The following is a 42,711-nucleotide window of genomic DNA, read 5'->3' on the forward strand; positions in this document are numbered from 1 at the left end:
GCGGTTGCAAGCGGTTTTTTGACCGTTGCCTTCAGCGATGTTTGAACACGGGTTTGCGCTTCTCGACGAACGCAGCCATCCCTTCCTTCTGGTCCTCGGTTGCGAACAACGAGTGGAACAACCGGCGCTCGAAATGCACACCCTCCGCCAAAGTCGTTTCATAAGCCCGGTTGACGGACTCCTTCACCATCATCACCGCCGGCATCGGAAACTCGGCGATCGTCGCCGCCGCGGCAATGGCCTCATCGATTAGCGTCGCAGCAGAAATCACACGCGACACCAGCCCCACGCGCTCGGCCTCCGCTGCGTCCATAAACCGGGCCGTCAGGCACATATCCATCGCCTTCGCCTTCGATACAGCGCGCGGTAGTCGCTGCGTACCGCCTGCACCCGGCATGATCCCGAGCTTGATTTCCGGTTGACCGAACTTTGCCGTGTCGGCTGCAAAGATGATGTCGCACATCATCGCGAGCTCACAGCCGCCACCCAATGCGAAACCGGCCACCGCCGCGATGATCGGCTTCCGAATCGATCGGACGGCTTCCCAATTTCGAGTGATGTAGTCGCCCTTGTAGACATCCATATAGGAATAGGTCGCCATCATTCCGATGTCCGCACCCGCCGCAAACGCCTTTTCACTCCCGGTGATGACAATGGCGCCAATGCCCTCATCCGAGTCGAACGTACGCAGGGCCTCACCGAGCTCGTCCATCAGAGCGTCGTTGAGCGCGTTGAGCGCCTTTGGACGGTTCAGCGTAACAAGGCCTACGCGGCCACGTGTCTCAACCAGAATGTTCTCGAAAGCCATGCACTCCTCCTAAGTGTTTACCTGCAGACGCGAGGGGCTCGCGCTGCATCCTAATAATGCTAACATTCACCAACCAACCGGTCGGTCAATGAATCGACGAGGTTTCCTCCACCGTTCAATGAGCACGTCGCCCGCCATGACCCATCCGCTATTTACGAAGCACGAAGACACGCTGCAGAAAGCTCTTACCGCCATCGAGACCCGCGGCTACTGGAGCCCGTTCCCGGAAATGCCGAGTCCCAAAGTGTACGGGGAAACCGCCAACGCGGACGGCGAAGCGGCATTCAAAGCCCATCTGAACAAGACATTTGAACTCGACCAGCCGAGCACGGGCGAGACGGTTGGCGCAGAGCAATCTCCGTTTGGCTTTCCGCTTGGCATCCGCTACCCGAAGTCAGAGCCGGATGCACTGATCGCCGCCGCCGCCCAAGCCCAACGCAAATGGCGTGAAGCCGGTCCGAAAGCGTGGATCGGCGTGAGCCTCGAAATCCTCACGCGTATCAATCGCTTGAGCTTCGAGATCGGCTATAGCGTGATGCACACGACCGGCCAAGCTTTCATGATGGCGTTCCAGGCGGGTGGTCCGCACGCCCAGGACCGCGCACTCGAAGCCATCGCCTACGCGTGGGACCAGTTGCGCCGCATTCCTGCCGATGCTCACTGGGAAAAACCGCAAGGCAAGAATCCGCCGCTCGCGATGCAAAAGCACTTCAACATCGTGCCGCGCGGGACAGCCCTCGTACTCGGATGCTGCACGTTCCCGACATGGAACGGCTACCCCGGCCTCTTCGCCGACCTTGCAACCGGCAACACGGTCATCGTCAAGCCGCACCCGGGCGCGATCCTTCCGCTCGCGATCACCGTGCGCATCGCCCGCGACGTGCTGCGTGAAGCCGGCTTCGATCCGAACGTCGTGACCTTGCTCGCGACTAATCCCAACGATGGAGAACTCGTCCAGAACCTCGCGCGCCGCCCGGAAATCAAGCTGATCGACTTCACGGGCAGCACGCAAAACGGTACCTGGCTGGAGCGCAACGCGCACCAGGCGCAGGTGTTCACCGAAAAGGCTGGCGTCAACCAGATCGTGATCGACTCTGCCGACGACCTCAAATCGGTCGCGCGCAACATCGCCTTTTCGCTCGCGCTGTACTCCGGACAGATGTGCACGGCTCCGCAAAACATCTACGTGCCGCGCGATGGCATTCGCACCGCCGAAGGCACGGTCTCTTTCGATGCCGTCGCTGAGGCAATCGCCGGCGCTGTCCAGAAACTCTGCTCCGATGCTGCCCGCGCCGTCGAACTGCTCGGTGCGATCCAGAACGAAAGCGTGATCCAACGACTCGACGAAGCGCGCAAGCTCGGGCGTGTTCTCGCGGACAGCCAGTCACTCGAACACCCGGCGTTCGCGGACGCCCGCGTACGCACCCCGCTGGTTCTCCAACTCGATGCCGCGAAGGACGAGGCCCAGTTCACACGAGAGTGGTTCGGCCCGATCTCCTTCGTGATCGCGACGGACTCGACGGACCAGTCGCTCGATCTGGCCGGACGTATCGCCGCCGAGCACGGCGCGCTGACGCTCGCCGTCTACAGCACCGACGACAAGGTGATCGAAGCAGCCGAGGAAGCATCGATTCGCGGCGGTGTCGCGCTGTCCATCAACCTGACGGGCGGCGTGTTCGTCAACCAGTCGGCGGCGTTCTCGGACTTTCACGGCACGGGCGCCAACCCGGCTGCCAACGCCGCGCTCGCGGACGCAGCCTTCGTGGCGAATCGCTTCCGCGTCGTTCAAAGCCGGGTTCATGTTGAACCGAAGGCTGTTCCGGCGTAAGTCGGCCGAACGATATAGGACGTTTGACCGGCGTTTTGGCCTATGACCTACGGCCGACTGATCGCGCATCAAACGTCGCACTAACATGCAGTCCACGGGCCAGTGTCCGCGCCGGCCCCCTCTTCGCAGGAACTCCGACATGACTGATGCCTTTATCTGTGACGCGATCCGCACCCCCTTCGGCCGCTACGGCGGGGCCCTGAAAGACGTTCGCGCCGACGACCTCGGCGCCGTTCCGATCAAAGCGCTGATCGAACGAAACCCGGGCGTGGACTGGCGCGCGCTCGACGATGTGATCTACGGTTGCGCGAATCAGGCGGGTGAAGACAACCGCAACGTCGCGCGCATGTCGGCGCTGCTCGCAGGGCTGCCGACCGATGCGCCCGGCGCGACGCTCAACCGTCTGTGCGGCTCGGGCATGGACGCAGTCGGTACGGCAGCCCGCGCCATCAAGGCCGGCGAAGCGCGTTTGATGATCGCGGGCGGCGTGGAAAGCATGACGCGCGCACCGTTCGTGATGGGCAAGGCAACGTCCGCGTTTTCGCGGCAATCCGAAATCCATGACACGACGATTGGCTGGCGCTTCGTCAATACCCAGATGAAGCGCGATTACGGCGTCGACTCGATGCCCGAGACAGCAGAAAACGTCGCCGTCGACTTGAACGTGAGTCGCGCCGATCAGGACGCGTTCGCGCTGCGCAGCCAGCAGAAGGCCGCCCGAGCGCAACGCGACGGAACGCTCGCGCAGGAAATCGTCGCCGTCGAGATTCCGCAGAAAAAAGGCGAACCGGTTCGCGTGACGCTCGACGAGCATCCGCGCGAAACGTCGCTCGAAGCGCTCGGTAAGCTGAAGGGCGTCGTGCGCCCGGACGGATCAGTGACGGCGGGCAACGCATCGGGCGTGAACGACGGCGCGTGCGCGCTGTTGCTCGCCAACCAGGCCGCCGCGGACCAGTATGGCTTGCGCCGCCGCGCCCGCGTGCTCGGCATGGCGACGGCCGGCGTCGAGCCGCGCATCATGGGCATCGGCCCCGCGCCCGCCACGCAAAAACTCCTGAAGCAACTCGACATGACCCTCGATCAGTTCGACGTCATCGAACTCAATGAAGCGTTCGCATCGCAAGGTCTTGCCGTTCTGCGCCAACTCGGCGTGCACGACGACGACCCGCGTGTGAATCCGAACGGCGGCGCCATTGCGCTTGGGCATCCGCTCGGCGCGTCGGGTGCGCGTCTGATCACGACGGCGCTGTATCAGCTGGAGCGCATCAATGGACGGTTTGCCCTGTGCACGATGTGCATCGGCGTCGGCCAGGGTATCGCGCTCGCCATCGAGCGCGTCTGAACGGCGCGACACTGAATTCCGTATGGAGACGAGGAGACAACCGATGCCATATGAAGCGATCCGCGTAGACATCGACGCCGCCACGCGCGTCGCCACCGTGACGCTGAACCGCCCTGACAAGCTGAACAGCTTCACACGTGCGATGCATCACGAACTGAGCGCGGCACTGGACGAAGTCGAAACGGCAGGCGCCCGCGCGCTCGTGCTCACGGGTGCGGGCCGCGGCTTCTGCGCCGGCCAGGATCTCGCCGATCTCGACTTCACGCCGGGCGCAATGACGGACCTGGGCGACCTGATCGACAAGCACTTCAATCCGTTGATCCGCCGCTTGCAAGCCCTTCCGCTGCCGGTGATCGCGGCCGTGAACGGCACCGCGGCAGGCGCCGGCGCGAATCTCGCGTTGGCGTGCGACCTGGTGCTGGCCGCGCGCTCGGCCAGCTTCATTCAGGCATTCGTGAAAATCGGTCTGGTGCCCGATTCCGGCGGCACGTGGTTCCTGCCGCAACGCATCGGCATGGCGCGTGCGTTGGGGCTCGCGATCACCGGCGACAAGCTCAGCGCGGAAAAAGCGGAAAGCTGGGGTCTCATCTGGCAAGTCGTCGACGACGCCGACTTGCAAAGCACGGCAGCCAGACTGGCGACGCAGCTCGCGCAGCAGCCAACGCGCGCCATCGCCGCGATCAAGCAGGCCATGCGGGCAAGCGCGACACAAACACTCGATCAGCAACTCGATCTCGAACGCGACATGCAGCGCGAACTGGGCGCATCGCATGACTATGAGGAAGGTGTCCGTGCGTTCATCGAAAAACGCGCGCCGCGCTTTGAGGGCCGCTGACATGTCCACGCAACCTGACCTGAGCAATACGATGACGCCCGACGAACTCGCCCGCGCAACCGCCGACGCCATGTACGCCAAGGACGCCTGCAGTCAGGCGCTCGGCATCGAAATTGTCGAGGTACGCGCAGGCTACGCGTGTATGCGCATGAGCGTGCGACCCGAGTTTTTGAACGGGCATCAGATCTGTCACGGCGGACTGATGTTCACGCTCGCCGATACGGCATTCGCCTTCGCCTGCAACTCGTACAACATCACCACCGTCGCCGCGGGCTGCTCGATCGAGTTTCTGCGGCCCGTGCAAGGCGGCGACATCCTCACTGCGGAAGCTGTCGAGCAGACATTGAGCGGCCGCAGCGGCATCTACGACATTCGTGTCACGAATCGAGCAAACGAAACCGTCGCGATGTTTCGCGGCAAGTCCGCGCAGATCAAAGGCACGGTGATTCCCATCGACAACTGACGGTGCGCCTGATCGCGCCATAAATCACTGCTCCGCCTCTCGCGCTGCAACCTATTCTGAAAGAAAGGAGACACCCGATGACTACCCCGCTCCCGCTCGACCCAATCGAAAAGGCGAGCCGCGACGAGCTCGCTGCACTCCAGCTCGAACGGCTGAAATGGTCGCTCACGCATGCGTATGAAAATTCGCCCGTCTATCGTCGCAAGTTCGATGAAGCAGGTGTGCATCCGTCAGAGCTGAAGTCGCTTTCCGACCTGTCGCGTTTCCCGTTCACCACGAAGAAGGATCTGCGCGACAACTATCCGTTTGGCCTCTTCGCCGTGCCACAGGAGCAGATCTCGCGGATTCACGCATCGTCGGGTACGACGGGCAAGCCGACCGTCGTCGGCTATACCGCGCGCGACATCGACAACTGGGCCAACCTCGTCGCGCGCTCGATTCGCGCGGCAGGCGCGCGGCGCGGCGACAAGGTGCATGTGAGCTACGGCTACGGCCTCTTCACGGGCGGTCTCGGCGCGCACTATGGCGCCGAGCGCGCAGGCCTGACGGTGATTCCATTCGGCGGGGGGCAGACCGAGAAGCAGGTGCAGCTGATCCAGGATTTCCGCCCCGACATCATCATGGTGACGCCGAGCTACATGCTGTCGATCGCCGACGAAATGGAGCGCCAAGGCATCGAACCCAAGGAATGCTCGCTGCGCATTGGCATCTTCGGTGCGGAACCGTGGACCAACGACATGCGCCTTGCGATCGAAGAGCGGATGGGTATCGACGCAGTGGACATCTACGGCCTGTCCGAAGTGATGGGGCCGGGCGTGGCATCGGAATGCGTCGAGACCAAAGACGGTCCGACGATCTGGGAAGACCATTTCTATCCGGAGATCATCAATCCCGAGACGGGCGAAGTGCTGCCGGACGGCGAGCTTGGCGAACTCGTGTTCACGTCGCTAACGAAGGAAGCACTGCCCATCATCCGTTACCGCACCCGGGATCTGACGCGTCTGCTGCCAGGCACCGCGCGCACGATGCGCCGTATGGAAAAGATCACGGGCCGCTCGGACGACATGATGATCATCCGCGGCGTCAATGTGTTCCCCACGCAGATCGAGGAGCTTTTGCTGAAGCAGCACGCGCTGGCGCCGCACTATCAGATCGTGCTGACCAAAGAAGGTCCGCTCGACGTGATGACGCTGAACGTCGAACCGTGTCCGGAGACCGCGCCGGATACGGCCGCGCTCACCGCCGCGAAACAGGCGCTCGCATATGACATCAAGGCGATGATCGGCGTCACCGCGAATGTCGTCGTACAGGCTGTCAACGCCATCGAGCGTTCGGTGGGCAAGGCGCGTCGCGTGGTGGACAAGCGCAAAGCAGGCGCTTGACCGTCGGAATTACCGAGCGGAGACGAAGCGCATAAGCAAAGCCCGACGGCAGCCATATGAGCCGCCGTCGGGCCATGCATCGGCAAAAAACGTCAAGAGCAAGAACCGAAGCTCAAGAAAAGAACAAAGCTCACGAATTGGGTAACAGCAGCCACATCCGTCCAGCCTGTTTCATCTTCCCCGCCAGATCGCCGGCTTCATCGCCGAGCCCCCAGAAGTAGTCTGCGCGCACGCCGCCCTTGATCGCCGTGCCCGTATCCTGCGCGAACACCAGGCGATTCATCGGCGCATTGGTCATCGGGCGCGTTGTCTGGAGGAACACCGGCGTGCCGAGCGGAATCGACGAAGGATCGACGGCAATCGAACGCTCGGGCGTCAGCGGCACGCCCAGCGCGCCGATCGGACCATCAGCGCCGCCCGACGGCATCGGCTCGTTCGACGGCATCTCGCGGAAGAACACGAAGCGCGGGTTCGTATCGAGCAACGCATCGACACGCGTCGGGTTCGCGCGAGCCCAGCCCTTGATGCCTTGCATGGTCGCCTGCGCGGGCGTGAGTTCACCGTGGTCGAGCAGCCACCGGCCAATCGACTTGTACGGCTGGTTGTTCGTCCCGCCGAAGCCGACGCGCATCACGCTGCCGTCTTCCATCACGATGCGTCCCGAGCCCTGAACCTGCAGGAAGAAGGCCTCGATGGGGTCGTCCACCCAGACAAGCTCGTTGCCGTTCAGCACGCCCGCGCGCTCGAGTTGAGCGCGCGCCGGCAGAGCAGCGCCCGGACGATACGCCGAAGGCCAACGGTACAAGGCGGTCTGATACACGCCATGGCGCACGCGCGAACCGCGCAGTAGCGGCTCGTAGTAGCCTGTCACGAGGCCGTCCAGCGTCCCGTCGGTATTGGCGAACTGAAACGGCGTGAAGTAGGTTTCGAAGAAGGTGCGCGCGCTGGCCACGTCGAGGTCATCCAGCAGCAATGCCGCCGCGCATGCGCGCCGCCACGTCGGCTGGCTCGCGAGTCGCACGCAGTTCTGCCGCAGCGCCGCCGCAGCGCCGATCAGCGAATCGTCCTGCCAGCCCGGCACCTGTCGCCACGCAACGGCCGTCAGTCGCTGGGCGGCCATCTGGCCGGGGATGATCGCGGCGCCCGTCGGCGGCGAAACGGACGGCCGCAGCGCGCCGCCTCCCCCGCACGACGCAAGCAATACGGCAACCGACAGTGCACCCGCCCAGGCGGCGGCCCGGCGGGCAAAGCGCATACAATGATTGTTCTTGATGGAAACTGCCATGTCTGATCTGTTCGACGAATACCCGATGCTCATCTTCGCGCTGGAGTCGCTCCTCGCGCTCTTCCTGCTGATTTTCATCGTTGTGTGGACGGCGTCTGGCAAGAAGAAAGCCGCACGCCAGCAGCAGGACACGAAGCCGGCCCCGCCGCAGCAACAACCGCGTCGCTGATCGAACGCGCGCGGCACTTTCCGTTCAATGCAGCGTGCGCGGCATGCGCAAAACGAATTCCGGCACGGGCGCTTCCCAGCGCTCGCCATCCTCGGCGACGCAGAAATATTCCCCGCGCATGGTGCCGACGGGCGTCGCGATCACCGCATAGCTCGTGTATTCGAACTGCTCGCCGGGCTTCAGCAGCGGCTGATGTCCGACGACGCCCAGCCCTTTCACTTCCTGAACGCGATTTTCGCTATCCGTGATGATCCAGTGGCGCGCGATCAATTGCGCCGTCACCTGGCCGGTGTTGCGAATGCTCAGCGTATAGGCGAACGCGTACTTTCGATGCTCCGGGTCCGACTCTTCGGAGATGTATCGGACTTGGGAAGAGACGCTAAATTCGTACTGACTCATGCTGATTCGCCTGATTCCGATAGTGAGCAACGCGGGCTATCGACCGCGCGAGACCGTCTGCGGGCGGCTCGCGCGCTGATTGCGGCGCGCCCGCGGAGGCATTGACATGGTTTGGCATTCTGCTTCATGCCGCGCACGCTCGCAACCGCGTCGGCCGAACGGACAAGGCGGGGACAGGTCACAGACAGGATGTCGAGCGGCGCGGCCAGCGATGCCGCCGCTGCGTCTCCCCCAGGGCCGCAGCGCGCGTGGCGGCGCTAAAATAACGGCTTTCCGTCTCCCGCCCTCCCCACTGCCATGACCCAATTCCGCATCGCTCCCAGCATCCTGTCCGCCGATTTCGCGCGGCTCGGTGAAGAAGTCCGCAACGTCGTCGCTGCCGGCGCCGACTGGATTCACTTCGACGTAATGGACAACCACTACGTGCCGAACCTGACAATCGGCCCGCTCGTGTGCGAAGCGATCCGCCCGCACGTGCAGGTTCCCATCGACGTGCATCTGATGGTGCGCCCCGTCGACCGCATCGTGCCCGATTTCGCGAAGGCCGGCGCGAACGTGATCAGCTTTCACCCTGAAGGCTCCGATCACATCGACCGCACGCTGTCGCTGATCCGCGATCACGGCTGCAAGGCCGGCCTCGTGTTCAATCCCGCCACGCCGCTGAACTACATCGATCACGTGATGGACAAGCTGGACCTGGTGCTGATCATGTCGGTGAATCCGGGCTTCGGCGGACAGTCGTTCATTCCCGAGGCGCTGAACAAGCTGCGCGAAGCGCGCGCGCGCATCGACGCCTACAAGGAAAAGACCGGCCGCGAGATTCATCTCGAGGTGGACGGCGGCGTGAAGGTCGACAACATCGCGGAGATCGCGGCAGCCGGCGCGGACACGTTCGTCGCGGGCTCGGCGATCTTCGGCAAGCCCGACTACAAGTCTGTGATCGACCAGATGCGCGGCGCGCTGGCTTCCGTCGGGCGGTGACATGGACGCGACGTCCCGTTACCCCGCCCCCGCGTTCCCGGCCGGAAAGCTGCACGCGGCCATCGTCGACCTCGACGGCACGATGGTCGATACGGCCGACGATTTCACGGCATCGCTGAACGGCATGCTGGCGCAATTCGACGCGGAAGAAACCACGCGCGAGGAAGTGATCGATTATGTCGGCAAGGGCTCCGAGCATCTGATTCGCAGCGTGCTCGCGCCGCGCTTCGAGACCGGGCTGGCGCAGTCGCGTTTCGACGAGGCGCTCGCGATCTACCAGGAGGAGTACGCGAAGATCAACGGTCTGCATACGCGACTCTATCCCGATGTCGAGGCGGGCCTGATCGCGTTGCGCGACGCGGGGCTCAAGCTCGCGTGCGTGACCAACAAGCCGCATCGCTTCGCGACGCAGCTGCTCGAACGATATGGTCTGCTGCGCTACTTCGGCGTGGTGCTGGGCGGCGACAGCGTCGCGGCGAAAAAGCCCGATCCGCTGCCGATGCTCACCGCCTGCGAAGCGCTGGGCGTCGAGCCGAAAGCAGCCGTCGCGATCGGCGATTCGCAGAACGACGCGTTCGCCGGCCGCGCGGCCGGCATGGCGACGCTCACCGTCCCATATGGCTACAATCACGGCGAATCTGTTCAAACCATAAAATCCGATGGTATAGTTGCGTCGCTGCTGGGGGCCGCCAAGGCGATCGCAGCGCACAATGCAGTACAATCGGCAGCATCTAATCCCTGACTTAACCAAGTCTTCCTCATGTTTCTGAATAAAAAACGGAGTCTGAGCACGATCGACCGGGGAGCCTGGCCCTGGCGTCGCTGGTCGCGCTAATACCTCGCCTGAGGTACGCTGAAGCTCGTCTTCGGCACCCGTTTTTTACTTCGCTGCGCTCACGCGCTTTTCCCGAACTGCCGCGATCGTCAATCGACCGGCTTAACTTCGCTGCACCGCGTTTCAGCTAGCCGTCGCGTACCTTGCGTACTATCGTCGTGCTGTGAGGCCGTGCAACGTCGTCGGGAAAGCGCGCGCCGGTCTCCTCACCTGTGACGAGCACATTCGACCGGTAACGCAGCCCCGCTTTGTCCGACGCCCGCCGCGGCCGGACGCACGAACAGGATCGGAACATGACCGAACTCGAATTTCAGTCCCTCGCAAACGAGGGCTTCAATCGCATCCCGCTGATCGCCGAAGCGCTGGCCGACCTCGAAACGCCGCTCTCGCTGTACCTGAAGCTCGCGCAGACCGAGCGAAACGGCGCGAACTCGTTTTTGCTGGAGTCGGTGGTCGGCGGCGAGCGCTTCGGACGCTACTCGTTCATCGGCCTGCCGGCGCGCACGCTGGTCCGCACGCGCAACGGCGTGACGGAAGTGGTGAAAGACGGCAAGGTCGTCGAGACGCACGAAGGCGATCCGCTCGAATTCATCCAGCAGTACCAGAGCCGCTTCAAGGTCGCGCTGCGTCCGGGCCTGCCGCGTTTCGCGGGCGGCCTCGCGGGCTACTTCGGCTACGACGCCGTGCGCTACATCGAGAAAAAGCTCGCGCACACGGCTCCGCCCGACGATCTGAACCTGCCCGACATCCAGCTGCTGCTGACGGAAGAAGTCGCCGTCATCGACAACCTCGCGGGCAAGCTGTACCTCGTGATCTACGCCGATCCGACGACGCCCGAAGCGTACACGCGCGCAAAGCAGCGTCTGCGCGACCTGAAGCAGCGCCTGCGCACGACCGTGCAGCCGCCTGTCACGTCGGCGAGCATGCGCACCGATATCTACCGCGAGTTCAAGAAGGACGACTATCTCGCCGCCGTGCGCAAGGCGAAGGAGTACATCGCCGCCGGCGAACTGATGCAGGTGCAGGTCGGCCAGCGTCTGACCAAGCCGTATCGCGACAATCCGCTGTCGCTGTATCGCGCGTTGCGCTCGCTGAATCCGTCGCCGTACATGTACTACTACAACTTCGGCGAATTCCATGTGGTCGGCGCGTCGCCGGAAATTCTCGTGCGCCAGGAAAAGCGCGGCGAAGACCGCATCGTCACGATCCGTCCGCTCGCCGGCACGCGTCCGCGCGGCAACACGCCCGAGCGCGACGCCGAACTCGCGACTGAACTGCTGAACGACCCGAAGGAAATCGCCGAGCACGTGATGCTGATCGACCTCGCGCGCAACGACGTGGGCCGCATCGCGCAGATCGGCTCAGTCGCCGTCACCGACAAGATGGTGATCGAAAAGTACTCGCACGTGCAGCACATCGTCAGCTCGGTCGAGGGCAAGCTGAAGCCGGGCATGACCAACTTCGACGTGCTGCGCGCGACGTTCCCGGCGGGCACGCTGTCGGGTGCGCCGAAGGTGCGCGCGATGGAATTGATCGACGAACTCGAGCCCGTGAAGCGCGGCCTCTACGGCGGCGCAGTCGGCTACCTGTCGTTCACGGGCGAGATGGACCTCGCGATCACAATCCGCACGGGCGTGATCGCCAACGGCAATCTGTATGTGCAGGCGGCGGCGGGCATCGTCGCCGACTCGGTGCCCGAATCCGAATGGCAAGAGACCGAGAACAAGGCGCGCGCCGTGCTGCGTGCCGCCGAGCAAGTGCAAGACGGCCTCGATAGCGACTTCTGACGGAGACTGACCATGCTGCTGATGATCGACAACTACGACTCGTTCACCTATAACCTGGTCCAGTACTTCGGCGAACTCGGCGAAGACGTGCGGACCTATCGCAACGACGAAATCACTCTCGAAGAAATTGCAAAGCTCAACCCCGAGCGCATTTGTCTCTCGCCGGGACCGAGCAATCCGCAACACGCGGGCATCACGCTCGACGTGCTGCGCGAATTCTCCGGCAAGTATCCGATTCTCGGCGTGTGCCTCGGCCATCAGGCGATCGGCGAAGCGTTCGGCGGCCGCGTCGTGCGCGCGAAGACCATCATGCACGGCAAGGTGAGCCAGATCGAAACCGATTGCAAAGGCGTATTCGCCGACCTGCCGAAGCATTTCACCGTCACGCGCTATCACTCGCTCGCGATCGAGCGCGAATCGCTGCCCGATTGCCTCGAAGTGTCCGCATGGACCGACGACGGCGAAATCATGGGCGTGCGTCACAAGACGCTGCCTGTCGAAGGCGTGCAGTTCCATCCGGAATCGATCCTCTCGGAACACGGCCACGCACTGCTCGAAAACTTCGTGAAGCAGTCGAAGGCTGCCGTCCGCACCGCATAAGCAGCGCACTAAGGAGACATCACCATGATCACGCCACAAGAAGCGCTGCAGCGCACGATCGAGCATCGCGAGATTTTCCACGACGAAATGCTGCACCTGATGCGCCTCATCATGCGCGGCGACATGTCGCCCGTCATGGCGGCCGCAATCATCACGGGACTGCGCGTCAAAAAAGAGACCATCGGCGAAATCACCGCGGCCGCCACGGTGATGCGTGAATTCGCACGTCACGTCGAAGTCGAGGACAACTCGAACTTCGTCGATATCGTCGGGACAGGCGGCGACGGATCGCACACGTTCAACATCTCGACGGCGACGATGTTCGTATCGGCGGCAGCGGGCGCGAAGGTCGCGAAGCACGGCAATCGCGGTGTGTCGAGCAAGTCGGGCAGCGCTGATGTACTCGAAGCGCTCGGCGTCAATATCGACCTGCAGCCGGAACAGGTGGCCGCATCGATCGCCGAAACGGGCATGGGCTTCATGTTCGCGCCGAACCATCACCCTGCGATGAAGAACATCGCGCCCGTGCGGCGCGAACTCGGTGTGCGGACCATCTTCAACATCCTCGGTCCGCTGACGAACCCCGCCGGCGCGCCGAACCAGCTGCAAGGCGTGTTTCACCCGGACCTCGTCGGCATTCAGGTTCGCGTGATGGAGCGTCTCGGCGCGAAACACGTGCTGGTCGTGTATGGTATGGACGGCATGGACGAAGTGTCGCTGGGCGCGGCAACGCTCGTCGGCGAACTGCGCGACGGCGAAGTGCGCGAGTACGAGATTCACCCGGAGGACTTCGGCATGCAGATGGTGTCGAACCGAACGCTGAAAGTGGCTGACGCCAACGAATCGAAGAAGCTGTTGCTCGAAGCGCTCGACAACAAGCCGGGCGTCGCGCGCGAGATCGTCACGTTGAACGCGGGCACGGCGCTGTATGCGGCGAACGTCACGGCATCGATCGCGGACGGCATTCAACTGGCCCGCGAAGCCATCGCCAGCGGCAAGGCGCGCGCAAAGGTCGACGACCTGGTCCGCTTCACGCAGCAATTCAAGCAATGACTAGGCATTAGCCAGGCATTAACCAGGCATTAGCCACGCATCAATCAGGCTTTAACGAGGCAACGGGATTCATATGAGCGACATTCTGGACCGCATCATCGACGTCAAGCGCGAAGAAGTGCGCATCGCGCAGCAAAGCGCGACGCTCGAAGAATTGCGCCTGCAGGCGTCGACGCGCGATGTGCGCGATTTCGTCGGTGCGATTCGTGCGAAGCATGAGGCCGGCCTCGCGGCCGTGATCTCCGAGGTCAAGAAAGCGAGCCCGTCGAAAGGCGTGCTGCGCGAGCACTTCGTGCCCGCCGACATCGCGCGTTCGTATGCGAAGCATGGCGCGGCGTGTCTGTCCGTGCTCACCGACGTGCAGTTCTTCCAGGGCAGCGCGCAGTATCTGGAAGAAGCGCGCGCCGCCTGCACGCTGCCCGTTCTGCGCAAGGACTTCATCGTCGATCAGTATCAGATCCTCGAAGCGCGCGCGATGGGCGCCGACGCAATCCTGCTGATCGTCGCCGCGCTCGAAACCGCGAAGATGCAGGACCTCGAAGCGTACGCGCATTCGCTCGGACTCGCCGTGCTCGTCGAAGTGCATGACAAGAACGAGCTGGTCGAAGCGCTCACGTTGAAGACGCCACTGATCGGCGTGAACAATCGCAATCTGCGCACGTTCGAAACGTCGATCGAAACGACGCTCGGCCTGCTGGACATGATCCCGGAGGACCGTATCGTCGTGACCGAGTCGGGCATCCTGTCGCGCGCCGATGTCGAGCGGATGCGCGCGATGGACGTGAACACCTTCCTCGTCGGCGAGGCGTTCATGCGCGCCGAAGAGCCCGGCGCGGAACTCGCGCGAATGTTCTTCTGATCCGGCAAGTTCGGGAGCGACGCACGCGATGGGCATGGAACAGGAAATCAAGCTGTCGCTGCCGACGGATCAGGTCGGCGCGGCGACGCAATGGTTCATCCAGCGCGCCGGCCGCGCGGGCCGCACGATCACGCTGGAAAACAGCTATTTCGACACGCCGGCGCTGACGCTTGCGCGCGCAAAGAGCGCGGTGCGCGTGCGCCGCACGCCGGACGGCTGGCTGCAGACGTACAAGACAATCGGCACGTCGAAAGACGGTTTGCACAACCGGCACGAATGGGAAATGCCCATCAAAGGCAATGCGCTCGAAGTCGACGCGCTGATCGATGCCTGCGACGACGAGCCGTCGAAAGAAGCGCTGCGCAGCGCGCGCGACGAACTGATCGCGCTTTTCAGCACCAATTTCTCGCGGACGCTGTGGCACGTGAGGATCGAGGGCGCTGACATCGAAGCGGCCATCGACCAGGGCGAAATCCGCGCAGACGTGAACGGCGAAACGCGCCGCGCGCCGATCTGCGAGATCGAGCTGGAGCTGAAGCGAGGCGATGCCGACGCGCTGCACGCGTTGTCCGCGGAACTGGCGCAAGCGATTCACGGCCTGCGCCCCGATGACGTCAGCAAGGCGCAGCGCGGTTATCGTCTGCGCGAAGGCGGCGGCTCACGGTAACGCGGCTCACCGCGCACAAATGCAAGGCCAGACGCACGCAGCGATGCTTGAGCGCTCAGGCGTTTGCTGCCACACTAGCCCGCCATGAATTCCGCAAAACGCTCCCCCATCCAGCCGGCGCAGCCGTCCCTGTTCGCCGGCGACACCGACGCCGCGCCCTCTCCCGCTGCCGATATCCAGACGCTCGAATCGCAGTTCGACGCGTTGCCGCCTGCATGGCGCGCGCACCTGAAGCCGTTCATCGACAGCGACACCTACGCGCCGCTGTGCCGTTTCGTCGACGGCGAGCGTGCGGCCGGAAAGACGGTCTATCCCGCCGACGTATTCCGCGCGCTGCGCCTGACGAGCCCCGACGACGTCAAGGTCGTGATCTTAGGCCAGGACCCGTATCACGGCGAAGACCGCGGCACGCCACAGGCGCACGGGCTCGCGTTTTCGGTGCCGCCGTCGGTGCGTCCGCCGCCGTCGCTGCGCAACATCTTCAAGGAAATCGCCGCGAGCCTCGGCTATGAAACACCGCAGCACGGCTGTCTCGATGCGTGGGCCAAGCAAGGCGTGCTGCTGCTCAACACGGTGCTGACCGTCGAACGCGATCGCGCTGCGAGCCACGCGAAGCGCGGCTGGGAAAAATGCACCGACACGCTGATCCACGAGCTTGCGATGCGCCACGACAACCTGGTCTTCATGCTGTGGGGCGCGCATGCGCAAGCGAAGCGCGCGCTGCTCGACGGCAAGTCACATTGCGTGCTCGAAGCGCCGCACCCGTCGCCGCTGTCCGCGCACCGAGGGTTCCTCGGCTGCCGGCATTTCGCGCTCGCCAACGAGTTTCTCGAAACGCACGGCCGTGCGCCTATCGACTGGCGTTTGCCGGAAAACGGTGAAGTCTTCGCCTGAGCCCGAGCCGGTTTGAAGCACCCATGAAGGGTCCCAAACAAGGCGGCCCAAAAACAAAAACGCCACGGAATCGTGTTCCGTGGCGTTTTGTTTTGCCGACGCGATGCGGCCGATAACCGTATCGCGTCGACGGCCGGCTGGCGGCCGTTCAGACCGCTCAGGCTGCCGCGATCGCTTCGCGTGCGCCCGCGAGTGCCGCTGACGCTGCGTCCGGGCCCATGTTCAGGCCTTCCGCGTAGATGAAGTTCACGTCGGTCATGCCGAGGAATCCGAGGAACGTCTTCAGGTAAGGCGTCTGCGTGTCGCCCGGCGTGCCGACATACTTGCCGCCGCGAGCCGAAACCACGAACACCTTCTTGCCGTTCACGAGGCCTTCCGGACCATTCGCGCCGTACTTGAACGTGATGCCAGCGCGTGCGATGAAATCGAAGTAAGTCTTCAGTTGCGACGAGATGCCGAAGTTGTACAGCGGCGCACCGATCACGACGATGTCGGCGGCTTGCAGTTCGGCGATCAGCGCTTCGCTGCGCGACGAAATCGCTTGCTGTTCAGCCGTGCGCTGCTCGACGGGCGTGAAGAATGCGCCGAGGATCGTGTCGTCGAGGTGCGGCAGCGCCTCTTCGTGCAGGTTGCGAACGACGACTCGCGCACCCGGGTTCGATTGTTGCAGCTTTGCCGTCAGTTCGTTGGCGAGGAGCGTCGACTGAGCGCCTTGCGAGCGAGCCGACGAGTTGATTTGCAGGATCGTGGTCATCTGTGACTCCAGTGAGGGGCGCGCTGTGTTGCGCGAGTGGAGCCATTGTGTTTTTTTACCCGGCGCGGAAAAAGTACCGCGGCGGCGACGGATTGTTGCAGTGATAGAACAATCCGCCGCCCGGTTACGAGCCGGCGGCGGGGGCCGGCGAGCGGTTGCGCGCCGTTATTTCCCCAGCCAGCGCTTGCGCGCCGAGCTCGCCGACGCGCGCTTGTTGTTCGACGTGAGCTTGTAGCGCGACACGTCGGGCCCGTCGAGCTTGACTTGCGCGACGCGCAGTTCGTCGCGCCGGAACGCGTGCACTTCGACTTTGGCGCCGGGCACATAGCGCGACAGCAGCGCGTCGAGATTCGAGCCCGTCACGCGCAACCCGTCGATCGCGATCAATACGTCGCCGGCCGAAAGGCCCGCCTTCTGCGCCGCGCCGCCGTCGTGAACGGCCGCGAGCGCGCAGTCCGCGCCGTTGCGCACGCGCGCGCCGAGCGACGGCTTCGCCTTCGCGTCGACGTCCGCCTCGAGCTTCACGCCGAACGGTTCGAGCAGCGCTTCGAGCGGCAGATCGCGCGTGCCGCGCACGCCTTCGGCGAAAACCTCGGACAGATCGGCGCCCGTCGCTTCCGTGAACAGCGCCTCGACCTCCGACTCTTCGATGCCGTTTGCCTTGCCGCGATAGAAGTCGCGTCCGTAGCGCTGCCACAAGAGGCGCATCACGTCATCGAGCGACTTGCGGTTCTGCGTTTGCGCGCGAATCGTCAGATCGAAAGCGAGCGCGACCAGCGAGCCCTTCGTGTAGTAGCTGACGATCGCGTTCGCGGCGTTCTCATCCTGACGGTAATACTTGACCCATGCGTCGAACGAGCTTTCGGCGACCGTCTGCTTCAAACGCCCGCTGCCGCGCAGCACGCCACCGATCGTCTTGCCGAGCAGCGTGAAGTAATCGGCTTCCTTGATCAGGCCGCTGCGCACGAGCATCAGATCGTCGTAGTACGACGTGAAGCCCTCGAAGAGCCACAGCAGCGACGTGTAGTTTTCCTGCGTCAGGTCGTACGTCGCGAACGCGGCGGGCTTGATGCGCTTCACGTTCCACGTGTGGAAGTACTCGTGGCTGCACAGCCCCAGGTACGTGCGATAGCCGTCCGTCATCTCGTCGCGGCCGACGACGGGCAAATCCGAACGGTTGCAGATCAGCGCCGTCGATGCGCGATGCTCGAGTCCGCCGTAGCCATCGCTGACGGCCTGGGTCATGAACACGTAGCGGTCCATAGGCGCCTTTTTCGAGCGCGGCTCGAAGAGCGCGATCTGCGCTTCGCACACGCGCTTCAGATCCGCCGACAGCCGCGCCATGTCCAGCCCGACCACGCGCCCCGCGATCACGATGTCGTGCGGCACGCCGTGCGCCTTGAAGGTCGCGAGCGCGAATTCGCCGAGCGTGACGGGATGGTCGATCAGCTCGTCGTAGTTCTGCGCGGTGTACTCGCCGAAGCCGTAGCGCTTCGTGCCGCGCGCTTCCGTCAGCGCCGTCGCGACGCGCCAGTTGCGGAACTGCGGGCCCGCCGGCTTCTGGATGTCGACGACGCAGCGTGCGTCCTCGAAACCGAGCGGCGACAGAAACACGCTCGTGCCGTTGAAGAAGCCGGTCGTGTCGTCGAGATGCGCGGCCCGCACCGACATGTCCCACGCGTACACCTCGTAGCGCAGCGTCAGCGCGCCCTTCACCGGCGCGGCCTGCCACATGTGCTTGTCGGTCTTTTCGATGCGCACCTTGCGGCCCGCATCGTTGAAGGCGCGCAGCGTGACGATGTTGCGCGCGAACTCGCGGACCATGTAGCTGCCCGGAATCCAGACGGGCAGCATGAAGCGCTGGCCCGACGGATCGGGTTCGGCGACGGTGACGGTGACTTCGAAAATATGGGCGGCGGGGTGCTTCGGAACGATGGTGTAGCGGATCGGCTTCATCGGCGCTCGTGTGTGAAAACTACGGAAGGGATTCGGAAGGCTTGAAACGGGCAGCGATCGTGCCGCATGTGTTGGTAAGGCGCTAGTGCACCGACAGCAATCGACCGCTTCGCGTGGGGCTGGAGCAGGTGCTAATGCGCTAGCTCCAGTCGACCGCTTTGCATGGGGCCGGAGTAAGCGCTAAAGCGCTGACTCCAAGCCGACCGCTCTGCATGGGGCCGGAGTAAGCGCTAAAGCGCTTACTCCAAGCCGACCGCTCTGCATGGGGCCGGAGTAAGCGCTAAAACGCTGACTCCAGCCGACCGCTCTGCATGGGGCTGGAGTAAGCGCTAAAGCGCTTACTCCAAGCCGACCGCTCTGCATGGGGCTGGAGTAAGCGCTAAAGCGCTAACTCCAAGCCGACCGCTCTGCATGGGGCTGGAGTAAGCGCTAAAGCGCTAACTCCAGCCGACACACAACGCGACATGCGCCTCGCTCAGCGCACCGACGACAACGCCTTGTCCAGTTCTTCCGCAGGCACGGCGCCCGGCAGGCGGCGGCCGTCGGCGAGGAAGATAGTCGGCGTGCCGCTCACGTTCATCGATTGGCCGAGCTTCAGGTTCTTGTCGATGGCGGCCGTATCGCAAGTGCCCGGCGCGGTCGGCGCGCGGCGGTCCTGCATCCACGCTTCCCAGGCCTTCGCGCGGTCGGCGGAACACCAGATCGACTTCGACTTGACCGTCGAGTCCGGCGACAGCACCGGGTACAGGAACGTGTAGACGGTGATGTTGTCCATCGACTTCAGCGTCGATTCGAGCTGCTTGCAGTACGGGCAGTTCGGATCGGAGAACACGGCAATCTTGCGGCTGCCGTTGCCCTTCACCACCTTCACGGCGTCGCCAAACGGCAGGTTCGCGAAGTCGATGCGGTTGATCTCCGCCAGACGCGCCTCCGTCAGGTTCTTGCGCGTCTTCGCGTCGACCATGTCGCCAAGCAGCAGATAGTCGCCCGCCGCATCGCTGTAGATGATCTGCGAGCCGAGGTTCACTTCGTACAGACCCGCGATCGGTGACTTCATCACGCTCTTGATCGACGCTTCGCCGAGGCGCGATTGCAGCGTCGCCTTGAGCTTGTCGGTGGTCTGGTCGGCCTGCGCGGAACAGCCGAGCGCGGCCGTCACGACGGCCAGCGCCATTGCGGCGATGCGGATGCGTTGCTTCATGCTGCTACTCCTGATTCGATTTTGGCGCCGATGTTTGCGGCCTTCCGCGGCCTGTCGGCGCCCGTGTTTACGTTCCGCCCGCGTTCCCGATCGTGCTTCCGTCGCATCGGGAGCCGCGTGACGGATGGTATGCCCTGGGGCTTATCCTGCCACACATGCGCCCTGACGATTGAGGGCGCAACGTACATGCCCGGCGTTTCAGCCCAGCGCCGCCGACACCAGCCAGCGTTTGACCAGCGGCTGCCCGCCGACGAACGCCATCCCCGTATTGCGGACCGCGCGCGCGATATTGCCCGGCAGCGAGAACAGCCGCTGGAGGCCGTCGGTGGCAATAGTCAGCGCGCGGATGTCTTCGCTGCGCGAGCGTTCGTAGCGGCGCAACAGCACCGTGTCGCCGAGATCGCGGAACGCCTCTTTCTTCGCGATCACGTCCACCAGCGACGCCACGTCCCGCAAGCCCAGGTTCATCCCCTGCCCGGCGAGCGGATGGATCAGATGCGCGGCATCGCCGACGAGCGCCACGCGCGGCGCAACCAGCCGGTCGACCGTTTGCAGCGCGAGCGGAAAGCCTTGGGGGGGCGTCACGCAGTCGAGCTTGCCGAGCGCGCCCATCGTCACACGTTCGACTTCCGCCGCGAGCTGTGCCGGATCGAGCCTGATGAGCGTGTTCGCATGATCGGTCAGCGCCGACCAGACGAGCGACACGTGGCCGTCGGGCAGCGGCAGCAGCGCGATGACCTCACCGTCGCGAAACCACTGATACGCGGTCTCGCCGTGCGGACGCTCGGCCTTGAAGTTCGCGACGACGCCCGTCTGCCTGTAGTCGCGCCGGCTCGTCTTGGAGCCGATCTGCGCGCGCACCCACGAATGCGCGCCGTCCGCGCCCACGACGAGGTCCGCTTCGAGCACATTGCCGTTCGCGAGGCCGATCGTCGCGCCGCCCGTTTTCACGTCGAGCCCTTGCGCGCGCGTATCGAGCCACGTGAGATTGGGCTGAAAGCGCAGCGCGGCGTCGAGCGCGTGTTCGATCAGCGACGATTCGGCGATCCACGCAAGCTGCGGCACCGAGGCCTGAAACGCCGAGAAATGCAGTTCGGCGTGCGCGTCACCGTAGACGCGCATGTCGTAGACGGGCGATAGCCGCGATGCGTCGAGCGCCTGCCACACGCGCAGACGCTCGAGCAGCGCCTGCGAGCTCGCGGACAGCGCGTAGATGCGCGAGTCGAACACGGCGTCGCCTGGCAGCGGCTGGCAATGCTGCGCGAGCAGCGCGACGCGCAGGCCGCATTGCGTGAGCGCTAGCGCCGCCGTCTTGCCGACGAGCCCGCCGCCGATCACGGCGACGTCGAAGGATGAGTGGTGAGCGTTCATCCGGGCATTATAGCTGCGAGGGGTGCCCGGGACGGACGGGCGGGACCGCGCTACGGCCGCGTTTGCGCCTCCCTGGACCGATGGTTGATGCATGTCGGGCGCAGGCGTGGACGTGCATCGCGATGCAATGGGCCGGGACCCGTTCATTGCGCAGAACGTGTTTAAGCGGGTCCGTCAGGCCCCAGGCAGACGACGCCACCTCATCACACGCGCAAATAGGGGCGACGCTCCACGACCAGCCGCGCAAACAGCCGGTCATGTACGAATCGCCTGGCCCACGGACCGCATCAGTTTGCTATTTGCTTGCAGCTGTCGTCGTCACCGTATCGAGCACGCCAGTGTTGATCACCTTGTCGACGAAATTTTCCATCGCATTGGCGATGGCTTTCTTGCCCGCTTCCGCGAGTGCGTCTGCCCCCACGCCGCACGAACCGTCCTGACTCGAATGGCCCTGTCCGCGGAACGTCGTTGCGATCAGTTCCCTGCCGCCCTTGTCCGACACCCGTGCGTGAATGGCAATGTCGACGTTCGCATCCGCAGTCGGAACGAAGAAGCCAGGCGTAAAGCGAATGCGCGGATCGAATTCGGACAGGTCGAACTTGAACACAAGGCCGTCACCTGCCGCGGGAATTGCGCCGCCGTTTCTGACAGCTTGCGGGAAAGCGGCTTCGACCGTCTTTGAAAGCGAGTTTTCCAACGTTTCCCCGATATACATCGGATAGCTATGAGCCCCGCATGCAAACCCGGGCTTCACGTCTTTTCCTGCAGTCGCAAGGTTGTCACTGAACACCATGTACGCCTTGTCCTGCTTTACCCGCGTGCTCATCACTTCCGCCGCGCCGGACTGCGACGAAACTTGCACGTTGTGCGCGCAGCCTGAAAACAGGCCAACCGTCGCAAGAACGGTTACAGCCTTGATCCACCTCATTGCATCCCCCGTAGCGTTATTTGTTCGGCCTGACATGGTCACTGCCCTGTCACTGCGCTATATCGGCCACATTCGACGGATTCTTTATACGTCGGCCCGATCTCCCGGCACGCTTCCCGCCCTCTCCATCCGCTCCGATCAAGGCGTCCGAAAGCGTTACAATTGCCGTTTTTCGAGCACAAATCCGGTACAGAATCGTGGTCCGAACGCCCGAATGCGTACTGTCTGTCTCGTCCCCAATTTCTTTTGCGGCTTTCCTGATCCCGCTCTCGCCGGGCTGCGCGAGACGCGCCGGCAAGCCGCAAACACTGATCTGAAAGGTTTTCCATGAGCCTCCAATGCGGCATCGTCGGCCTGCCTAACGTCGGCAAGTCCACCCTGTTCAACGCGCTGACCAAGGCGGGCATCGCCGCCGAAAACTATCCGTTCTGCACGATCGAGCCGAACGTCGGCGTGGTCGAAGTGCCGGACGCGCGTCTGAAGGCGCTCGCGGAAATCGTCAAGCCGGAGCGCATCCTGCCCGCCGTCGTGGAATTCGTCGACATCGCCGGCCTCGTCGCCGGCGCGAGCAAGGGTGAAGGGCTCGGCAACCAGTTCCTCGCGAACATCCGCGAAACCGACGCGATCACGCATGTCGTGCGCTGCTTCGAAGACGAAAACGTGATTCACGTCGCGGGCAAGATCGACCCGGTGTCGGATATCGAAGTGATCAACACCGAGCTCGCGCTCGCCGATCTGGCGACCGTCGAAAAGGCGCTCACGCGCTACGCGAAGGCCGCGAAATCAGGCAACGACAAGGAAGCGGTGAAGCTCGCCGCCGTGCTGGAAAAGGTTCGTGCGCAACTGGACCAGGCGAAGCCGGTTCGCGGGCTCGACCTGACGGACGAAGAGCGTCTGCTGATCAAGCCGTTCTGTCTGATCACGGCCAAGCTGGCCATGTACGTGGCGAACGTGAAGGAAGACGGCTTCGAGAACAACCCGCATCTGGATGCCGTGCGCAAGTACGCTGAAACGGAAAAGGCGCCCGTTGTCGCCGTGTGCGCGGCAATCGAAGCGGAAATCGCCGATCTCGCCGACGAAGACAAGGAAGTGTTCCTCGCCGACATGGGCATGCACGAGCCGGGTCTGAACCGCGTGATTCGCGCGGGCTTCAAGCTGCTCGGCCTGCAGACGTATTTCACGGCGGGCGTCAAGGAAGTGCGCGCGTGGACGATCCATGTCGGCGACACGGCACCGCAAGCCGCGGGCGCGATTCATACGGACTTCGAACGCGGCTTCATCCGTGCGCAGACCATCGGTTTCGACGACTTCATCACGTACAAGGGCGAGCAAGGCGCGAAGGAAGCGGGCAAGATGCGCGCCGAAGGAAAGGAGTACGTCGTGCATGATGGCGACGTGATGAACTTTCTGTTCAACGTCTGACGAAGAATTGTCAAATGCATCTCGCCGCATGACGCGAGATGCCAGACGCAAAGAAAAGCCGCGCATCGACGCGGCTTTTTTTCGCCCTCGTTGTGCGAACACCAATCGGTGCTTCGGGTAATCGCGCTTTCTCGCACTATTCTTCGATGTTAAATTGCCCTTCGACACCGAACCGGGCACTTAGAAAAATCACCGACGCGTTCCTGTCATCGACCATAACTAGAATCGCGCACCGCACAACGCGCGTTCGATGCCCTGTCCGGGCATGAGACCAGAGTAAGTGCTCTGCATGGGGCTTGAGCGCCAACTCTGGTCGACCGCTCTGCATGGGACCAGAGTAAGGCGCTGAAGCGCCAACTCTGGTCGACACACAAGGAGACTCTCGATGCATAGCAAGCCGCTGTTCCGTTCGCTGTCCGTCGCGGCCGTTCTGGCCTTGGGCGTCCATCAAGGCGCACATGCTGCCACTGAGATCCAGTTCTGGCACGCGATGGAAGCCGCGCTCGGCGAGCGCCTGAACGCGATCGCCAACGACTTCAATGCATCGCAAAGCGATTACAGGATCGTCCCAGTCTTCAAGGGCACGTACGACCAGACGCTTGCCGCCGGCATCGCCGCGTATCGCAGCGGCAATGCGCCCGCGATCCTGCAGGTCTACGAGGTCGGCACGGCGACGATGATGCAGGCGAAAAAAGCCGTCGTGCCCGTGTCGGACGTGTTCAAGCAGGCGGGCATGACGCTCGACGAGAAAGCCTTCGTGCCGACCATCGCCAGCTACTACAGCGATTCAAAAACAGGCCATCTGATTTCGATGCCGTTCAACAGCTCGACGCCCGTCCTCTACTACAACAAGGACGCCTTCAAGAAAGCCGGTCTCGATCCGAACGCGCCGCCCCAAACGTGGGCCGAAGTCGAGCAGGATGCGCAGAAGCTGAAGGCAGCGGGACTGTCGTGCGGCTATTCGTCGGGGTGGCAAAGCTGGATTCAGCTCGAGAACTACAGCGCGTGGCACGGCGCGCCGTTCGCGACGGAAAACAACGGCTTCGAAGGCGCCGATGCGCAGCTCGAATTCAACAAGCCGCTGCAGATCGCCCACATCACTTTCATGCAGAAGATGGCCAAGGAAGGTACGTTCACCTACGCAGGCCGCAAGGACGAACCCGTATCGAAGTTCTATAGCGGCGACTGCGGGATCATCACGAATTCGTCGGGCTCGCTCGCGACGATCCGCAAGTACGCGAAGTTCAGCTTCGGCACGGGCATGATGCCGTACGACGTGAACGTGAAGGGCGCACCGCAGAACGCGATCATCGGTGGTGCGAGCCTGTGGGTGCTGTCGGGCAAGGACCCGGCCGTCTACAAGGGCGTCGCGAAGTTTCTCGCTTATCTCAGCTCGCCGCCCGTCGCCGCGAAATGGCATCAGGACACGGGCTATCTGCCCGTCACGACGGCCGCTTATCAGCTGACGCAGCAACAAGGCTTCTACGAGAAGAACCCGGGCAGCGACACGGCCATCAAGCAGATGCTCAACAAGCCGCCGCTGCCGTTCACGAAGGGTCTGCGTCTGGGCAACATGCCGCAGATCCGCACGATCATCGACGAAGAACTCGAACAGGTCTGGGCCGACAAGAAGACGCCCAAAGATGCGCTCGATTCGTCGGTGTCGCGCGGCGATGATCTGCTGCGCCGCTTCCAGAAGGCCGGCAGCTGATCAGCACGAGGGGCGCGCTCTCGTCGCTGTATGAAGTTGAATAAAGCAACGAAGCGCGCCTGATTCGCTCACTGTAGGGAAGGACGTCGATGGACAAGCGCTCCCGCTTCGGCACCAGCTTCCTGCCTTATCTGCTCGTCGCGCCGCAGCTCGCGATCACGCTGCTGTTCTTCCTGTTGCCCGCGGGCGAAGCGCTTTGGCAATCGACGCAGACTCAGGACGCGTTCGGCACGTCGAGCGAATTCGTCGGACTCGGCAATTTCAGGCAGTTGTTCGCCGATCCGCTGTATCTGTCGTCGTTCGAAACGACGCTGATCTTCTGCGCGCTCGTCACCGTTTCGGGGCTCGCGATCTCGCTGCTGCTCGCCGCCTGCGCCGACCGCGTGACGCGCGGCGCGAAAGCCTATCAGACGCTCCTGATCTGGCCGTACGCCGTGGCGCCCGCGATTGCGGCCGTGCTGTGGTCGTTCCTGTTCAATCCGAGCATCGGTCTCGTGACCTTCGCGCTCGGCAAGGCGGGCATCGTGTGGAATCACGCGCTCAATCCCGGTCAGGCGATGTTCCTGGTCGTGCTCGCATCGGTGTGGAAACAGGTCAGCTACAACTTCCTGTTCTTCTATGCGGGCCTTCAGGCGATTCCGCGCTCGCTGATCGAAGCGGCCGCGATCGACGGCGCCGGTCCCGTGCGGCGCTTTTTCGGCGTCGCGCTGCCGCTACTGTCACCCACGACTTTCTTTTTGCTCGTCGTCAATCTTGTCTACGCGTTCTTCGACACCTTCCCGATCATCGATGCCGCGACGGGCGGCGGTCCCGCGCAATCCACGCGCACGCTGATCTACAAGATCTTCGCCGAAGGCTTCCAGGGACTCGACATCGGCAGCTCGGGCGCGCAATCGGTCGTGCTGATGGTGATCGTCGTCGGTCTGACTGTCGTGCAATTCCGCTTCATCGAGCGGAGGGTTCAATACTCATGATCGAGAATCGCCGCGGCTTCGATCTTTTCTGCCACGCCGTGCTGATAGTCGGCGTGCTGCTGGTCGTGTTTCCCGTCTATGTCGCGTTCTGCGCAGCGACGATGAGCGAGCACGAGGTGTTCAGCGTGCCGCTTTCGCTGGTGCCGGGCACGCATCTGTTCGAGAACGTCGCGAACATCTGGACGCACGGCACGGGCAACGCCGCGAGCCCGTTCGGCGCGATGCTGCTCAACAGTCTCGTGATGGCGCTCGTGATCGCGGTCGGCAAGATCGCCGTGTCGATCGTCTCGGCGTTCGCGATCGTGTTCTTCCGCTTTCCGGGCCGCAATGCCGCGTTCTGGCTGATCTTCGTCACGCTGATGCTGCCCGTCGAAGTGCGCATCTTTCCGACCGTGCAGGTCGTGTCGTCGATGCATCTGAGCAACACGTACGCCGGGCTCACACTGCCGCTGATCGCCTCCGCCACCGCGACGTTTCTGTTCCGCCAGTTCTTCCTCACGCTGCCCGACGAATTGATGGAAGCCGCGCGCATCGACGGCGCCGGTCCGCTGCGTTTCTTCTGGGACGTGGTGCTGCCGCTGTCGAAGACGAATCTCGCGGCGCTCTTCGTGATCACGTTCATCTACGGCTGGAATCAGTACTTGTGGCCGATCCTGATCACGAGCCAGCAGTCGCTGACAACGGCCGTGGTCGGCATCAAGAGCATGATCGCTTCCGGCGACACGGCGACCGAATGGCATCTCGTGATGGCCTCGACGCTGCTCGCGATGCTGCCGCCGCTCGGCGTCGTGCTGGCGATGCAGCGCTGGTTCGTGCGCGGCCTCATCGATGCTGAAAAATGAATGCTGAAAACGAGTGCTGAAAAACAAGGATAAAAACCCATGTCCGCACTGACGCTAAAAGGGGTGAAGAAATCGTACGACGGCAAGCAGAACGTCCTGCACGGCATCAACGCCGATGTGCGCGACGGCGAGTTCGTCGTGATGGTCGGGCCGTCGGGGTGCGGCAAGTCGACGTTGCTGCGCATGGTCGCGGGCCTCGAAGCGGTCACCGAGGGTGAGATCGCGATCGACGGCAAAGTCGTCAACGATCTCGAACCGAAAGATCGCAACATCGCGATGGTGTTTCAGAACTACGCGCTCTATCCGCACATGACGGTCGCGGAAAACATGGGCTACGCGCTGAAGATCGCCGGGCTGCCGAAATCGAAGATCGACGCGCGCGTGCTGACGGCCGCGAAGATTCTCGAACTCGAACCGCTGCTGTCGAGAAAGCCGCGCGAGTTGTCGGGCGGTCAGCGGCAGCGCGTCGCGATGGGCCGCGCGATCGTGCGCGAGCCGGCCGTGTTTCTGTTCGACGAGCCGCTGTCGAATCTCGACGCGCGGCTGCGCGTGCAGATGCGGCTCGAAATCCAGCGCCTGCATGGCCGGCTCAAGACGACGAGCCTGTACGTGACGCACGATCAGATCGAAGCGATGACGCTCGCGCAGCGCGTGATCGTGATGAATCGCGGCCACGCGGAGCAGATCGGCGCGCCGACGGAGGTCTACGAGCGGCCCGCGACGACTTTCGTTGCGGGCTTCATCGGCTCGCCGGGGATGAATCTGCTGAACGGCCGGATTGCCGACGACGGCGCCTCGTTCGAAGTCGCAGGAGAAGGACCGAAGCTGCCTCTTGAGAGCGTGCCGTGCATCGGCCGCGAAGTGGTGGTCGGCCGCGTGTGCGTGCTCGGCATCCGGCCCGAGCACATGACACCTGGGCAGCCTGGAGCGCCGGCTGCAACGCTGGCCGTCGATTCCTGCGAACTGCTCGGCGCGGATAATCTCGCGCATGGGCGCTGGGGGCAGCATGACATTACCGTGCGGCTGCCGCATAGGCACCGGCCGGGTGCCGGTGAAATGCTTCAGGTCGCGCTGCCGGCGCAGCATCTTCACTTCTTTGATGAGGAAGATGGCAAGCGGTTGAACTGAGGTCTTTTTTTTTGTCTGCGACGCTGTTTGTTTCTTGCTTTTTCGCTGGCATCCGCGATTGCGTGACTATTTCAGCGTGCCGCTGGCATCCGCGATGCGCCTCGCGGCGCGGGCGTTGCCCCTGTGCGGGGCGGCACTTGCTTTTGTTTGCAACGGCTTTTGTTTTGGTGTTTTTGCCTTTGCGCTGGCATCCGCGTATGCGCCTCGCGGCGCGGGCGTTGCCCCTGTGCGGGGCGGCACCTACTCTTCTTTGCCGCGGCAAAGAAGAGTAGGCAGAAGAAAGCCGCTCACACCGCTAGTGCTTGACCCTTACCCACGGGCTCTCAACGTCCCCATATTTCGCACGGCAGAGTGCTGGTTTGCGTTCGTTGCCAACGTTCTCGCTAAACGCCTCACCCGCCTCACGCGCCCGTGACACGATCGAGGGTATCGAACGTTCGGCGCCGCATGTCGGTGAATGGAGGTTGCTGTGTCGTACAGGGCAACGCGCGCACTTGTAGCTGCATCGCGTAGCGAGGGTGTCCTGGGCGGCGCGAATGCCTACACACAGTTTGCCGCAAAGGGGCGCGGGATCTTCGTCGTCGCGTGCCGCAACGAGGCGCATGAAGAGGGTGAGGCTTTTAGCCAGAACGATGGCAACGAACATAAGGCAGCCCGCTGCCGTGTGAAGGATGGGGACGTTGAGAGCCCGTGGGTAGCGGTCAAGCATTGGCGGTGTGAGCGGCTTTCTTTTGCTTACTCTTCTTTGCCGCTGCAAAGAAAAGTAAGTGCCGCCCCGCACAGGGGCAACGCCCGCGCCGCGAGGCGCATACGCGGATGCCAGCGCAAAGGCAAAAACACCAAAACAAAAGCCGTTGCAAACAAAAGCAAGTGCCGCCCCGCACAGGGGCAACGCCCGCGCCGCGAGGCGCATCGCGGATGCCATCGCAAAGGCAAACACACCAAAAAAGCGTCGCAGACAAAAAGCCCCCAAACACCCAAGTACAATGACACATCCGCCCGCCCGGGCGCCGGCACGCTTAGTGCCGTATCCACTCAACGCCCAACTCAAGCAAATGGCCCAATACGTCTTCACCATGAACCGGGTCGGCAAAATCGTGCCGCCCAAGCGTCAAATCCTGAAAGACATTTCGCTTTCGTTCTTCCCCGGTGCGAAGATCGGCCTGCTCGGCCTGAACGGCTCGGGCAAATCCACGCTGATCAAGATTATGGCCGGCGTCGACAAGGACATCGAAGGCGAAGCCACGCCGATGCCGAACCTGAACATCGGCTATCTGCCGCAGGAACCGCAGCTCGATCCGCAAAAGACCGTGCGCGAAGCGGTCGAAGAAGGTCTCGGCGACGTGTTCAACGCGCAAAAGAAGCTCGACGAAATCTACGCCGCGTACGCGGAACCGGACGCCGACTTCGACGCGCTCGCCGCCGAACAGGCGAAGTACGAAGCGATCCTCGCGACGTCCGACGGCGGCAGCGCCGAACAGCAGCTCGAAGTGGCCGCCGACGCGCTGCGTCTGCCGCCGTGGGACGCGAAGATCGAGCATCTGTCGGGCGGCGAAAAACGCCGTGTCGCGCTGTGCAAGCTGCTGCTCGAAAAGCCCGACATGCTGCTGCTCGACGAGCCGACCAACCACCTCGACGCCGAATCGGTCGAATGGCTCGAGCAGTTCCTCACGCGCTTCCCGGGCACCGTCGTCGCCGTGACGCACGATCGCTACTTCCTCGACAACGCAGCCGAGTGGATTCTCGAACTCGACCGCGGCTACGGCATTCCGTGGAAGGGCAACTACAGCAGCTGGCTCGATCAGAAGGAAGACCGCCTGAAGCAGGAAGAGGCGTCCGAATCGGCGCGTCAGAAAGCGATCAAGAAGGAACTGGAGTGGGTGCGCCAGAATCCGAAAGGCCGTCAGGCGAAATCGAAGGCGCGTATTGCCCGCTTCGAGGAACTGAACAGCCAGGAATACCAGAAGCGCAACGAGACGCAGGAAATCTTCATCCCCGTCGGCGATCGCCTCGGCAATGAAGTGATCGAGTTCAAGAACGTCAGCAAGTCGTACGGCGATCGCCTGCTGATCGACAACCTCAGCTTCAAGATTCCAGCGGGCGCGATCGTCGGCATCATCGGGCCGAACGGCGCCGGCAAGTCGACGCTCTTCCGCATGCTGACGGGCAAGGAACAGCCGGATTCGGGCGAGATCGTCAAGGGCCCGACCGTCAAGCTCGCGTATGTCGACCAGAGCCGTGACGCGCTCGACGGCTCGAAGACCGTGTTCGAAGCCGTCTCCGGCGGCGCGGATGTGCTGACGGTCGGCAAATACGAAACGCCGTCGCGCGCGTATATCGGCCGCTTCAACTTCAAGGGCGGCGACCAGCAGAAGATCGTCGGCAACCTGTCGGGCGGCGAGCGCGGCCGTCTGCATCTGGCGAAGACGCTGATCGCGGGCGGCAACATGCTGCTGCTCGACGAGCCGTCGAACGACCTCGACGTCGAAACGTTGCGCGCGCTCGAAGACGCGCTGCTCGAATTCGCCGGCTCGGTGATGGTGATCTCGCACGACCGCTGGTTCCTCGACCGCATCGCGACGCACATCCTCGCGTTCGAAGGCGATTCGCAAGTGACGTTCTTCGACGGCAACTACCAGGAGTACGAAGCGGACAAGCGCGCGCGTCTCGGCGAAGAAGCGGCGCGTCCGAAGCGTCTGCGTTACAAGCCGATCACCCGTTAAGCGTTCGCTGTGCCGCCGTCCGCACACGGGCCGCTCGCGCGGCTCGATGCGAACGGCATAGGGCTTGCTGGCTCGTCACACGCAGACGAGGAGATGGCATGGCGATATCAACGGGCAAGCGCGTGGTGGCGGCCTTGGCGGGCGTGATCGTGCTGCTCGTCGTGATCGCGCTCGGCGTGCTGTATTTCGTGCAACACGAAGTGAAAGAGCGCGTCGTCGAGACGCTCGCGCCGATCGGCAGCGCGCAAAGCATCGACGTCGGCCTCACGTCGATCACGCTCAATCGCGTGCGGCTGACGGCGCCGAAAGACTGGCCGACCGCCGACTCCTTCACCGCCGAGCAGATCACGATGACGCCCGATGTCGGCGATCTGCTTGCGCATCGCGTGCATTTGAAAAGCGTCGTGCTGCGCGGCTTCAGTCTCGCGCTGGTGCGCAGGGCGAGCGGACGTCTCGAACTGCTGCCGAAGCTGCGGCAATCGGTGAGCCAGTTGCCGAACGAGGCCAGCGCGGCGAGCGGCGCAGCGTCGAGCCGACCGCCCTTGCCCGCCGAAAAACTCATCGAACACATCGCGTTTGCAGACGGCCAGTTCGTCTTCTACGACGAATCGGTCAGCAAGCCGCCGTACAAGGTGATCATCAGCGACGCGAGCGCAAGCGTCGATCACATCCATCTGCCCGATCTCACCGAACCGACCAATCTGTCAGTCCGGGGCTCGATCAAAGGTCCGGCGCATACCGGCAAGGTGACGTTCGACGGCTGGATGAAAATCGCCAGCAAGGACTCGCAGACGAGCACGACGCTCCGCGGCGTCGACGTCGTCACACTCGATCCGTATCTGCTGAGAAAGGCGGGCGCGAGGACGCAGGTAACGGGCGGCACGCTCGACCTGAACATGCAGGCGACCGTGACCAGCTATCACATCCACGCGCCCGGCACGATCACACTGCATGGTCTGCAATTGGCCGATACGGGTGATCCGCTCGATACGTTCATGCAGATTCCGACCCGCGCCGCCGTCGCCGCGCTGAAGAAGCATGGCGACGACATCACGCTGCACTTCACGATCGACGGCAATTTGCGCGACCCGAAGTTCAAGCTCAACGAAAGTCTGATGACGGAACTGCGCGCGAACTTCGCGAAAGCGCTGGGCGTCAGCGCAGAAGGTGTCGCGAAGGGCGCGGGTGAAACGGTGAAAGGACTCGGCAACGCGCTGAAGAATCTGCTCGGGCAATGACGCTCGCTTCAGCGGCAGCGCGCTGGTTGCCAGGCTCAGACGGCCAAGCCTAGCGCTCGCAGCTTCGCTTCCGTTTCATCAGCGTTCGTGTGATGCACGCCATGCCAGCCGAGTTCGGTTGCCGCGTTGGCGTTCTTGATGTTGTCGTCGATGAAGACGAGTTCATGCGGCTGCACATCCGGCAGATGCGCGCGAATCCGGCGCAGCATTTCATCGAAGATCGCCGGGTCTGGCTTGACCATCTTCACGCGACCCGACACGACGATGTCCCTGAAGCGGCGCAACACCGGATAGTGCTCCCACGCATACGGAAACGTCTCGTCCGACCAGTTCGTCAGGCCGAAGAGCGGCACGTTCGCGGCTTCGAGTTTCTCGACGGTCGCGACGCCGTCGTCGAGCACGCCGGCGACCATTTCGTGCCAGCGCTCGTAGAACGCGCGAATCAGCGGCTCGTGCTCGGGAAACTTTTCGATCAGTTCCGCCGTCCCTTCCGCGATCGGCTGGCCGCCGTCCTGGCGGACCACCCAGTCCATCGTGCAGACATTGGACAGGAACCAGCGGCGCTCGGCGTCGTCCGGAATCAGCGCGCGGTACAGATACTCGGGGCTCCAGTCGATCAGCACGCCGCCGAAATCGAATACGACTGCCTTGATGGTCATGCGAACTCCGTTTGCAGAATGTCGGCGAGGGGCCGCACTTTGACGCGCTTGCCCGTCATCGACGAATTGGCCCAGACGAAGTTCTGGTGCTCGACGATCTTGTCGGCGGCGAGGTGCGGCTTGTCCTGGGTCGTATGAAGGTCCGACACGACCGTCGTGCGCAGGCCGAGCAGTTCGGCGCGCCGCGCGGTGGCGTTGACGCAGAACTCCGTCGCGTAGCCGCACAGGATCACGCTGTCGATGTCGATTTGTTGAAGCTGCGCGGCAAGCGGCGTGTCCTGAAACGCATCACCTACGGTCTTGAAGATGGAACAGTCCTTCTGCTCGCGAACGAGCGCGGCGGGCAATTGCCATGCGTCGCTGCCGCGCGCGAGCGGCCCATTCCCATCGCTTTCGTGCTGCACGAAAAACACTGGCGCATTCGCATCGCGCGCAGCCGACGTGAGCCGGTTGATGCCATCGATCACGTCGCCGGCGCGATGAGCGGCCGATGGGCCGCTGAAGAACATCTGCTGTACGTCGATGACGATGACGGCAACACCGGACATGCGAGCCTCGCTATTCGTTGATCTTTTGGTTGCGATACGGCGGATCGGCGGCGCCGATGCGCGAGACGACGCCGCAAAACAGGCGGCCGCGGCGTCCTTCGCGTCAGATCGGCTGCGTGCGCGTTTCGAGCCACGCCTTCGCGTCGCCCGACACATGCGGCGACACGCGCGCACGCACCATCTCGTGATACGCGTTGAGCCACGCGCGCTCGTCGTCGCGCAACAGGTTCAGCGCGACGCAGCGCGTGTCGATCGGGCACAGCGTCAGCGTTTCGAATTCGAGGAAATCGCCGAACTCGGTCTGCTGCGCCGGACGGTTCAGCACCAGATTCTCGATGCGAATGCCCCATTTGCCCGGACGATAGATGCCCGGCTCGATCGACGTGATCATGCCCTCTTCCATCGCCGTCCACGCTTCGGCGGGCGCGTAGTGCGAGATCACCTGCGGACCTTCGTGGACGTTCAGGAAATAGCCGACGCCGTGACCCGTGCCGTGGCCGTAGTCCGCGCCCATTTCCCAGATCGGCGCGCGCGCGATGGCGTCGAGCATCGGCGAACGGATGCCGCGCGGAAACTTCGCGCGAGAGAGCGCCATCGTGCCCTTCAGCACGGTCGTGAAGTCGCGGCGATGCTCGTCGTTGATCGCGCCGATGGGTGCGACGCGCGTGATGTCGGTCGTGCCGCTCAGGTACTGGCCCCCCGAGTCGATCAGCAGCAGGCCGTTGCCTTCGATCGTCGAATGCGAAGCGGACGTCGCGCGATAGTGCGGCATCGCTCCGTTCGCGTTGAAGCCGGCGATCGTCGCGAAGCTCAGCGTGACGAAACCCGGCCGGCGCGCGCGCGCCGCCGTCAGCTTTTCGTCAATCGTCAGTTCGGTGATCTTTTCGCGGCCGAGCGCTCCCTCGAACCACGCGAAGAATTCGGCGAGCGCCGCGCCGTCCTGCTCCATCGTCGCGCGCACGTGCGCGGCTTCGGCTTCCGTCTTGCGCGACTTGAAGAACGTCGACGGATTCACCGACTCGACGATTTCCACCGACGCCGGCACCGATTGCAGCAAGCCATACGTGATGCGGCGCGGGTCGATCAACAGCGCCTGGCCGCCAGGCAGCGCGGCGAGCGCGTCGGCGGCTTTCGCGTACGGCTCGACGCGGATGCCGTCGCGCGCCAGCGATTCCGCCAGCGCTGCGGGCACTTTGCCGTCCGTCACGAAAAGCGACGCGCGCTCCAGCCCGATCAGCGCATGCGCGACGAACACCGGGTTGTAGTTCACGTCCGCGCCGCGCAGATTCATCAGCCAGGCGAGGTCGTCGAGCGTCGAGATGAAGTGCCACTGCGCGCCCTTTTCCTGCATCGCGCGGCGAATCCGGTCCAGCTTTTCGGCACGCGAGACGCTCGCGTGCGGCGCGACGTGCTCGTAGACGGCGCCCGTCGGCAGCGACGGACGCTGCGGCCAGATGGCGTCGAGCAGATCGAAGTCGGTGCGCAGCTTGACACCGCGCGCCGTCAGCGCGTCGCTCAGCGCGCGCGCCGCCGCGACGCCGAGCACCGCGCCATCGACGCCGACCGTCGCGCCCGCTGGCACGTTCTGCGCGAGCCAGTCGATGTGCGGCGCCGTCTGCTGGCCGCCGAACATCTTCATCAGTTGAATGCCCGTGCCCGCCAGCTGGGCCTCGGCCTGCACCCAATAGCGGCTGTCGACCCACAGGCCAGCGAAGTCGGCCGTCACGACCAGCGTGCCGACCGAGCCGGTGAACCCGGACAACCATTCGCGGCCCTGCCAGCGGCCCGGCAGGTATTCGGAGAGATGCGGATCGGCCGACGGCACGAGCCAGGCGGCGAGCCCTTGCTGCGTCATCGCGCTGCGCAGTTGTGCAATGCGCTCGGGGATCGAGGCGGTTTCGGGGAATCGTACATTCATCGGTTTCACCTGCAAAGAGTCATCGACGGGATAACAAGCCGACCGTCACGGCAACGGCAACAAGAGCGAAAGCGGTGCAGACGGGCCATTCGAGCGTATCGCCGTCATGGAAGAGCTGGACGACGTTGCCGGCCATGTGCGCGATGGCCGCCCCCGCCACGCCGACGAGGAGCGCCACCCACAGGCTCACGCGGCTCGCGCGCCGCAGCGGATGCAGCCACCAGCTGACCAGACCGACGACGGCGCCAAGGAGGATCAGCCCGGGCCAGCCCATCAGCGCGCTCCACCGCTGATCATCAATTTAAGACTCATCTGATAGGCGGCTGTTTTATCGATGGCTAGCATTTTTTTCTCTTTCACTAGAAGGTCAGCACGGCTTTCTGCGTAGCGGTTGAGTTTAGGGGCCCGGGGTAAGGTTAGGCAAGCCGAAAGCCTCCCGCGCCAGGCCGCTGCGTCCCGCCCTTCGTCCCATGCGAATCGCCCTTATTGAGCCAGACCTGCGGCATGCGGAAATCGTCGGCCGGCTATTGTTTGCCGGTGGGCATGCCTGTCACCACTTTTCCGCCAGCGCACCGTTTCTGGCGGGCGCTGCTCGCGAATTCTTCGATCTGCTCGTCACCGACGCCTTTTGCGGCGACGCAGCCGCAGAAGACGTCATCGCGCGCGTGCGCGAGGTGCTGCCGGGCTTGCCCGTCGTGGTGCTGATGACGTCGCCGCGCGAAAGCGAACTGGTTGCGACATTGCAGGCGGGCGCCGACGACTGCCTGTCGAAACCCGCGCGCGGTCCCGAGATGCTGGCGCGCATCGACGCGCTGATGCGCCGGGCCGGCATCCGCCGTCCGCGCAATCGTGCGCGCGAAATGTTCGGCGAATACGCGTTCGATGCAGCCCGCTCGGTCGTCACGTTTCGGGGCCAGAGCGTCGCGCTGACGCCGAAGGAACTCCAGTTCGCGCTGCTGCTGTTCACCAATATGTCGCGTGCCGTTTCGCGCGCGCACATCCTCGAAACCGTCTGGTCGCGCCGCCGCGACGTTAAGTCGCGCACGCTCGATACCCACGCGTCGCGCATCAGGACCAAGCTCGAATTGCGGCCGGAATTCGGCTACACGCTGGTTCCGCTGTATGGCTACGGCTACCGTCTGGACCAGATTCCCGTAGAAAAGTCGGATGGCGCGGATAAGGCCCTCGCCAATGAAAGATTCATGGAAACGCTATAATATTGGGCCTAACCATAGCCCCAATACGTCGCCTTGCAAGGCCGTAGCGTCCCCGTGCAACTCTTAACGATCGGAATCAATCACCACACCGCGCCCGTCGCCTTGCGCGAGCGCGTGGCGTTTCCGCTCGAACAGATCAAGCCGGCGCTCTCGACGTTCAAGGACATCTTCCTCGGCCGCACGGCCCGTACTGCGCCGGAAGCGGCGATCCTGTCGACCTGCAACCGCACCGAGCTGTACTGCGCCACCGACGACCACGCCGCCCGCGAAGCGGCGATCCACTGGCTGTCGAAGTACCACAACATCGCCGTCGATGAACTCGCGCCGCACGTGTATGCACTGCCGCAGTCCGAAGCCGTGCGCCATGCGTTTCGCGTCGCGTCGGGGCTCGACTCGATGGTGCTCGGCGAGACGCAGATCGTCGGCCAGATGAAGGACGCCGTACGCACCGCTTCGGAAGCCGGCGCGCTTGGCACGTACCTGAACCAGCTGTTCCAGCGCACGTTCGCCGTCGCGAAAGAGGTGCGGACCACGACTGAAATCGGGGCGCAATCGGTTTCGATGGCAGCGGCCTCCGTGCGCCTCGCGCAGCGCATTTTCGACAAGGTATCGAACCAGCGCGTGCTGTTCATCGGCGCGGGCGAAATGATCGAGCTATGCGCGACGCACTTTGCCGCGCAGCAGCCGCGTGAACTGGTCGTCGCGAACCGCACGGCCGAGCGCGGCGAACGCCTCGCCGGCCGCTTCAACGGCCGCGCGATTCCGCTGTCCGAACTGCCCGCGCGCATGCACGAATTCGACATCATCGTGTCGTGCACGGCGTCCACGCTGCCCATCATCGGCTTGGGCGCCGTCGAGCGCGCGGTGAAAGCGCGCCGTCACCGGCCCATCTTCATGGTCGATCTCGCCGTTCCGCGCGACATCGAACCGGAAGTCGGCAAGCTCGAAGACGTGTTCCTGTACACCGTCGACGATCTCGGCGCGATCGTCCGCGAAGGCAATGCGTCGCGACAAGCCGCCGTCGCGCAAGCCGAAACGATCATCGAGACGCGCGTGCAGAATTTCATGCAGTGGCTCGACGCGCGCAGCATCGTGCCCGTCATCCGCCACATGCATACGCAGGCCGACGCGCTGCGCCGCGCCGAAGTCGAGAAAGCGCAGAAGATGCTCGCGCGCGGCGACGACCCCGCCGTCGTGCTCGAGGCGCTGTCTCAAGCGCTGACGAACAAGCTGATCCACGGTCCGACGCACGCGCTCAACCGCGCCAGCAGCGAAAACCGCGATCAACTCATCGAGCTGATGGGCGGCTTCTACAAACACGCTCATTCTTCGTCGGAGCGTTAGCGGCGCTCCACGCCGACACATCGCGCGTGTTGCCGTCCAGGCCCGCACGATGCCTTATCCGCAGCGTCCCGGGCATTCGTCCCCGGCTTTCGTCCCGAATCCCGAATCCAGCGTTCCTTTGCGGAGTCCGCTCCGACCGCCCCAATGAAAACGAGCATGCAAGCCAAGCTCGACCAGCTCACCACCCGGCTGGCCGAACTGAACGACCTGTTGAGCCGCGAAGACATCACGTCGAGCATCGAGCAATACCGCAAGCTCACGCGCGAGCACGCGGAACTGCAGCCTGTCGTCGAACAATACGGTCTGTGGCGCCAGGCGCTGAACGATGCGGCGACGGCACAGGAACTGCTGTCGGATGCATCGATGAAGGATTTCGCGGAAGAGGAAATCCGCACGGCGCGCGATCAGATGGAAAAGTTAGAAGGCGAGCTGCAGAAGATGCTGCTGCCTAAAGACCCGAACGACGACCGCAACATCTTCCTCGAAATCCGCGCGGGCACGGGCGGCGACGAGTCCGCGCTTTTCGCAGGCGACCTGCTGCGCATGTACCTGCGCTACGCGGAGCGCAACCGCTGGCAGGTCGAGATGATGTCGGCGAGCGAATCGGATCTGGGCGGCTACAAGGAAGTGATCGTGCGGATCGCGGGCGACGCCGCGTACTCGAAGCTCAAGTTCGAATCGGGAGGCCATCGCGTGCAGCGCGTGCCGGCGACGGAAACGCAGGGCCGCATCCACACGTCGGCGTGCACGGTCGCGGTGATGCCGGAAGCGGACGAAATCGGCGAGGTCGAGATCAATCCCGCCGATCTTCGCATCGACACGTTCCGTGCGTCCGGCGCGGGCGGCCAGCACATCAACAAGACCGATTCGGCCGTGCGCGTGACGCACCTGCCGACGGGCATCGTCGTCGAATGTCAGGACGATCGCTCGCAGCACAAGAACAAGGATCGCGCGCTGAAGGTGCTCGCCGCGCGCATCAAGGACAAGCAGTACCACGAGCAGCACGCGAAGGAAGCTGCGACGCGCAAGAGCCTGATCGGCTCGGGCGACCGCTCGGAGCGCATTCGCACCTATAACTTTCCGCAAGGCCGTCTCACGGATCACCGGATCAACCTGACGCTGTATCGCCTCGAAGCGATCATGGCAGGCGATCTCGACGAACTGATCGCGGCGCTCGTGTCCGAGCATCAGGCGGAATTGCTGGCGTCGCTCGGCGACGCGGACTGAGCCGCCCGCATGAATACAGCCGATACCGTCGCTACGCTGCTGCGCGCGTCGCCGTTGCCTGCGCTCGAAGCGCGCATTCTGCTCGGGCACGCGCTCGGCTGGCGCCGCACCGAACTGATCACGCACGCCGACGACGCGCTCGATCCGCAAAAAGTCGCGGCGTTCCTCCAGTTGCAAGCGAGACGCGTCGCCGGCGAGCCCATTGCGCAGCTCATCGGATCGCGTGAATTCTTCGGGCTCGATTTCGACGTCACGAGCGATGTGCTCATTCCCCGTCCCGAAACCGAATTGCTCGTCGAAACGGCCGTGCAGGCGCTCGAAGCGTATGCGGCGCGCGCTCGCGTGCTCGATCTCGGCACGGGCACGGGCGCGATCGCCGTGTCGATTGCGTGGTCGCGCCCCGATGCGCGGGTCTGGGCCGTCGACCGGTCGACGGAAGCACTGGCCGTTGCCACGCGCAATGCGATCCGGCTGCTCGAGCCGAAGCGCCCCGGCGGTGACGTGCAGTTCGCGCAAGGCGACTGGTACGGCGCGCTCGACCCCTCGCTTACGTTCGATGTGATCGTCAGCAACCCGCCGTATATCGCGAGCGGCGATCCGCATCTGTCGCAAGGCGATCTGCGTTTCGAGCCGCGCGGCGCACTCACCGACGAGGCCGATGGCCTATCGGCGATCCACGCGATCGTCGCGGGCGCGCCGCCGAGGCTCGCGCGCGATGGCGTGCTGTGGATGGAACACGGCTACGACCAGGCGGAAGCCGTGCGCGAGATTCTGGCGGCGCAAGGCTTCGCCGATGTCCGTTCCGAGTGCGATCTGGCCGGCATCGAACGCATCAGCGGCGGGCGCTGGCCGGGCTGACACGCAACCACATCACGCCGATTCCGCCACCGGCCGGCATCTGCGAAATCCGCTATCATTTGACTCTATCCCCAACACATACCGGAACCGCAAGGTCAGTCATGGACACGCAACAACGCATCAAGCAAATCGTCGACGAAAACTCCGTCGTGCTTTTCATGAAAGGCAACGCGCAATTCCCGATGTGCGGCTTCTCGGGCCGAGCGGTGCAAATCCTGAAGGCATGCGGCGTCGATCAGTTCAAGACGGTCAACGTCCTCGAAGACGAAGCCGTGCGCCAAGGGATCAAGGAATTCTCGAACTGGCCGACCATCCCGCAGCTGTACGTCAAGGGTGAATTCGTCGGCGGCTCGGACATCATGATGGAGATGTATCAGTCGGGCGAACTGCAGCAGCTCTTCGCCGCAGCCTGATTCACGCAGACGGGCGCCGCACGCCATGGAACCTCGCGCAGCGGCGCCACGTCGTCTCATCATCGCCATCACGGGAGCGACGGGCGCGATCTACGGCGTCCGGCTGCTTCAAACGCTGCGCAAGCTTGGCGGCGTCGAGAGTCATCTGCTGATCTCCAGCGCAGGGTGGCTCAATATCCAGCACGAACTCGAGTTGTCGCGTGAAGACGTGCATTCGTTCGCGGATGTCGTTCACTCCGTGCGCGACGTCGGCGCAAGCATCGCGTCGGGCTCGTTCGCGACGGACGGCATGATCATCGCGCCCTGCTCGATGAAAACGCTCGCGAGCGTTGCGCACGGACTCTCCGACAATCTCATCACGCGTGCCGCCGATGTCACGCTCAAGGAGCGTCGACGACTCGTGCTGATGGTTCGCGAAACGCCGTTCAATCTCGCGCATCTGCGCAACATGACGGCCGTCACCGAAATGGGCGGCGTGATCTTTCCGCCGTTGCCCGCCTTCTACAACCGGCCGGCAACGATCGACCAGATGGTCGACGACACCGTCGCGCGCGTGCTCGATCTGTTCGCGCTCGGCCCGGCGATCGCGCCGGCGTGGCAAGGGCTGAATAATCCGGCGCAATAAGCCGGGCGCGGTTGTCTCACCTCACTGGCCGCACGAGCCGACCATTCGGCTGAATTCGCAACAGCGGCGAGACAATCAAATCCGCCTTGAGCCGTTTATCAATCGCGAGTGCGGCCTTATATTCGCATCAACGAAACCTTTCCGGCCTCAACGGCCCGCACCGCCATGACCCGCTTGCCCTCCCTCTTCCTGTCGCACGGCGCACCGACGCTGCCGATCGATCCGTCGATGCCGCGCGAGCAATTCGCGTCGCTTTCCGCCGAAGTGCCGCGCCCGAAGGCGATCCTGATGCTGTCCGCGCACTGGGGCACGTTGCAGCCCGCCGCCAGCACGTCGGACGCGCCCGAGACGATTCACGACTTTTACGGCTTTCCGCGTGAGCTGTATGAGATCCAGTACCCGGCGCCGGGCGCGCCCGACGTCGCGCGGCGCGCGGCGGAATTGCTTGGCGAACAGGGCATGCCGACAGCGACGCAGCCGCACGGCCTCGATCACGGCGCGTGGGTGCCGATGCTGCTGATGTTCCCGGATGCCGACGTGCCGATCGCCCAGTTGTCGATCCAGCCGCGGCTCGATCCTGCGCATCACTTCCGCGTGGGGCGCGTGCTGCGTCCGCTACAGGCCGAGGGCGTGATGATCGTCGGTTCCGGCCAGATCACGCACAATCTGCGCGAGGCGGATTTTTCGGCGCGGCCCGAGGATGCCGATCCGCGCGTCACTGAATTCACCGACTGGTTCGAGACGCGCCTTGCCGCCCGCGATATCGACGCGCTGCTCGACTATCGCCGCCAGGCGCCGCACGCCGCGTTCATGCATCCGACCGACGAGCACCTGTTGCCGGTATTCGCGGCACTCGGCGCGGCAGCCGACGATTACAAGCTCGGCGTTCAATCGCTGGGGACGTTCCAGCGCTCGCTGGCGATGACGAACTACGTGTTCGGCAACGCGTAAGCGCCGCTATCGCTGGACGAGAAAAAGCCCGCCAGGATTTCTGGCGGGCTTTTGCTTTAGCGAATCAGGCAATTCGCGGCGATCAGACGCCGATGCCTTCGAGAATCTCGTCTTGCGCTTCGCGCTCGTCCAGATACCCGGTGCGATAGCCCGTATGCACACCCCAGTAATAGAACACGAGCGAGAACACGATCACAACCAGCATGTCCCAGCCATACGGCAACAGCCCCATCCCGCCGAACTGCTTGCTGCCGATCAGCGACAGGATCGCCATGCCCGGCAGATACGCGACCAGCCACCACGCCGCCTTCAGGTCCTGGTTGAAGCCCGTGAAGCCCGACTTCGCCTGGAAGTAGAAGAACACCGGCAGCGCGACGACCATCAGCAGGATGATCTCGCCCGTCAGCGGCCACTTCGCCCAGTACAGGATCAGCGACGCGCACACGAACGCGAACGGCGCGATCACGCCCATGCCCGGAATGTGCAGCGGACGCTCGAGGTCCGTCGCCGAGCGGC

General features: G+C 63.7%; 40 protein-coding genes and 1 pseudogene. 28 read left to right on the top strand and 13 right to left on the bottom strand.

From position 1 onward, the window contains the following. Positions 1-31 precede the first annotated feature (31 nt). Complete coding sequence (locus BN2476_RS01540; protein WP_087732408.1) at positions 32-808, bottom strand: enoyl-CoA hydratase; 777 nt, start codon at positions 806-808, stop codon at positions 32-34. Between the two features lie 136 nt (positions 809-944). On the opposite strand from BN2476_RS01540, the gene paaN reads away from it, so the two are divergent. The 5 genes from paaN (at position 945) to paaK (ending at position 6,658) form a co-directional block, all read left to right on the top strand. Then, positions 945-2,636 (top strand): phenylacetic acid degradation protein PaaN, encoded by a 1,692-nt coding sequence (paaN, locus tag BN2476_RS01545; RefSeq protein WP_087732443.1) that lies wholly within the window; start codon positions 945-947, stop codon positions 2,634-2,636. Positions 2,637-2,775: 139 nt separating this feature from the next. Then, positions 2,776-3,978 (top strand): 3-oxoadipyl-CoA thiolase, encoded by a 1,203-nt coding sequence (gene pcaF / locus BN2476_RS01550; RefSeq protein ID WP_087732409.1) that lies wholly within the window; start codon positions 2,776-2,778, stop codon positions 3,976-3,978. Between the two features lie 43 nt (positions 3,979-4,021). Beyond that, positions 4,022-4,813, top strand: a complete 792-nt coding sequence (gene paaG, locus BN2476_RS01555; RefSeq protein WP_087732444.1) for a 2-(1,2-epoxy-1,2-dihydrophenyl)acetyl-CoA isomerase PaaG — start codon at positions 4,022-4,024, stop codon at positions 4,811-4,813. A gap of 1 nt (position 4,814) precedes the next feature. Next, positions 4,815-5,276 (top strand): hydroxyphenylacetyl-CoA thioesterase PaaI, encoded by a 462-nt coding sequence (gene paaI / locus BN2476_RS01560; protein WP_162497856.1) that lies wholly within the window; start codon positions 4,815-4,817, stop codon positions 5,274-5,276. A 77-nt stretch (positions 5,277-5,353) separates the two neighbouring features. Next, positions 5,354-6,658 (top strand): phenylacetate--CoA ligase PaaK, encoded by a 1,305-nt coding sequence (gene paaK, locus BN2476_RS01565; RefSeq protein ID WP_087732410.1) that lies wholly within the window; start codon positions 5,354-5,356, stop codon positions 6,656-6,658. A 130-nt stretch (positions 6,659-6,788) separates the two neighbouring features. Here the strand turns inward: paaK and mltA are convergent, their stop codons facing one another. After that, a complete protein-coding gene (gene mltA / locus BN2476_RS01570; RefSeq protein WP_087732411.1) occupies positions 6,789-8,021 on the bottom strand; it encodes a murein transglycosylase A in 1,233 nt (410 codons plus the stop codon). Here mltA and BN2476_RS47125 point away from each other — a divergent pair. Further along, positions 7,942-8,112: a hypothetical protein gene (locus BN2476_RS47125; RefSeq protein ID WP_162849221.1), complete on the top strand. Its 171-nt coding sequence runs from the start codon at positions 7,942-7,944 to the stop codon at positions 8,110-8,112. The genes mltA and BN2476_RS47125 overlap by 80 nt on opposite strands. A gap of 24 nt (positions 8,113-8,136) precedes the next feature. Here BN2476_RS47125 and apaG read toward each other — a convergent pair whose 3' ends face one another. Beyond that, entirely contained in the window at positions 8,137-8,511 is a 375-nt protein-coding gene (gene apaG / locus BN2476_RS01575; protein WP_087732412.1) for a Co2+/Mg2+ efflux facilitator ApaG/CorD, read from the bottom strand. 297 nt (positions 8,512-8,808) lie between these two features. On the opposite strand from apaG, the gene rpe reads away from it, so the two are divergent. From rpe to BN2476_RS01615, 8 genes are all read left to right on the top strand, one after another. Continuing rightward, positions 8,809-9,492 (top strand): ribulose-phosphate 3-epimerase, encoded by a 684-nt coding sequence (gene rpe, locus BN2476_RS01580; protein ID WP_087732413.1) that lies wholly within the window; start codon positions 8,809-8,811, stop codon positions 9,490-9,492. Position 9,493: 1 nt separating this feature from the next. After that, positions 9,494-10,234: a phosphoglycolate phosphatase gene (locus BN2476_RS01585; protein ID WP_087732414.1), complete on the top strand. Its 741-nt coding sequence runs from the start codon at positions 9,494-9,496 to the stop codon at positions 10,232-10,234. A gap of 386 nt (positions 10,235-10,620) precedes the next feature. After that, complete coding sequence (gene trpE / locus BN2476_RS01590; protein ID WP_087732445.1) at positions 10,621-12,114, top strand: anthranilate synthase component I; 1,494 nt, start codon at positions 10,621-10,623, stop codon at positions 12,112-12,114. 12 nt (positions 12,115-12,126) lie between these two features. Beyond that, positions 12,127-12,714, top strand: coding sequence for an aminodeoxychorismate/anthranilate synthase component II (locus BN2476_RS01595; protein WP_087732415.1), 588 nt, complete (start codon positions 12,127-12,129; stop codon positions 12,712-12,714). 24 nt (positions 12,715-12,738) lie between these two features. After that, entirely contained in the window at positions 12,739-13,767 is a 1,029-nt protein-coding gene (gene trpD, locus BN2476_RS01600; protein WP_087732416.1) for an anthranilate phosphoribosyltransferase, read from the top strand. A gap of 73 nt (positions 13,768-13,840) precedes the next feature. Continuing rightward, positions 13,841-14,626: an indole-3-glycerol phosphate synthase TrpC gene (trpC, locus tag BN2476_RS01605; RefSeq protein WP_087732417.1), complete on the top strand. Its 786-nt coding sequence runs from the start codon at positions 13,841-13,843 to the stop codon at positions 14,624-14,626. Between the two features lie 28 nt (positions 14,627-14,654). Next, entirely contained in the window at positions 14,655-15,293 is a 639-nt protein-coding gene (locus tag BN2476_RS01610) for a CYTH domain-containing protein (RefSeq protein ID WP_087732418.1), read from the top strand. Positions 15,294-15,377: 84 nt separating this feature from the next. Next, complete coding sequence (locus BN2476_RS01615; protein ID WP_087732419.1) at positions 15,378-16,187, top strand: uracil-DNA glycosylase; 810 nt, start codon at positions 15,378-15,380, stop codon at positions 16,185-16,187. 157 nt (positions 16,188-16,344) lie between these two features. On the opposite strand, the gene BN2476_RS01620 is transcribed toward BN2476_RS01615, so the two are convergent. The 5 genes from BN2476_RS01620 to BN2476_RS01640 all read right to left on the bottom strand — a co-directional run bounded on the left by BN2476_RS01620 (position 16,345) and on the right by BN2476_RS01640 (position 22,295). Next, positions 16,345-16,941 (bottom strand): FMN-dependent NADH-azoreductase, encoded by a 597-nt coding sequence (locus BN2476_RS01620; RefSeq protein WP_087732420.1) that lies wholly within the window; start codon positions 16,939-16,941, stop codon positions 16,345-16,347. Positions 16,942-17,106: 165 nt separating this feature from the next. Further along, entirely contained in the window at positions 17,107-18,897 is a 1,791-nt protein-coding gene (locus tag BN2476_RS01625) for a M61 family metallopeptidase (protein WP_087732421.1), read from the bottom strand. A gap of 475 nt (positions 18,898-19,372) precedes the next feature. Next, positions 19,373-20,098, bottom strand: a complete 726-nt coding sequence (locus tag BN2476_RS01630; protein WP_087732422.1) for a DsbC family protein — start codon at positions 20,096-20,098, stop codon at positions 19,373-19,375. A gap of 198 nt (positions 20,099-20,296) precedes the next feature. Next, on the bottom strand, positions 20,297-21,469 hold the full coding sequence (locus BN2476_RS01635) for a UbiH/UbiF family hydroxylase (RefSeq protein WP_087732423.1): 1,173 nt from the start codon (positions 21,467-21,469) through the stop codon (positions 20,297-20,299). A 295-nt stretch (positions 21,470-21,764) separates the two neighbouring features. Continuing rightward, complete coding sequence (locus tag BN2476_RS01640) at positions 21,765-22,295, bottom strand: hypothetical protein (protein ID WP_235850663.1); 531 nt, start codon at positions 22,293-22,295, stop codon at positions 21,765-21,767. Between the two features lie 429 nt (positions 22,296-22,724). Here BN2476_RS01640 and ychF point away from each other — a divergent pair, with 429 nt between their 5' ends. From ychF to BN2476_RS01675, 7 genes are all read left to right on the top strand, one after another. Next, entirely contained in the window at positions 22,725-23,819 is a 1,095-nt protein-coding gene (gene ychF, locus BN2476_RS01645; protein ID WP_087732425.1) for a redox-regulated ATPase YchF, read from the top strand. A 385-nt stretch (positions 23,820-24,204) separates the two neighbouring features. Then, complete coding sequence (gene ugpB / locus BN2476_RS01650; RefSeq protein ID WP_087732426.1) at positions 24,205-25,530, top strand: sn-glycerol-3-phosphate ABC transporter substrate-binding protein UgpB; 1,326 nt, start codon at positions 24,205-24,207, stop codon at positions 25,528-25,530. An 89-nt stretch (positions 25,531-25,619) separates the two neighbouring features. Next, positions 25,620-26,504 carry a sn-glycerol-3-phosphate ABC transporter permease UgpA gene (gene ugpA, locus BN2476_RS01655; protein ID WP_087732427.1) on the top strand — a complete coding sequence of 295 codons (885 nt, stop codon included), beginning with the start codon at positions 25,620-25,622 and terminating at the stop codon, positions 26,502-26,504. Then, positions 26,501-27,346 (top strand): sn-glycerol-3-phosphate ABC transporter permease UgpE, encoded by an 846-nt coding sequence (ugpE, locus tag BN2476_RS01660; protein ID WP_087732428.1) that lies wholly within the window; start codon positions 26,501-26,503, stop codon positions 27,344-27,346. The genes ugpA and ugpE overlap by 4 nt, the downstream gene beginning before the upstream one ends. A 39-nt stretch (positions 27,347-27,385) precedes the next feature. Then, positions 27,386-28,474 carry a sn-glycerol-3-phosphate import ATP-binding protein UgpC gene (locus BN2476_RS01665; RefSeq protein WP_087732429.1) on the top strand — a complete coding sequence of 363 codons (1,089 nt, stop codon included), beginning with the start codon at positions 27,386-27,388 and terminating at the stop codon, positions 28,472-28,474. A gap of 1,055 nt (positions 28,475-29,529) precedes the next feature. Further along, positions 29,530-31,197, top strand: a complete 1,668-nt coding sequence (ettA, locus tag BN2476_RS01670; RefSeq protein ID WP_087732430.1) for an energy-dependent translational throttle protein EttA — start codon at positions 29,530-29,532, stop codon at positions 31,195-31,197. A 98-nt stretch (positions 31,198-31,295) separates the two neighbouring features. Next, entirely contained in the window at positions 31,296-32,435 is a 1,140-nt protein-coding gene (locus BN2476_RS01675; protein ID WP_087732431.1) for a DUF748 domain-containing protein, read from the top strand. Positions 32,436-32,470: 35 nt separating this feature from the next. Here BN2476_RS01675 and BN2476_RS01680 read toward each other — a convergent pair whose 3' ends face one another. The 4 genes from BN2476_RS01680 to BN2476_RS01695 all read right to left on the bottom strand — a co-directional run bounded on the left by BN2476_RS01680 (position 32,471) and on the right by BN2476_RS01695 (position 35,834). Continuing rightward, positions 32,471-33,094 carry an HAD family hydrolase gene (locus BN2476_RS01680; protein ID WP_087732432.1) on the bottom strand — a complete coding sequence of 208 codons (624 nt, stop codon included), beginning with the start codon at positions 33,092-33,094 and terminating at the stop codon, positions 32,471-32,473. Continuing rightward, a complete protein-coding gene (locus tag BN2476_RS01685) occupies positions 33,091-33,642 on the bottom strand; it encodes an isochorismatase family protein (protein ID WP_087732433.1) in 552 nt (183 codons plus the stop codon). Before BN2476_RS01685 ends, BN2476_RS01680 begins: the two co-directional genes overlap by 4 nt. Positions 33,643-33,745: 103 nt before the next feature. Beyond that, complete coding sequence (locus BN2476_RS01690) at positions 33,746-35,560, bottom strand: aminopeptidase P family protein (protein WP_087732434.1); 1,815 nt, start codon at positions 35,558-35,560, stop codon at positions 33,746-33,748. A 19-nt stretch (positions 35,561-35,579) separates the two neighbouring features. Beyond that, positions 35,580-35,834, bottom strand: coding sequence for a hypothetical protein (locus BN2476_RS01695; RefSeq protein ID WP_087732435.1), 255 nt, complete (start codon positions 35,832-35,834; stop codon positions 35,580-35,582). Positions 35,835-36,030: 196 nt separating this feature from the next. On the opposite strand from BN2476_RS01695, the gene BN2476_RS01700 reads away from it, so the two are divergent. The 7 genes from BN2476_RS01700 (at position 36,031) to BN2476_RS01730 (ending at position 42,195) form a co-directional block, all read left to right on the top strand. Beyond that, on the top strand, positions 36,031-36,777 hold the full coding sequence (locus BN2476_RS01700; protein ID WP_087732436.1) for a response regulator transcription factor: 747 nt from the start codon (positions 36,031-36,033) through the stop codon (positions 36,775-36,777). 54 nt (positions 36,778-36,831) lie between these two features. Continuing rightward, positions 36,832-38,121, top strand: coding sequence for a glutamyl-tRNA reductase (hemA, locus tag BN2476_RS01705; RefSeq protein WP_087732437.1), 1,290 nt, complete (start codon positions 36,832-36,834; stop codon positions 38,119-38,121). A gap of 144 nt (positions 38,122-38,265) precedes the next feature. Continuing rightward, on the top strand, positions 38,266-39,348 hold the full coding sequence (gene prfA / locus BN2476_RS01710) for a peptide chain release factor 1 (protein WP_087732438.1): 1,083 nt from the start codon (positions 38,266-38,268) through the stop codon (positions 39,346-39,348). A gap of 9 nt (positions 39,349-39,357) precedes the next feature. Continuing rightward, positions 39,358-40,206, top strand: a complete 849-nt coding sequence (gene prmC, locus BN2476_RS01715) for a peptide chain release factor N(5)-glutamine methyltransferase (RefSeq protein ID WP_087732439.1) — start codon at positions 39,358-39,360, stop codon at positions 40,204-40,206. Between the two features lie 101 nt (positions 40,207-40,307). Further along, on the top strand, positions 40,308-40,619 hold the full coding sequence (gene grxD / locus BN2476_RS01720; protein ID WP_087732440.1) for a Grx4 family monothiol glutaredoxin: 312 nt from the start codon (positions 40,308-40,310) through the stop codon (positions 40,617-40,619). A 25-nt stretch (positions 40,620-40,644) separates the two neighbouring features. Continuing rightward, complete coding sequence (locus BN2476_RS01725; protein ID WP_087732441.1) at positions 40,645-41,244, top strand: UbiX family flavin prenyltransferase; 600 nt, start codon at positions 40,645-40,647, stop codon at positions 41,242-41,244. Positions 41,245-41,409: 165 nt separating this feature from the next. Further along, the gene (locus BN2476_RS01730; RefSeq protein ID WP_087732442.1) at positions 41,410-42,195 is read left to right on the top strand and encodes a DODA-type extradiol aromatic ring-opening family dioxygenase; all 786 of its coding nucleotides are present in this window, start codon (positions 41,410-41,412) and stop codon (positions 42,193-42,195) included. An 82-nt stretch (positions 42,196-42,277) separates the two neighbouring features. On the opposite strand, the pseudogene BN2476_RS01735 reads toward BN2476_RS01730, so the two are convergent. After that, positions 42,278-42,711, bottom strand: a pseudogene (locus BN2476_RS01735) (amino acid:proton symporter); the annotation flags it as partial.

This window comes from Paraburkholderia piptadeniae (genome assembly GCF_900007165.1).
In the GTDB taxonomy this organism is placed as follows: Bacteria; Pseudomonadota; Gammaproteobacteria; order Burkholderiales; family Burkholderiaceae; genus Paraburkholderia; species Paraburkholderia piptadeniae.

Bases quoted from the DNA above. Each gene is read 5' to 3' on its own strand.
- BN2476_RS01540 (WP_087732408.1), bottom strand. From the start codon at position 808: ATGGCTTTCGAGAACATTCTGGTTGAGACACGTGGCCGCGTAGGCCTT.
- paaN (WP_087732443.1), top strand. From the start codon at position 945: ATGACCCATCCGCTATTTACGAAGCACGAAGACACGCTGCAGAAAGCT.
- pcaF (WP_087732409.1), top strand. From the start codon at position 2,776: ATGACTGATGCCTTTATCTGTGACGCGATCCGCACCCCCTTCGGCCGC.
- paaG (WP_087732444.1), top strand. From the start codon at position 4,022: ATGCCATATGAAGCGATCCGCGTAGACATCGACGCCGCCACGCGCGTC.
- paaI (WP_162497856.1), top strand. From the start codon at position 4,815: ATGTCCACGCAACCTGACCTGAGCAATACGATGACGCCCGACGAACTC.
- paaK (WP_087732410.1), top strand. From the start codon at position 5,354: ATGACTACCCCGCTCCCGCTCGACCCAATCGAAAAGGCGAGCCGCGAC.
- BN2476_RS47125 (WP_162849221.1), top strand. From the start codon at position 7,942: ATGTCTGATCTGTTCGACGAATACCCGATGCTCATCTTCGCGCTGGAG.
- mltA (WP_087732411.1), bottom strand. From the start codon at position 8,021: ATGAAAATCAGCAGGAAGAGCGCGAGGAGCGACTCCAGCGCGAAGATG.
- apaG (WP_087732412.1), bottom strand. From the start codon at position 8,511: ATGAGTCAGTACGAATTTAGCGTCTCTTCCCAAGTCCGATACATCTCC.
- rpe (WP_087732413.1), top strand. From the start codon at position 8,809: ATGACCCAATTCCGCATCGCTCCCAGCATCCTGTCCGCCGATTTCGCG.
- BN2476_RS01585 (WP_087732414.1), top strand. From the start codon at position 9,494: ATGGACGCGACGTCCCGTTACCCCGCCCCCGCGTTCCCGGCCGGAAAG.
- trpE (WP_087732445.1), top strand. From the start codon at position 10,621: ATGACCGAACTCGAATTTCAGTCCCTCGCAAACGAGGGCTTCAATCGC.
- BN2476_RS01595 (WP_087732415.1), top strand. From the start codon at position 12,127: ATGCTGCTGATGATCGACAACTACGACTCGTTCACCTATAACCTGGTC.
- trpD (WP_087732416.1), top strand. From the start codon at position 12,739: ATGATCACGCCACAAGAAGCGCTGCAGCGCACGATCGAGCATCGCGAG.
- trpC (WP_087732417.1), top strand. From the start codon at position 13,841: ATGAGCGACATTCTGGACCGCATCATCGACGTCAAGCGCGAAGAAGTG.
- BN2476_RS01610 (WP_087732418.1), top strand. From the start codon at position 14,655: ATGGGCATGGAACAGGAAATCAAGCTGTCGCTGCCGACGGATCAGGTC.
- BN2476_RS01615 (WP_087732419.1), top strand. From the start codon at position 15,378: ATGAATTCCGCAAAACGCTCCCCCATCCAGCCGGCGCAGCCGTCCCTG.
- BN2476_RS01620 (WP_087732420.1), bottom strand. From the start codon at position 16,941: ATGACCACGATCCTGCAAATCAACTCGTCGGCTCGCTCGCAAGGCGCT.
- BN2476_RS01625 (WP_087732421.1), bottom strand. From the start codon at position 18,897: ATGAAGCCGATCCGCTACACCATCGTTCCGAAGCACCCCGCCGCCCAT.
- BN2476_RS01630 (WP_087732422.1), bottom strand. From the start codon at position 20,098: ATGAAGCAACGCATCCGCATCGCCGCAATGGCGCTGGCCGTCGTGACG.
- BN2476_RS01635 (WP_087732423.1), bottom strand. From the start codon at position 21,469: ATGAACGCTCACCACTCATCCTTCGACGTCGCCGTGATCGGCGGCGGG.
- BN2476_RS01640 (WP_235850663.1), bottom strand. From the start codon at position 22,295: ATGAGCACGCGGGTAAAGCAGGACAAGGCGTACATGGTGTTCAGTGAC.
- ychF (WP_087732425.1), top strand. From the start codon at position 22,725: ATGAGCCTCCAATGCGGCATCGTCGGCCTGCCTAACGTCGGCAAGTCC.
- ugpB (WP_087732426.1), top strand. From the start codon at position 24,205: ATGCATAGCAAGCCGCTGTTCCGTTCGCTGTCCGTCGCGGCCGTTCTG.
- ugpA (WP_087732427.1), top strand. From the start codon at position 25,620: ATGGACAAGCGCTCCCGCTTCGGCACCAGCTTCCTGCCTTATCTGCTC.
- ugpE (WP_087732428.1), top strand. From the start codon at position 26,501: ATGATCGAGAATCGCCGCGGCTTCGATCTTTTCTGCCACGCCGTGCTG.
- BN2476_RS01665 (WP_087732429.1), top strand. From the start codon at position 27,386: ATGTCCGCACTGACGCTAAAAGGGGTGAAGAAATCGTACGACGGCAAG.
- ettA (WP_087732430.1), top strand. From the start codon at position 29,530: ATGGCCCAATACGTCTTCACCATGAACCGGGTCGGCAAAATCGTGCCG.
- BN2476_RS01675 (WP_087732431.1), top strand. From the start codon at position 31,296: ATGGCGATATCAACGGGCAAGCGCGTGGTGGCGGCCTTGGCGGGCGTG.
- BN2476_RS01680 (WP_087732432.1), bottom strand. From the start codon at position 33,094: ATGACCATCAAGGCAGTCGTATTCGATTTCGGCGGCGTGCTGATCGAC.
- BN2476_RS01685 (WP_087732433.1), bottom strand. From the start codon at position 33,642: ATGTCCGGTGTTGCCGTCATCGTCATCGACGTACAGCAGATGTTCTTC.
- BN2476_RS01690 (WP_087732434.1), bottom strand. From the start codon at position 35,560: ATGAATGTACGATTCCCCGAAACCGCCTCGATCCCCGAGCGCATTGCA.
- BN2476_RS01695 (WP_087732435.1), bottom strand. From the start codon at position 35,834: ATGGGCTGGCCCGGGCTGATCCTCCTTGGCGCCGTCGTCGGTCTGGTC.
- BN2476_RS01700 (WP_087732436.1), top strand. From the start codon at position 36,031: ATGCGAATCGCCCTTATTGAGCCAGACCTGCGGCATGCGGAAATCGTC.
- prfA (WP_087732438.1), top strand. From the start codon at position 38,266: ATGAAAACGAGCATGCAAGCCAAGCTCGACCAGCTCACCACCCGGCTG.
- prmC (WP_087732439.1), top strand. From the start codon at position 39,358: ATGAATACAGCCGATACCGTCGCTACGCTGCTGCGCGCGTCGCCGTTG.
- grxD (WP_087732440.1), top strand. From the start codon at position 40,308: ATGGACACGCAACAACGCATCAAGCAAATCGTCGACGAAAACTCCGTC.
- BN2476_RS01725 (WP_087732441.1), top strand. From the start codon at position 40,645: ATGGAACCTCGCGCAGCGGCGCCACGTCGTCTCATCATCGCCATCACG.
- BN2476_RS01730 (WP_087732442.1), top strand. From the start codon at position 41,410: ATGACCCGCTTGCCCTCCCTCTTCCTGTCGCACGGCGCACCGACGCTG.